This window comes from Candidatus Nitronauta litoralis (genome assembly GCA_015698285.1).
Lineage (GTDB): Bacteria > Nitrospinota > Nitrospinia > Nitrospinales > Nitrospinaceae > Nitronauta > Nitronauta litoralis.
This window is the reverse complement of sequence record CP048685.1, coordinates 2,018,501-2,076,171: the sequence shown is the minus strand read 5'-3', so window position 1 is coordinate 2,076,171 and position 57,671 is coordinate 2,018,501. Positions and strand designations below refer to the sequence as shown.

At 47.6% G+C, this 57,671-nt stretch carries 48 protein-coding genes (1 of these 48 cut by a window edge); 10 read left to right on the top strand and 38 right to left on the bottom strand.

Features of this window, described 5'->3' with window-relative positions; all coding sequences use genetic code 11:
- Positions 1 to 1,440, top strand: partial view of a hypothetical protein gene (locus G3M70_09535; GenBank protein ID QPJ62097.1) — the 3' portion only. The gene continues 66 nt to the left of window position 1, outside the view; the window shows 1,440 of its 1,506 coding nt (coding positions 67-1,506); the start codon falls outside the window, past its left edge; it ends in the stop codon at positions 1,438 to 1,440.
- 22 nt (positions 1,441 to 1,462) lie between these two features.
- On the opposite strand, the gene G3M70_09530 is transcribed toward G3M70_09535, so the two are convergent.
- The 12 genes from G3M70_09530 to G3M70_09475 form a co-directional block, all read right to left on the bottom strand.
- Positions 1,463 to 2,335, bottom strand: coding sequence for an MTAP family purine nucleoside phosphorylase (locus tag G3M70_09530; protein ID QPJ62096.1), 873 nt, complete (start codon positions 2,333 to 2,335; stop codon positions 1,463 to 1,465).
- A gap of 21 nt (positions 2,336 to 2,356) precedes the next feature.
- Positions 2,357 to 2,863 (bottom strand): gamma carbonic anhydrase family protein, encoded by a 507-nt coding sequence (locus G3M70_09525; protein QPJ62095.1) that lies wholly within the window; start codon positions 2,861 to 2,863, stop codon positions 2,357 to 2,359.
- 133 nt (positions 2,864 to 2,996) lie between these two features.
- Positions 2,997 to 3,734, bottom strand: coding sequence for a 1-acyl-sn-glycerol-3-phosphate acyltransferase (locus tag G3M70_09520; protein ID QPJ62094.1), 738 nt, complete (start codon positions 3,732 to 3,734; stop codon positions 2,997 to 2,999).
- 6 nt (positions 3,735 to 3,740) lie between these two features.
- The gene (locus G3M70_09515) at positions 3,741 to 4,574 is read right to left on the bottom strand and encodes a hypothetical protein (protein QPJ62093.1); all 834 of its coding nucleotides are present in this window, start codon (positions 4,572 to 4,574) and stop codon (positions 3,741 to 3,743) included.
- Positions 4,575 to 4,595: 21 nt separating this feature from the next.
- On the bottom strand, positions 4,596 to 5,411 hold the full coding sequence (locus G3M70_09510; GenBank protein QPJ63776.1) for a TIGR02281 family clan AA aspartic protease: 816 nt from the start codon (positions 5,409 to 5,411) through the stop codon (positions 4,596 to 4,598).
- Positions 5,412 to 5,478: 67 nt separating this feature from the next.
- Positions 5,479 to 7,875, bottom strand: coding sequence for a DNA translocase FtsK (locus G3M70_09505; protein ID QPJ62092.1), 2,397 nt, complete (start codon positions 7,873 to 7,875; stop codon positions 5,479 to 5,481).
- Between the two features lie 63 nt (positions 7,876 to 7,938).
- The gene (gene nadB / locus G3M70_09500; protein ID QPJ62091.1) at positions 7,939 to 9,621 is read right to left on the bottom strand and encodes an L-aspartate oxidase; all 1,683 of its coding nucleotides are present in this window, start codon (positions 9,619 to 9,621) and stop codon (positions 7,939 to 7,941) included.
- Between the two features lie 74 nt (positions 9,622 to 9,695).
- Entirely contained in the window at positions 9,696 to 10,649 is a 954-nt protein-coding gene (locus G3M70_09495) for a glycosyltransferase family 2 protein (protein QPJ62090.1), read from the bottom strand.
- 26 nt (positions 10,650 to 10,675) lie between these two features.
- Positions 10,676 to 12,937 (bottom strand): DUF2723 domain-containing protein, encoded by a 2,262-nt coding sequence (locus G3M70_09490; GenBank protein ID QPJ62089.1) that lies wholly within the window; start codon positions 12,935 to 12,937, stop codon positions 10,676 to 10,678.
- 70 nt (positions 12,938 to 13,007) lie between these two features.
- A complete protein-coding gene (locus G3M70_09485; protein ID QPJ63775.1) occupies positions 13,008 to 13,388 on the bottom strand; it encodes a prepilin-type N-terminal cleavage/methylation domain-containing protein in 381 nt (126 codons plus the stop codon).
- A 539-nt stretch (positions 13,389 to 13,927) separates the two neighbouring features.
- Complete coding sequence (locus G3M70_09480) at positions 13,928 to 14,287, bottom strand: type II secretion system protein (GenBank protein ID QPJ62088.1); 360 nt, start codon at positions 14,285 to 14,287, stop codon at positions 13,928 to 13,930.
- Between the two features lie 658 nt (positions 14,288 to 14,945).
- Positions 14,946 to 15,755, bottom strand: a complete 810-nt coding sequence (locus tag G3M70_09475; protein QPJ62087.1) for a class I SAM-dependent methyltransferase — start codon at positions 15,753 to 15,755, stop codon at positions 14,946 to 14,948.
- Positions 15,756 to 16,105: 350 nt separating this feature from the next.
- On the opposite strand from G3M70_09475, the gene nadD reads away from it, so the two are divergent.
- The 4 genes from nadD (at position 16,106) to G3M70_09455 (ending at position 19,060) form a co-directional block, all read left to right on the top strand.
- The gene (gene nadD / locus G3M70_09470; protein QPJ62086.1) at positions 16,106 to 16,771 is read left to right on the top strand and encodes a nicotinate (nicotinamide) nucleotide adenylyltransferase; all 666 of its coding nucleotides are present in this window, start codon (positions 16,106 to 16,108) and stop codon (positions 16,769 to 16,771) included.
- An 18-nt stretch (positions 16,772 to 16,789) separates the two neighbouring features.
- Positions 16,790 to 17,143, top strand: coding sequence for a ribosome silencing factor (gene rsfS / locus G3M70_09465; GenBank protein ID QPJ62085.1), 354 nt, complete (start codon positions 16,790 to 16,792; stop codon positions 17,141 to 17,143).
- 120 nt (positions 17,144 to 17,263) lie between these two features.
- Complete coding sequence (locus G3M70_09460) at positions 17,264 to 17,644, top strand: TraR/DksA family transcriptional regulator (GenBank protein ID QPJ62084.1); 381 nt, start codon at positions 17,264 to 17,266, stop codon at positions 17,642 to 17,644.
- A 120-nt stretch (positions 17,645 to 17,764) separates the two neighbouring features.
- Positions 17,765 to 19,060 carry a DUF1049 domain-containing protein gene (locus tag G3M70_09455; GenBank protein QPJ62083.1) on the top strand — a complete coding sequence of 432 codons (1,296 nt, stop codon included), beginning with the start codon at positions 17,765 to 17,767 and terminating at the stop codon, positions 19,058 to 19,060.
- 126 nt (positions 19,061 to 19,186) lie between these two features.
- Here the strand turns inward: G3M70_09455 and G3M70_09450 are convergent, their stop codons facing one another.
- From G3M70_09450 to G3M70_09440, 3 genes are all read right to left on the bottom strand, one after another.
- Positions 19,187 to 19,675, bottom strand: a complete 489-nt coding sequence (locus G3M70_09450; GenBank protein QPJ62082.1) for a hypothetical protein — start codon at positions 19,673 to 19,675, stop codon at positions 19,187 to 19,189.
- A 271-nt stretch (positions 19,676 to 19,946) separates the two neighbouring features.
- Positions 19,947 to 21,023 (bottom strand): response regulator, encoded by a 1,077-nt coding sequence (locus G3M70_09445; protein QPJ62081.1) that lies wholly within the window; start codon positions 21,021 to 21,023, stop codon positions 19,947 to 19,949.
- An 885-nt stretch (positions 21,024 to 21,908) separates the two neighbouring features.
- Entirely contained in the window at positions 21,909 to 22,130 is a 222-nt protein-coding gene (locus tag G3M70_09440; protein QPJ62080.1) for a hypothetical protein, read from the bottom strand.
- 322 nt (positions 22,131 to 22,452) lie between these two features.
- Between G3M70_09440 and G3M70_09435 the strand changes: the two genes are divergently transcribed.
- Positions 22,453 to 22,641 carry a hypothetical protein gene (locus G3M70_09435; protein QPJ62079.1) on the top strand — a complete coding sequence of 63 codons (189 nt, stop codon included), beginning with the start codon at positions 22,453 to 22,455 and terminating at the stop codon, positions 22,639 to 22,641.
- On the opposite strand, the gene G3M70_09430 is transcribed toward G3M70_09435, so the two are convergent.
- The 21 genes from G3M70_09430 to G3M70_09330 all read right to left on the bottom strand — a co-directional run bounded on the left by G3M70_09430 (position 22,626) and on the right by G3M70_09330 (position 52,015).
- Positions 22,626 to 23,756: a PepSY domain-containing protein gene (locus tag G3M70_09430; GenBank protein ID QPJ62078.1), complete on the bottom strand. Its 1,131-nt coding sequence runs from the start codon at positions 23,754 to 23,756 to the stop codon at positions 22,626 to 22,628. The two genes, G3M70_09435 and G3M70_09430, sit on opposite strands and share 16 nt — an antisense overlap.
- A gap of 28 nt (positions 23,757 to 23,784) precedes the next feature.
- Complete coding sequence (locus G3M70_09425) at positions 23,785 to 26,424, bottom strand: TonB-dependent siderophore receptor (protein QPJ62077.1); 2,640 nt, start codon at positions 26,422 to 26,424, stop codon at positions 23,785 to 23,787.
- A 139-nt stretch (positions 26,425 to 26,563) separates the two neighbouring features.
- A complete protein-coding gene (locus G3M70_09420) occupies positions 26,564 to 27,586 on the bottom strand; it encodes a FecR family protein (protein ID QPJ62076.1) in 1,023 nt (340 codons plus the stop codon).
- A 129-nt stretch (positions 27,587 to 27,715) separates the two neighbouring features.
- On the bottom strand, positions 27,716 to 28,255 hold the full coding sequence (locus G3M70_09415; GenBank protein ID QPJ62075.1) for an RNA polymerase sigma factor: 540 nt from the start codon (positions 28,253 to 28,255) through the stop codon (positions 27,716 to 27,718).
- A 511-nt stretch (positions 28,256 to 28,766) separates the two neighbouring features.
- Entirely contained in the window at positions 28,767 to 30,137 is a 1,371-nt protein-coding gene (locus tag G3M70_09410) for a sigma-54-dependent Fis family transcriptional regulator (protein QPJ62074.1), read from the bottom strand.
- Positions 30,134 to 31,912, bottom strand: coding sequence for a response regulator (locus G3M70_09405; GenBank protein ID QPJ62073.1), 1,779 nt, complete (start codon positions 31,910 to 31,912; stop codon positions 30,134 to 30,136). The genes G3M70_09410 and G3M70_09405 overlap by 4 nt, the downstream gene beginning before the upstream one ends.
- Before the next feature lie 392 nt (positions 31,913 to 32,304).
- Positions 32,305 to 33,594: an ADP-ribosylglycohydrolase family protein gene (locus G3M70_09400; protein ID QPJ62072.1), complete on the bottom strand. Its 1,290-nt coding sequence runs from the start codon at positions 33,592 to 33,594 to the stop codon at positions 32,305 to 32,307.
- A gap of 35 nt (positions 33,595 to 33,629) precedes the next feature.
- Positions 33,630 to 34,445: an MBL fold metallo-hydrolase gene (locus G3M70_09395; GenBank protein ID QPJ63774.1), complete on the bottom strand. Its 816-nt coding sequence runs from the start codon at positions 34,443 to 34,445 to the stop codon at positions 33,630 to 33,632.
- Between the two features lie 151 nt (positions 34,446 to 34,596).
- Entirely contained in the window at positions 34,597 to 36,081 is a 1,485-nt protein-coding gene (locus G3M70_09390) for an aldehyde dehydrogenase family protein (GenBank protein ID QPJ62071.1), read from the bottom strand.
- 164 nt (positions 36,082 to 36,245) lie between these two features.
- On the bottom strand, positions 36,246 to 39,419 hold the full coding sequence (locus G3M70_09385) for a hypothetical protein (GenBank protein QPJ62070.1): 3,174 nt from the start codon (positions 39,417 to 39,419) through the stop codon (positions 36,246 to 36,248).
- A 22-nt stretch (positions 39,420 to 39,441) separates the two neighbouring features.
- Positions 39,442 to 41,400, bottom strand: coding sequence for a hypothetical protein (locus tag G3M70_09380; protein QPJ62069.1), 1,959 nt, complete (start codon positions 41,398 to 41,400; stop codon positions 39,442 to 39,444).
- A 12-nt stretch (positions 41,401 to 41,412) separates the two neighbouring features.
- Positions 41,413 to 41,988 (bottom strand): type II secretion system protein, encoded by a 576-nt coding sequence (locus tag G3M70_09375; protein ID QPJ62068.1) that lies wholly within the window; start codon positions 41,986 to 41,988, stop codon positions 41,413 to 41,415.
- A gap of 4 nt (positions 41,989 to 41,992) precedes the next feature.
- On the bottom strand, positions 41,993 to 42,631 hold the full coding sequence (locus G3M70_09370; protein ID QPJ62067.1) for a prepilin-type N-terminal cleavage/methylation domain-containing protein: 639 nt from the start codon (positions 42,629 to 42,631) through the stop codon (positions 41,993 to 41,995).
- A gap of 533 nt (positions 42,632 to 43,164) precedes the next feature.
- The gene (gene aroB / locus G3M70_09365; GenBank protein ID QPJ62066.1) at positions 43,165 to 44,250 is read right to left on the bottom strand and encodes a 3-dehydroquinate synthase; all 1,086 of its coding nucleotides are present in this window, start codon (positions 44,248 to 44,250) and stop codon (positions 43,165 to 43,167) included.
- The gene (gene pilQ / locus G3M70_09360) at positions 44,247 to 45,686 is read right to left on the bottom strand and encodes a type IV pilus secretin PilQ (GenBank protein QPJ62065.1); all 1,440 of its coding nucleotides are present in this window, start codon (positions 45,684 to 45,686) and stop codon (positions 44,247 to 44,249) included. Before pilQ (G3M70_09360) ends, aroB begins: the two co-directional genes overlap by 4 nt.
- A gap of 58 nt (positions 45,687 to 45,744) precedes the next feature.
- Positions 45,745 to 47,667 (bottom strand): type IV pilus secretin PilQ, encoded by a 1,923-nt coding sequence (gene pilQ / locus G3M70_09355; protein QPJ62064.1) that lies wholly within the window; start codon positions 47,665 to 47,667, stop codon positions 45,745 to 45,747.
- A 14-nt stretch (positions 47,668 to 47,681) separates the two neighbouring features.
- A complete protein-coding gene (locus G3M70_09350; protein QPJ62063.1) occupies positions 47,682 to 49,235 on the bottom strand; it encodes a hypothetical protein in 1,554 nt (517 codons plus the stop codon).
- Positions 49,236 to 49,242: 7 nt separating this feature from the next.
- A complete protein-coding gene (gene pilO, locus G3M70_09345; protein QPJ62062.1) occupies positions 49,243 to 49,875 on the bottom strand; it encodes a type 4a pilus biogenesis protein PilO in 633 nt (210 codons plus the stop codon).
- Positions 49,876 to 49,885: 10 nt separating this feature from the next.
- The gene (locus G3M70_09340) at positions 49,886 to 50,527 is read right to left on the bottom strand and encodes a PilN domain-containing protein (protein ID QPJ62061.1); all 642 of its coding nucleotides are present in this window, start codon (positions 50,525 to 50,527) and stop codon (positions 49,886 to 49,888) included.
- Positions 50,524 to 51,606 carry a type IV pilus assembly protein PilM gene (gene pilM, locus G3M70_09335; protein QPJ62060.1) on the bottom strand — a complete coding sequence of 361 codons (1,083 nt, stop codon included), beginning with the start codon at positions 51,604 to 51,606 and terminating at the stop codon, positions 50,524 to 50,526. Before pilM ends, G3M70_09340 begins: the two co-directional genes overlap by 4 nt.
- 178 nt (positions 51,607 to 51,784) lie before the next feature.
- The gene (locus tag G3M70_09330) at positions 51,785 to 52,015 is read right to left on the bottom strand and encodes a helix-turn-helix transcriptional regulator (protein QPJ63773.1); all 231 of its coding nucleotides are present in this window, start codon (positions 52,013 to 52,015) and stop codon (positions 51,785 to 51,787) included.
- Between the two features lie 303 nt (positions 52,016 to 52,318).
- Here G3M70_09330 and miaB point away from each other — a divergent pair, with 303 nt between their 5' ends.
- Positions 52,319 to 53,680, top strand: a complete 1,362-nt coding sequence (miaB, locus tag G3M70_09325) for a tRNA (N6-isopentenyl adenosine(37)-C2)-methylthiotransferase MiaB (protein QPJ62059.1) — start codon at positions 52,319 to 52,321, stop codon at positions 53,678 to 53,680.
- A gap of 189 nt (positions 53,681 to 53,869) precedes the next feature.
- Entirely contained in the window at positions 53,870 to 55,027 is a 1,158-nt protein-coding gene (locus G3M70_09320) for an NnrS family protein (protein QPJ62058.1), read from the top strand.
- Between the two features lie 14 nt (positions 55,028 to 55,041).
- Here the strand turns inward: G3M70_09320 and G3M70_09315 are convergent, their stop codons facing one another.
- Positions 55,042 to 55,320 carry a hypothetical protein gene (locus tag G3M70_09315; GenBank protein ID QPJ62057.1) on the bottom strand — a complete coding sequence of 93 codons (279 nt, stop codon included), beginning with the start codon at positions 55,318 to 55,320 and terminating at the stop codon, positions 55,042 to 55,044.
- A 120-nt stretch (positions 55,321 to 55,440) separates the two neighbouring features.
- Complete coding sequence (locus G3M70_09310; protein ID QPJ62056.1) at positions 55,441 to 56,889, bottom strand: hypothetical protein; 1,449 nt, start codon at positions 56,887 to 56,889, stop codon at positions 55,441 to 55,443.
- A gap of 256 nt (positions 56,890 to 57,145) precedes the next feature.
- Between G3M70_09310 and G3M70_09305 the strand changes: the two genes are divergently transcribed.
- Together G3M70_09305 and G3M70_09300 are read left to right on the top strand one after the other, a co-directional pair.
- The gene (locus tag G3M70_09305; protein ID QPJ62055.1) at positions 57,146 to 57,403 is read left to right on the top strand and encodes a hypothetical protein; all 258 of its coding nucleotides are present in this window, start codon (positions 57,146 to 57,148) and stop codon (positions 57,401 to 57,403) included.
- 24 nt (positions 57,404 to 57,427) lie between these two features.
- Positions 57,428 to 57,637, top strand: a complete 210-nt coding sequence (locus tag G3M70_09300; protein ID QPJ62054.1) for a DNA gyrase inhibitor YacG — start codon at positions 57,428 to 57,430, stop codon at positions 57,635 to 57,637.
- The last annotated feature ends 34 nt before the right edge of the window (positions 57,638 to 57,671 follow it).

The window sequence follows — 57,671 nt, the reverse complement described above, 5'->3', positions numbered from 1 at the left end:
TTCTCCTACAATTTTGCCGACGTTGACCTATGGGGACATCTTAAGTTTGGACAGGAACATTACCAGACCGGCAGCCTTGCTGCTACCGACCCTTTTTCGTATACCGCACCGGGCCATTCATGGATCAATCATGAATGGTTAAGTGAATTAATATTTTATGTGATGTTTGCCTTGATGGGGTCTACCGGTTTGATGGTACTGAAAATAGGGGTCGGACTTTTCATCATTCATATCCTTTCCCAATGGTACTTTCGGAATTTCACCAGCCTGCTGGCCTATGGGTTGACCTTTTTCCTGCTCATCAATGTTCTGGAAATTGGATACGGCACCCGCCCCTACCTGTTTACTTACGCATTCACCGCAGCGCTGGTGGTTCTCATCTATAATCATTTCGAGATTCAAAAGACCAGCGTTTTCTGGATTCCTCCAATGATTATTCTGTGGATCAACTGCCACGGTGGGGCCGTTGCGGGTATCGCCATTCTGGGAATGGTTGTGGTGGTGGAATCTCTCCGATGCAAACTCAAAGGGTTGCAGCTTCCTTCTTACCTCATCATCAGTCTGGTTGCGTCAGGCATTGCCCTACTGATCAACCCTTATGGCCACGAGTTACTGATGTTTTTAGTACAGACCATTCCCAAACCCAGGATGATTTCAGAATGGCGACCTGTAGAACTTCTCGGTTCCAACACGGGGCTGCTGGCCTTCAAAGTCATGGCTGTGTTTTCCATAATCACACTGTTTTTGAAAAAAGAAAAACGTCCCTGGGAAATAGCTCTAGTGGTTTGCGCCGTGTTTTTTGGATTCCGACACCTGCGCCACACGTTCATCGCAGGAATATTGTTGACCCCTGTTTTCGCAACCGGCCTCAACATACTGGTGGACAAGCTCAAACAATCGGGAAGCGTATTTTTAAAAGTAAAACCAGTTTACGTGGCAACAATCCTGGTCGCCCTGATAGTCTGGCAGGGAAGTACAGTGATCTTTAAACTCGGCCCCACCCGATTTCAGATGATGGTCGATGCAAAACAATTTCCTGTATACGCTGTGCGGTTTATGAAGGAAAACAACCTGGGAGGTAATGTTCTGGTGGCTTTCAATTGGGGGGAATACCTGATCTGGAAACTGCCAAACTCGAAAGTTTCCATCGACGGGCGTTATTGGACGGTTTACCCAGATAATGTGATCCTGCAAAATTTTATTTTCCACCGTGGAATGAAATACTGGGATCAAATGTTATCAATGTATCCGCACGACATCATACTGACTCATTACCTGAATAAAGATCTGGAAAATCGAAAAGACTGGGTGAAAATTTACCAGGATGGAACGGCACGAATATTTATTCCCGTCACCAACCCACCGAGTCCGGCGCTACAAAAGTTTCAGAAACGTGAGCTGGTCTATAACGAATCGGCTCCTTCCTTTTATTTTCCTTAATGTTCCCTGGGAAAAACAGCCTTTAGGCGCCTATCCAGTTTTTCCAGTCTTCGCCTATCATTCCCTTATCCCGATAGCGCTGCATGGCTCTTCCGCAATGGCATCCCCGGTCCCGGTCCATCAGTAAAGCCAGCGTTCTGGCCAGGATCGCAGGGAACCGGCTGATAGCCTCATCAACATCCGTCTTTTCCTTTTCCGATTGCATGCCTTCGAATAACTCGCCTGTTTTAAAATCGCGTTCAACCACACCTTCCGCGTAGTTGGTCAGATAACATACCGGCGCATAGCACATCTCCAATTCGCGTGCGAGAAAAGCCTCCGGGATTAACGTCATACCCACCAGGTCGGCTCCAGCGATACGATACTTCCTGATCTCTGCAGGAGTCTCCAACCGCGGTCCCTCTGTGCAGACATACACTCCTTCTTCGTGATGCTGATGCCCGAGGTTGTGCACGGCTTCGTGCAGGGACCAGCGAACCTCCGGGCAGAATGGTTCCTTCTGACGGATGAATCCCCAGCCTTTGTTTTTAAAAAATGTTGTCTCGCGACGACGGGTTTCGTCTATGAGATCATGAGGAATGACAAAATCACCTGGCCTGAAACGGTCGTTGATGATGCCGGGTCCCGACCAGGCGACAATACGCCCGACTTCCAATTCTTTTAGTGCGTAAATGTTGGCGCGGTAATTGACAAAGGGGGCAGTGACGGAGTAATCCTTCTCGCCATGACGTGAGAGAAACCAGAAAGCATTTTCACCGTTTCCAAAACGGTGCAGGGGAGCGCTGGATCCAAACGGCGTTTCAATAATGCGACATTCGACCTCGTCACCCAGAAGGCCACGGGTCAAAAGATGGTAGGCTCCACTCCCGCCAATGACTGCATGCTCGTGACTCATAAAGGGCGTGGGAGGGGAAGGTTAATCGATGTATGTTTCGATGTCGCCCACATAGTGGGCAGCGGAATCGCGAACGCTGCGTTTCTCTTCTTCAGTGAGCTCTCGCTTGACCTTTGCGGGCGATCCCATCACCATGCTGCCTTCCGGAATTTTGGTGTTGGGAGTGACAAGAGAACCTGCCGCGACAATGGTATTGTCACCGATCTCTGCACCATCCATAACCGTAGCCCCCATACCGATCAGAACCCGTGTCCCCACTGTGCAGGCATGCAGGGTTGCATTGTGCCCAACGGTCACCTCATCGCCAATGATGAGAGGCAAGGTTCGACGTGCCACATGGAGAACACAACCATCCTGGATATTGGTGCGTTTTCCAATCCGAATGTAATTGACATCACCCCGCACCACAGCATTGAACCAGACACTGCTCTCTTCACCAATTTCCACATCACCAATTACGTGTGCGCTTTCCATCACCATTGCAGAAGAATGAATTTTGGGTTCCTGACCTTTGAACGAATGAATCATGCGAATACCACCATTTCCAGAGAAAGGGATTTGTTTATTTTAAAAAAGAAGGCCCAGTATACAGCACCATTTAATGGGGAAAACAGAATTTAATCGTCCTGCAGACAAATTTTAACTACCCAGATATTGATTTTTACTGTTCACTGGAGATCATCGATTTTCGCACCTCCTCCGCCAATTCGCGGCGTTTCTCGAAACCAGAAACCGTAGGGAGGATGCACGCCGTGACCTCAAGCCGGGGTGCTTTCAGGATATTGAGGAGATGCCGGGTAAAAGTGATCTCATGCCAGCAGGCTACAGAGGGCTTGTTGTTATCGTGGTATTCCAAAACTACAGGTTGAACCGGAACCTCGGCACGGAGTGCCGCTTCAAAGGGTGGTGTTTTAAAGGGAGCAATGGCAGATCCATCCATCGCGCCTCCTTCGGGGAAAAGATGGACGGTAATGCCTTCTTCCAACCTCACCACCATCTGGTCAACCAAACCTCCAGTGGATTGACGTCGGTCGCGATCCACAAAAACTGCTCCCCCTACTCCTGCCATCCATCCTACTAGAGGCCATTTTCGTACATCCAGCTTCGCAACAAAAAAACCAGGGAATAAAGAACCCATCACGAAAACGTCGGGCATGCCTATATGGTTCGAGACCATCAACACTGGCCCTTTAGATAAACCGACTCCCTCCTGACGGATACGTATATTCAAGACAGTGCAGCAAGTGCGTGCCCAGACTCGCCCCCAATAGGCGGCCAATCTCCATCGCCATTTTTTCCCAAAAGGGAGGATGAGACAAAGCAGCCCGGCGAGTGCAATAAACACCGCCTGCGTTAAAAGAAATCCAAGAAACCGTAAGGTCGCACGAAGTAGCGTCATGCGTAATTAAAAAAGGTCCGTACGGCGCGGGTACCAACGCAGCATCTCGGTACCGGCAAGCCGCACTCCGTTTTCAAAATAGGAAGTGAACATCTGCTCGCGAGTCATTGTAACGTTACAGGTTTCGCCAATGCTGGAACATATCGATTCCACCGCAAGGGTCCAGGCCCGATTTGCCTGCATCCATCCATAATGAACATAATCCCAACCAAGAAAGTCGTCTAGTCCTAAAACCCTTTTGATACGTCCCGCCTCCTCGGCTTCAACCAAAAAATCATTTACAGCCCCGATACCTGCGACCACCTGTTCGAATGAGACCCGACTTTTAGGATACAACCAGGTTCGCAATATTTTGTAGATAGCCGGTGTTAAAACCTCCATGAGAATGGGATGAATGGGTGTCACCAGAATCCTCGTTCCACTTTCTTCCAAACGATTGAAGGTGATATCCAAAACATTGATCAACTCTTCTCCCGTAACATTGAAAAGAAAATCGTTGCCAAGGTCCGTTAAAAAAGCAAAGGTGCTATCCCCTTCCTTATGTTGTTTTTTTATGGTGTCAAAAACTGAACATTCATTTATGGGTTGAAAAATCATAGGCCAGAGACCACCGCGAGCCACATAGCCCCGACCTGGACCGAGTGCCGCAATAACGTTCACCCGACGCGGCCTCAGGTTAGCACACAGGCAATGCCTGAGCGCCCAGTATCCGCGCGACAAATTACTCGCCCCAAGCAAAGCAATCGTAACGGGAGATGCTGCATTGGGATTCGAAATTTCTGATTGGGTCAGGGCATTGCCCAGGCCAGATAAAAAAGTCGGCTGAGATTCTCTTGCCATTAGAATTTCAGCGAGAAAGGATTATTGGCTGCGGTTGCCAAAGGGATCCCGGAACTGGGAAGGAAGGTTGGCCTGATTGGCCCTGCGATCAAGTCGGTCAATCAAATCCTGGTAATATGTGGCCATTCTTTGCTGTTCCACTCTTTCCTTGCGGATTTTTGTCTGCGACTTGAAATAACTGGCACGGTTCAATCCTGAAAAATAATGCTTATATTTTTCGGTCCACCAGGTCAACGGTCGGTCACCGTAAGAACCTCCCGCCCCTTCACGCAGGGGTTTCAAAATTAGCAGATTTTGCTGACGGTCGATCTCAAATCGAAAATCGTTCAAAAAGGTCATACCCAGAAGTCCGCCTGCAGGATCCATGTGTGAGTTAAAGGTGGTTTCCACATCAGGCACCATCGCTTGCCCCACCTTTACGGAATTCAACACGCCAATTGCGTTCATCTCTTTGCCCCCAGCCGTGTTGACCACAATCTTGGGCTGTTTGTCGAGGTTGCGGATACCCAGTTGAGGAGCGACGGAGGGATGCAGTACCATCATGGAAGCTCCGGTGTCGAGCATTAAACGAAGGTTGGTGCTGCCGTTTATCGTGACCTGCACAGCATGGTTACCATTGCCCATGGGAATGAGTGGCACTTCAGCACCGGTTTTGGGAATGGCAATACTGAAACCTGAACCACCTCTCGAACTCATTCCCCCACCACCCGAAAAGTTGGTTGGGGCGCTTCTCATGGTTTTGAATTTTCGTTGATTGCCTTTTCGATACTTGGCGGGAATTTTGGAGACGCTATCGGTATAGTGAGTCTTGCCTTTATCATCTTTCCATTTATACATTTTTGCCTGAACAGGCCAGGAAAATAGAGCAACTCCAGCGAGCCCAACAACACAAAATAGTGTAATCCTACTCCAAAGCGATCGGATTGACATAAACTTCGCGAGGTTTTACGCCGTCGGAAGGTCCAACGACCTCATCGCGCTCCATTGTTTCGATAATGCGTGCAGCTCTATTATAACCAATTCGAAGTCGTCTTTGTATCATCGATATTGAGGCCTGCCGTTCTTTGGCAACAATGGCCAGAGCCTGATCGTACAGCTCATCGTACTCCTGTTCCTCCTCGACCTTCTTCTCTTCCTCCAGAGCTGCCTGCTCGAATACATCATCATTGTATTCCGGCTTCACACTCTGCTTTTTGATGAATTCCAGCAACCGATTGATTTCCTCATCGCTGACCATGGCCCCATGAATGCGTCTCAAACGGGAGGTTCCCGGTGGCAGAAACAGCATATCCCCCTTACCCAAAAGTTTTTCGGCACCCATGCTGTCTAAAATTGTACGGGAATCCACACGCGAGGTGACCTGATATGAAATCCTGGCGGGGAAATTGGCCTTGATGATCCCGGTCAACACATCCACCGAAGGACGCTGGGTCGCTACAATCAGGTGGATACCGGCAGCCCGCGCCATTTGTGCGAGACGGGTCAGACAATCTTCAACGCCCTTTGACGCAACCATCATGAGGTCCGCCAATTCATCGATGATAATAACAACATAAGGCAACCTTGCCGGAACTTCGGGTAGAGGTTCCTCGGTCACTTCCTCAGGGTTTTCAGCTTCAGGCTCACCTGGTTTGATCGGTCCCATTTTCTTTTTATATTTGGCTTGCCGCGATTGTTTTTCCTCCAGCTCCGCCCGTTCCTTTTCCATTTTTTCAACCATCTGGTTGAAGGCCTTGATGTTGCGAACCCCGGTCTCGGACATTGCCTTATACCGCGCTTCCATCTCGGTGACCGCCCACTGCAATGCAGACGCCGCTTTTTTGGGATTGGTCACTACCGGCGCAATCAAATGAGGAACTCCGTCGTACATTGAAAGCTCCAGCATTTTGGGATCGATCATGATGAGTTTGACCTCATCCGGTGTAGCGTTGAGCAGAATCGAACAGATCATCGCATTGATACCAACCGATTTCCCCGAACCGGTGGAGCCCGCCATTAAGAGGTGAGGCACCTGTGCCAGATCCTGCACTACCGGGTTGCCAATGTTGTCCTTGCCAAGAACCATCGCAATTTTAGAAGATGCGTGTTTGAATTCATCCGACCGCATGATTTCTTTCATGGTCACAATCTCGCGATTCGGGTTGGGAAGTTCAATCCCCACCACTGATTTGCCCGGCACCGGCGCGAGAATACGCACACTGGGGGCTTTCATGGCCAATGAAAGATCGTCGGTCAGGGAAAGGATTCGACTGACCTTCACACCGGGAGCAGGCTCATATTCATATAAGGTAATCACCGGACCCGGCAACACCTGCACAACTTTTCCTTCGATCCCAAAGTCCGCCAGTTTGTTTTCAAGCACCTCTGAATTGTGCAACAGTTCTTCACGCATCCGTGCCGTGTCGATCACATCTTCCGGGTCGTTTAACAAACCCAGTGGGGGAACCTGATAGTTTGAATTTTCATCCGGCACCAGAGTCTCCTCACGAACCGGAAAATCAGGCTCAGGGGTTTCGACTTTCTTTTTCCTGGCAGGTTTAACTTCCGGTTTGGGCCTTGAAATTTCCGGTGTCCGCGCCACAATCACGGGCTCTTCATTCTGTCGCCTGGAGCGGGTGCGTTCCTCTTTGGCCTGACGCAAAATATTACGCCATTCCATGAAGCGCGACCCGGTTGCAAATGCGCCCTGCTTCAAACCCTGTCCCGCAGATTTGGCACCATTGGCCAACCCGGTGAATCCACGACGAAACAATCCCGCTGTACCGTCAATCAGAGCATTAACAGAAATATTCAACATGGCGAGGGTACAGGTGAATAACAGAACACCGAGTACCAATAGTGCTCCAGATGGATTGAGCCAGGTGATCAGATGAGGTCCTGTATAAGCTCCGGTCATACCGCCTGCATGTGCCGCAGTGCCAAACCAGGGATCACCGGGATACTGGACATTCAATAAGGCACAGAAGGAAATCATGAACAGGGTCCCGAAAAACAACACCACCCGCCACCGCGGAAAAGCCTGACCGCGGATGACCGCCCACCCCATTAAAGCTGTGATGAATGGGAAGAAAAAGGCACCGGCTCCCAGAAACTGGGCCAGACCATCTGCAAGATAGGCTCCCACACGCCCACCCATATTTTTAGCTTCAATCTTGTTGGAAGCGAACGTGTTGAAAGAGGGGTCTCCAGCCGAATAAGAAGTCAACGCCACCAGTGTGAACAGGGCAAAGCCCAGCAGGAGTAATCCAGTAAAATCACGTCCCAGTGATGACGGTGTTGGTTCAGGTTTTTGATCTGACATGATTATGTATGTGTTTCAGGTTGATCAAAGATCGTTTCAATTTTTGAAAACAATCATCTTTCACTAATTTGCATTGTGAGGTTTTTCTACATTACTTTTTTGCTGTTGTTGTTCGGGTTGAACGATCACTCGTGACTTGAACTCCTGCACCAGTGTATCTTCGGCTGGTCCTTCCTGAAGTTTTGGATAATCCAGGTTGTAATGAAGTCCACGGCTTTCCTTACGCTCGAGAGCACAGGCGATGATCAACTGCGCCGCTACAGCAATGTTGCGCAGTTCCAACGTGTTTCGTGTGATTTTAAAATTCCAGTAATATTCGGTGATCTCTTCCATCAACAAGTCGATCCGTCTTTTGGCCCGCCGCAAACGTTTGTCTGTGCGGACGATGCCAACGTAATTCCACATCAGACGGCGAATTTCATCCCAGTTATGCGAGACGATGACCAATTCATCGCTGTCTACCGCATGACCGCTATCCCAGGCGGGGATTGCCTTTTGCAATTGTTCCAACCTGGCGTCTGGCTTGGCAAATTCACGGGCTTTGGCAGCAGCCCGATGCGACAAGACCAGTCCTTCCAGAAGAGAATTGGATGCCAGCCGGTTAGCCCCATGCAAACCGGAGTAACACACTTCTCCAGATGCAAACAGGCGGCCGAGTGACGTTTGTCCATTAAGATCGACCACAACCCCACCGCACATGTAATGCGCAGCCGGAACCACAGGCAGTGGTTCCCGGGTCATATCGAATCCGAATTTCAGACAAGTTTTGTAGATATTGGGAAAGTGTTCGCGTATGCGGTAGCCTTCGAGATGGGTGACGTCCAGATAAACACAATCATCACCGCTTTTTTTCATCTCGTAATCAATGGCACGCGCCACCACATCACGCGGAGCCAGGCAACCCAATGGATGATAATCTTCCATGAACGTTTTACCGTTCTTGAGGATGAGCTGCGCTCCCTCCCCTCTTACTGCTTCGGAAATTAAAAACGATTTGGCTTGCGGGTGATAAAGACAGGTTGGATGAAACTGGAAAAATTCCATGTTGGCAATTTTTACACCGGCACGCCAGGCAATGGAAACCCCGTCTCCCGAAGCGGTGTCCGGGTTGGACGTATAGAGATAAACTTTCCCGGCACCTCCGGTAGCAAGAAGGGTTGCCTTGCCAACAAATATATTGACCTCACCACTCTCTTCCGAAAGTGCGTACAGTCCCAGAACTTCATCGTCCTTTTCACCCGGTGTGATTTTCGGATCCAGATTGGCGCGGGTGATGAAGTCGACCACCATGTGGTGGGTAAAAATTTCGATATTGGGTTTAGAGCGGACTGCCCGGATGAGTGTGCTCTCTATTTCCCAACCGGTGAGGTCTCCGGCATGCAGAATGCGGCGTTTGGAATGTCCGCCTTCCTTTCCGAGGGCATAGCTGTCGTCTGGATTGCGATTAAAGCGGGCTCCCAGGTCGATGAGGTCTCGTATATGAGCCGGCCCCTCTTTTATGATACAGCGCACCACATCTTCCTTGCACAGGCCGCGTCCTGCTTCCAGGGTATCTGAAACATGGAGGTCCGATGAATCATCATCAGCCATGACGGAGGCGATCCCCCCCTGGGCATATCGGGTTGCCCCTTCCTCCAGGGCATCCTTGGCAATGAGGGCTACCGATCCGAACTCGGAGATTTTAAGAGCGTAGGTGAGCCCAGCGATTCCGCTGCCAATAACGATGAAATCATGGGAATATTGCATGCCATCATCTTACACTAAAAGCCTTATAATTCAATAAGATATTGAGGTCCCCGGGCGATTTGGGAGGGGCTGGCTCAATCCCCTTTCAGGTTCCGATTCTGTTCCATGTCGAACATCATGGCGAACAAAAGGAACATGAGCCCCATCAGGGTCAGGAAAGCCGCAAAAAGAGCGGTCACAGGTGTGACCTTGCCAATGAACAAGCGATAGAAAAAATAGTAAAGTCCGCTGGCAAAACCGGGTGGAAAGGTCAGCAATCCGAAGACGTAAAAGAACACCAGCGGATGAAAATCCCGGATCACGTATTTTGAAACAAGGCGTCGGATAAAAAGACGCAGCAGCAGCATGGAGATATCGGGGATCACCTTACTGATTTTCATTTTGGATTTTTCTCCGACACCGTAAACCGGTCTGATCGGCACATCCTTCACCCGCATACTTTCAATATTGAGCTTTACCAGGATGTCATTAGGTACACCGTATCGGGGGAATAGAGGGTCGATATCGAGAACAGCGAGGGCTTCTTTATTGATTGCAGTGAATCCACATTGTGAATCGGCCACATGCCAGTAACCGCTGGCGATTTTGGTGAGCAGCGAAAGCACTGCGTTTCCCAGATAACGCACGCGGGGAATGATGCGCCAGGCTTCTCCATGCAACAGGCGATTTCCCTTTGCGTAGTCGGCGCGTCCCTCTGCCAGTGGTTTGACAATCGCCGGTAAATCATCCGGGTGCATCTGGGCATCGCCGTTCATGACAACGGTAATATCGTAACCCGCTTCCCTGCAGGCCCGGTAGCCTGTCTCCAGAGCACCGCCAACCCCGGTGTTTTTCTCGTGTTCGATCAATTGAACCCGGGAGTCTTCTGCCATGAACTCCCGGATTTTTTCTACCGTTTTGTCCCGGCTGCGATCATCAACTACAACAATGTGATCTACCCAGTCCGGAAGAGTTTCCATGACCTGGCGTATCAATTTTTCTTCATTGTAGGCGGGAATCAATACCGCAACTGTTTTCTCTTGGTACAAGGGACCACCTCGCCTTGTGGAGACATTCAGGAACGTTTCTTTATTTCGGCCACTCGCTCTTTAAGCTGAGCCAGATCCCGAAGAGTGACGATGCGCTTCCTGGCATCATCCAGAGCCTTTTGCACTCCTTCAGAATTATTCATTCGGGCGTAAAGACCCGCCAGTTCCAGATGCGGCTGCAAGGCTGGCGGTTTCATTCGAGCCGCCTGTAGAAAATGGGAAACCGCCTGATCATTCAGGCCGGACCTTTCGGCCATTCTCCCACGGGCAAGTTGAGTTTCATAGGCCTCCGGAAATTTTTCTTCAAGAGCCTTGAATGCGGCTTCCGCTTCTTTGGGTTTATTCAAGTGAAGCCTGTTTTCAAGCCATTGCCAATAAAACGGGGCCGTCTCACCTGTAAACTTATTAACCTGCAGACTCAAAGCCTCTGCTTCAAGCGGATACCGTTTTGTATCGCGTGCATACGTGATGGTCCCCATCAACATCATCTTGGGCATATTGCCCCAACCCAGTCCCTCTACCCCTTGCAGACGGTTCTCTTCTTCAAAAGAGCGTTCAATTTCTTTTCCCGTCCAGTAGGTAAACTCCTGCCAGCCGTTCATTCCCGAAAAGTCTTCGCTTTTTGTCGTGCCGGGAGAATATCTGGCAAATAAAACCCGGCTGGGAATAAAATCAGATTCCAACCCCGTCCTGTCAAAATAGATAGGGTTGTGTTCGAGAATGACGGGATAGTTTTCCCTGTTCAATTCGAGAAAAGCACGGTTGTAAGCTGCATTGTTTTCCATATTGGAAAAATCGAAAGCTGCTGGTGGAGGAAATTTTAAATCAGGATAACGCCTCGATGTCAGCATTCCCGGCGGGTTTTCGCCAACAAGGTCCCAGGCGGGAACTGCTATAATATCATCCCGTAAACGTTCGACATCCTGGAGGTAGTAATAATAGAACCAGCTCATACCCGGTAAAAACAGGCTGTTATTTTCCAGCTTGAGGTAAAACTTTTTCATTAAGGCATCGCCACTGTAGATATCGGCCAGGTCAACCCAGACCAGATTCCTGATGGTGTTAAAGGGAATCATCAACACCAGCACTGCCCAGACAATAGGTTTCCATCGAAATCCAGCGGCCTGCTCTCCCTCCTGGTTTTCATCTTCCTTCCCAGTTTTAGGCTCGGGTGATGACCAGGGGGCATCCAGAAAATAAGCCAGCATTACGGCGGCCATCAGGCAGGCGACAACGTAAGTGGGAAATATACTTTCCCGGCCCCATTTGAAAAAAAATGCAAAATTAGATCCTGCTATCACCAGTAAAAAAACAAAAATGGGACGTGACCGTTTGTAACAAAGAACCCCTCCAACAAACAAACCGATAAAACAGACCCAGGAAAGGTGTCCGGCAATATTCTGGTAAAGCCGTTTAGCCATTAACCCTGCTTTAAAAGATATTTTGTCCGCAGCTTCTTTCGCCTGCTGGGACAATGTAGGCCCTTCCTGCTGGCTTGATTCCGAGGAACCCATATCAAAAACCCGGAAATGGTAATAGGAATGCCTGCGGTCTGTCACCTGATAGAAAAAACCATCGACGGTTTCCGGATTTCCAAAATCAAACGAGGGTTCATTAATTGACCGGAGTGGCAAATACGCGTAAATCGAAAGCCCCAGAAGAAATAGACAGATACAACGGGCCAGATGAGTCCATCGATTTTCCCGGCACCAGCAGAAAAACAAAACCAGAACGGCAGGCAAATAAAAAGCGACCGTAGCATGGTTCCCCGCACTCAAGCCGAAAAGGAGTCCTGCGCCGTAGAGGTAGCGCACATCATCACGGAGCTTCCAAAGAAACATCAAGAGGATGAGCCCTGCTGTTAAGGCAACGTGAAGGGTATAGACTTCCGCCTGAAGACTTTGCAGCCAATAAGGTTTGCTGATTGCCAGATAGCCCGTCGGCACCACAACGGACCACACAATTAGTTCGCGGTTTCGATCCGGAAACAGGATTCTTAATAAAGCGATTCCAGCACAGGCGACAAGTCCCAGTGCCGCCAGAGAAGAAACAGCGGAAAACAGATTAACCCGGAAGGGGATTGAGCCTATAGGGGCCAGAGTAAAGCCTTTTGCCAGTAAATTATAAAGGGGAAAACCAGCAGGGTGGCTGATTCCAAGAGCAAAGGCTGTATTGATAAATTCGGGTGAATCAAAAAAGAGTACAGAAGGAGCAATAGTGATGAGATACCAGGCCCAGATAAAAAGGATCAGAAAGAAAACCGGACGAATTTGATGGGCTGTAGGCATAGAAAAAAACCGCCCCACCCTTTTGAGGTGGGGCGGCGAGTAATTCCCTTTTCAGGAAAGTTCAGAAGACTTAGGAAATGTTACCAGAAGCATTGATGGTATTGGTTGTTCCCGGTACGTTTGCATTAGTACCCGTGGCAACAAAAGCAGTCTCAGTAGCAGTCGTGATCGCGATGGTCACGTCAGCAGACTGGTTGAAGCCAAAAGAGTTCTGCAAGGTTCCCGCGCCGTTAGCACCAGGTACCGGACATGCTGTTGCACCACCATTATCAATCCAGAACGCTTTACATGCCAGATAGAGGTTGTGCAGATCGTTTTTGGTAGTGGTCAGGTATGCACGCTGTTTGTACTGGTTGAACTGCGGAATAGCGATAGCAGCCAGAATACCGATGATGGCGATTACGATGAGCAGTTCGATCAAGGTAAAACCCTTTTCGTCTCGTTTCAACATTTTGTTTCTCCTTCGATTTTTTGGTTGGTGTGTCATGGTTGTCTAATTCTCTTTTTATTTAGCTAATCAGGGTGACCTGCTTGAGCTCCGTATTTGATCTGTTTAAAGCAAGCGGTGTGCCAAAAACAATAACCACAATAAAAAAACACCGAAAAAAACACACAAACTCTTCTAAAATAAAGAGTTAAAATTTCTTAACCTGAATGGGGGACAAAGTCGTTCCTGTAAAAACTGACAAATTTTGTTAGTCAGCCTGACAATATTGGGTCCACGCCGAACTTACTGGAGCCATCTGGCTTTCAAAACACAACAGATAAATAAAGTAAAATATTGTTTTTAAAAGGGGAACCTGTCTTTTTCGAATCAGTATGACTAAATTCTTTCTAACAACGGAGGGACTGTTTACAAAACATGACAAATCATTTTTCTGAAACATCCCTGAACTCAGACGAAATATCGCCAGCGCCCTGAAAATAGATAAGTAATTTTAAAACAATGAGCTACAGAAAAAAACACTGGATCAGGAGTTGGGAAGGGGGTTACCGTACGGTTCCAGTGGAGTCTACCGAAAAGGAGTTGGGACTGGAAATGTGCTGGGCGGAAGCGGAAAAGTTACTTTCATTTCCTACTGGAACCAGGGTCACTCCAGCTGATGGAATAAATCCATAGGTGGGGATACTGGCTACAGCAACGGTGCAGTTTTGAAGTGAATCGCTATCAATCCAATAGGATTTACAGGCCATAAACAACTGTCTCAAGCTGCTTTTGGCATTTGCATCATAACTTCTGATTTTATAGGCATTAAATTGGGGGATGGCGATAGCAGTTAAAATGCCAATAATAGCAATGACCACCAGCAACTCTATCAGAGTAAACCCTGTTTCCCGATTTTCCTTCATGGTGACCCCTACCTGCCATAAAGTTTATTATTACAAAGTAACGCTTTTTATAAATATTTTAAAGAGCAAGATGAATACCAGGACCCCGTTCCCAAATTCAACTTCCATTTAAAGTATAAAAAATCAATGAAATTCATTTTTTCATTAAAAACATTGTTCCCATCAATGAACCCACACCACCCCCTAACCCCTTAAAAACAGACACTTTTTGTCCACTCCCAGGCGGGAATTTAAAAATGTTCGAGGTCTATAGGCCTTTTTATTTTTTTAAAAGAAATCTTCTTTCATTAAGTGCAAGATCAATATTTGTGGGAAACGCAAGGGAATGGCCGGGGAGCAGACAAAACATTAATTGTTTTGTTACCAGAGGCTTAAGTTTTCAAGCTTGCAGAGCGTCCAGGAGTTAAAACATCTTTTTCAAAGGGTGCAACACGAGAATCCCGTAAGGTGTTAATTCAAAAAAAACAACCTTCCTTAATAGTTTTCTCAGGGATGAATTTCATTACTCAGGATCAAGTCCCTGGTGGGACAATCACTTATACCTAATTAGCGCTATAAAAAATACGAAATGGAACGGGAACCAAAGCCTTTTCACCTTGTATCAACAACTGGGCTGTTTGGTTCTGGGAGTTATTTGTTAACCAGGCGCCTGACCCAATTACTGCTTTTCCATATTTTCTGTTAAAAACCGATTTTCGCACCAACCTACGTTTAGAGTGGGTGATCCAGCATTTAAAGAGATCCAGGGCCAATGGTCTTTTGCTTTGTCGGGTTTGGAAATGGAAAATGAGAAAAGGTTGGATTGTTTAGGGAAAAGCCATGTCAATAGTTTTACAAAGGGGTAGCTTAAAAATGCGCAACATACCAGGGCCTTGTTTTTATGCACACGCAAGCGCTCCAGGGGCATATTCAATCCATAAAAATATTTGATTTCATGTTTAAATTCGGGGGCAAAGGACTGAATTGTTTTGAAAACCTCCCGCTCACGAAACCTGTATATAAAGTTTGGTATCTCTGTATTGCGCACCCCTCCAGATTGATTATTATTACCTACGACTGCTTCAACTTCGTAGTCTGAAACCAATCCAACTTTATTTCCTAACCTGACCAGAAAGTTATCTCTCGTCTCAAAAACCAGGACGGTTTTTCGTGCAACTCTGTACATCTCCAATAAAGCCTTGTGCGGGGAACGGCAATGGTGCAACCCGGCATGAACGACAACTAAATCAAATTCATTGTCAGGGAATGATAAGTTCTCAGCGTCCTCTAACATCCACTTGTATGGACTATAATAGTCAGGGGTATTCCGTTGATCCAGATTGGATATTGTTACGTTTGAAAAACCCAAATCCTTGAAAACTGCTTTATCGAATTCATCACCACAAATAACCAGGGTACTCATGGAAACATCGACTTTGGATTCCAGCAGGAGTCTTTCGATAACCGATTTGTAAAATTTCTTTTTCAACAATCTTACCTTCAAAAACTAACAGAGAAAAGTTTGGGCAAAAAAGTTTCAATCTTGTTTTATCAAAAGAACCCTCAGAAATAACAATAAAAATTTTAACAATTCAACATTTACATTTATTGTTAAAGGATCAAAAAAATTGATTTTTTAATATTTTAATTTTACTTTATAACCTTCTCTCATATTAGTGATGACATGTAATTCCAAATTCGGAAACCCTCAACTTTAACTAAGGGTTTTTCAAGTTATTTGATTTTTAAATGTAAACCTTCTAAATTATCTAAGCAAATCAGTGTCTAAAGAACGCCAGGGCTTAAATTTACCGCCAAACACAATCTAAACAGTCCAGCATGAGACGAGTCGCATTATTCGGAGGAAGCTTTGATCCCATTCATATGGGACATATTGCAGTGGCCCAGGAGGTATTGAATCAATTTAAAGTGGATAAAGTCCGCTTTATTCCCGCTTTTAAGTCACCCAACAAATCCAACGAATCCACAACCCCTTCTGGGCACCGGGTCGCCATGGTGAAAATTGCCATTGAAGGAGATGATCGATTCGAACTCAGTGATCTGGAACTAAAGCGAAGTGGGAACTCTTATACCTGCCAAACCCTTGAAGAACTTCATCGGGAAGAACCGGATACCCGTTGGTTCTGGATAATGGGCCTCGATACTTTCCTCGATTTGCCGGGCTGGAAAAATTTCGACCAGATCCTGGACCTGGCAGACCTGATTGTGGCACCAAGACCCGGCTATAAGATAGATGACCTTGAAGACACCCTGGTTAATCTAAAAATAAACTCTAAACATTCGGCCTTCCCATTAATACCCGAAAAAGGGGTGAACTCCATAACCACGGGAAGGTCGGACCACAAAATTTATTTTCTTTCGAAACCGGTTGTTGACCTTTCTTCAAGCAATATCAGACGGGAATTCGTCCAGAAACCTTCGATTAAAAAGATGTTGCCCCCCCCGGTTGTTCAATATATTATGGACCATCAATTGTACTCATGACTCTCTTTCCTCAGGTTCATGAACGAGCCTCTAAGTGAACTAAACCGGCTGGCGGTCAACGCTGCTTCCGAAAAAAAAGCAACTGACATCCTCGTTTTGGACCTTCGCAATCGGTCGGACCTTACGGATTTCTTTCTGATCTGTAGTGGCAAAACCCATGTTCAGGTTCAGGCCATCGCTGATGCCATTCTCGAAGCAACCGTAGGAACCCCACACAAGGTGGTTTCTGTTGAGGGTTATAACTCAGGAAATTGGGTTATTCTTGATCTTGTGGACATTATTGTTCATATTTTCAAAAAAGATGTCCGGAAATATTATGACCTTGAACGACTTTGGGGAGATGTACCCATTGTCGCTGAAGTTAATGGATAGTTTTCCAGATAACTACAGGGAATAGTCTGTTACCAAGCCTCCATTTTTTGTGGGATGGGATGCCATTTAAGGAGTTGGTAATTGAAGTGAGCGACCAATTATAGGAGTGTTAGTGTTTTTATGAATTTGAAAAAAATCGAGAAGTTGAAATTTGCCCTGATTGAACTCAGAAACGAACTATTAGGGGACGTCGAAAAAAATCGTAAAACCAGTCAGACGGACGAATTCACCGAAATGCTGGCCGATACAACAGACGAGGCCGCCCGGCTTTCCACCCGGCAAATGATCCTCAATCTGGGTGAGCAGGGTCGGGAGAGATTAAAATTAATCGAGGAAGCGCTTGAACGCATTGAAAGTGGTGATTTCGGGATCTGTTTGCGTTGCGAAAAAAAAATTCCGGAGGCTCGTCTTCGTGTGGTGCCTTTTACACAATATTGTGTGTCCTGCCTGGATGAAATTGAAAAAGAGCAAAACCTTGATCGTATCAACACCATCAAATAAATTGCACCGGTTTAAGGGAGGATGTTTCTCAATCCCGCATACGGTGTCCCATCAAAAACCTTTTTTAAGATTTTCGCTGTGTCTCTAAGGTTCATCCTATCATTAGCAGGTTTGATTCTGATGGCGGTGTATTTTGCCTTCCTGAATCCGACGGAGGTCGAAATTCACCTGACTCGCAACCTGATGTTCGAAATTCCCATGGTTGTGTTTCTAATGGGTTCCCTCCTGCTCGGTGTATTAATCAGCGCTGTGTTTCAAAGCCTTCTGGAAATTCAAGCTTCATGGAGCCATTTCCGGGAAAACCAGAAAATAAAAAAGCAGGAAAGTCGCTTTAACAAATGGGACAAATGGTACCGCAAGGCAGAAAGCGCTATTGCAAGCGGAAGACTTGCCAAAGGCCTGGCATTGTATGAAAAAATCCTGTCAGACAATCCTCACCACAGCGCTGCCCTGTTTCAACTGGGCAATCACAAGCGGGCTCAGGGCGAATTCGAAACGGCAATTGAATACCATCAAAAAGCACTGGTTGCAGATCCGGAAGACTTTCAGGCTTTGTACAGTCTGGCTGAGGATTTCGCGGCTGCAGGAGATATCGAACAGGAAATTGAAACACTCAACCGCTGCCTGGAACTGGATTCCAATTCCCTGCCAACCCTGAAGAAATTGCGGGACGCCTATCTTTCAACCCACAATCTGGACGGCGCCCAAAACATCCAAAAATCGATCCTGGGTCTGGTCCAGGATTCAGATAAATTAGATGATGAACGGGCATTACTCCTGCGCATTATCTATTCCATCGGAATGGAACGCATTAAAGAAGAAAAATATGATTCCGCAGTTGCCGAATTCCGTCGGGCTATTAAAGAAGATGAATCCTCTGCTCCTGCTCATGTCAGCCTGGGAGATATTTATCTCAAACTGGAAAACTCAAGGCAGGCCTTGAAAGCCTGGAAATCCGGATTTGAAAAAACCGGTGCACCCGTGTGTCTTTTAAGAATGCAGGAGTGGCACGATTCCCAGGGAAAGAAGGAGGAAGGGGATAAGCTGCTTCAGAATGCTATTGAAAAAAGCGAGGGGAAAAGGCAGGAATTGTTATCATTGATCTATTCACAACGCCTGTTGGCCCAGGGAAAAAGTCAGGACGCGGCCGATGTTCTGGAAAAGATTGAAGACGGAACAATACTCACCCGCCTGTCCACAATCAAGGCTCTTCAGGATTCAGGAGCCAATGACAAGGCAGATGCACTGATTCAATCTACATTTGATCAAGTGGAACACGCCGTAAGGGTTTACTATTGCAGCGCATGCGGACACGAATTCGATACATGGTTCGGTCTCTGCCCTCATTGTAATTCCTGGGCAACCCTGACCTGCGGGTCTTCAAAACTCCGGGCTCATCAAACTTCCGCAGCCTGACAAAAAACAAACCTGTCTCGATTCAGAACCCACTAAAAAAAATTAGCCCGACACAAGGAGTCCCAGCCTGGAATCCTTGAGCTGATCATCCCTTAAACAGTCCAGACAACTCTGGCGAGTAATCATCTATGGGTTCATTTTTTCAGCCTGAACCAGCTTGGTGCCTTTTAAAAATGTTTTGGCAGACAACAGGGAATCCTTGTTCAGAAGAAAATACAGCCCCTGACTGGGATATCGAACTACCTGGCTCGAAACTGTTTTTGGGGTTCCATAATGCTTGACGATGGTGGAAAAATGGTCACCCAGTTTCAGACCTGAAACAAACTTTCCCTTGAAAGTAGGAGACAGTTCAATGGCCTCCACCTGTGTACCTTCATTAAGGGCGCGGATAACCAACCCTTGACTGGCATAATTGATTTCAATACTGTCTTTACTGGAATCTGGCCCCCGGTTGATTTTTACCGAGGATGGGATCCCCAGAATTTTTATCGCATCACTAAGTGCCATACCGGGTTTAATGTTTTCACCGACCACAAGATTTGCGGACCAGGACAAAACGGGGCTGATTAAAAACCCAACCAGAAAAATCGCCCCGATAACTTTATCAAGCTTCACGGTCGTCTCCTTCCAAAGTTTTGAGGACAACAGGCGATTCAATTTCCCGGCTTTTGGGAAATCGCCCCTAATCCCTTAACAATCAAATAATTCAATCCATTTATTGTACTCTAATCCAGCTCTTATGGAAAACAAAAAATACTCCCAAGACCTTGGACCTCAATTAGTTAGGGCAAAATTGAGGGGAATCCTGTTGGAATACAAAAGTTTTCTTTTCGGGTTGCAGGAATTTGGGAGTAGAAAAAGAAGAAAGCCTTAAACCGCCTTGAACTCAGAGTGTTACGGGTTCAAAAGTATCAGTGAACTGATCCCGTACCTTGACAACTTCCGGAAGGATTTCAGTAAAAGCATCCAGTAGTTCAGGCTGAAAGTGTTTACCACGCTGATCTTTCATCCAGTTTATTGCGTCTTTCAAAGCCCAGGCCTTCTTATAGGGGCGTTCAGATGTCAGGGCATCAAACACATCGCAGACCGCTACAATCCGCCCTTCGATCGAAATATCTTCCCCTTTGAGCCCTTCTGGATAGCCAGAACCATCCCATTTTTCATGATGATGCTGAGCTATATTGCGGGCGGTCACCATCAAATCTGAGTCGTTTCCAGACAATATCTCTGCTCCCTTACTTACATGGGTCTTCATTATTTCCCATTCATCGGCTTCCAGCTTGCCTGGTTTCAATAGAATTTTATCTGGAATACCAATCTTGCCAATATCATGCATAGGGCTTGCGTCGAGGATCAGTTGACACATTTTGTCCTGGAATCTCATCTTTTTTGACAATAAATATGAAAACCGACTCATTCTGATAACATGGTTTCCTGTCTCGTTGTCACGGTATTCTCCCGCTCGACCCAGTCGATGGATCACCTCCTGCCTTGTTTCTTCCAGTTCCTGGGTCCGGGCACGGACCTGCTCTTCAAGTATCTGGTTAAGGTTGCGGTGTTTGTTATGAAGGATCCGCACCTCCAACATATTCCGGATGCGGCAGACCACTTCAGAAACGTCAAGCGGCTTTCCAAGGAAATCGCGGGCTCCCGCACTTAAAGCGCGATGCCGAATGGTGGGGTGGTCAACAGCCGTTAAAACCAGCACAGGAATATAAGAATCCGTTTCAACCTCTTTAAGTTGCTTCATTACCCCGAAACCATCAAGATGCGGCATGTTTAAATCAAGTAGCACCAACTCGGGTTTGTGCTGTTTGTATAAGTCCAGGACTTCAAGGGGGTTTTGCGTTGATATAATATTTGTATATCCGGCCTGAGAAAGAATTTGTTTTAATAACAAAACATTGGAGGCCTGATCATCTACAATCAAAATTTTAGATTCAAGGCAATTAATTGGGTCCATTTTGGTCAGGCTCCGAGAAAAGAAAAACGAAATACATTTCCCAACCTATTTCGATTAATTGTTTCCGATAAAAGATTTTTTATAACCTGCAATTTATTCAAAACGTGCCACCTTGTTTACGATGCCCCCAGTACCCTCCCCTGCAAACGGAAACACTTATTTGGGACATTATTTACAGGCGGCCCCAGGTTTACGGGAGGGGTTGTAAACCTGGGACAGAATTCCTTCCTACCGCCCAAATTCTATTGTTTCTCAGTTGCCGCCGTCTGGGACCACAAGCCTTGTCACAACTGTATTTAAAAATAAGTTAAGGGAAGAAATTCAAAATATCAACCCTGAATGACCAAGGCTTATCAATCACTTAAATAGGAGGAATTGAAGGCCTTTTTTTTAAGGAGACCTTTGCATAACACCAAAATCAGGGTTTTCCTGATTTGGAAGCGGTTATTTCAAAAAAATCGTCATCGCGAGCGGCTGAAAAGTGCGTGGCCAAGGTATTTATCCTAAGATTTCATGCTCCGAAGGGTTAGGTTCAGAAGTTTTTTCCAGTTATCTCCGGGGGTTGCCCGGCTGAATTGCTTCGTCGCTGGAGTTTATCCTGAGCTTGTCGAAGGGCTCCTCGCAATGATGCATCACTTTGTTTCAAAATATTCCATTTATGCAAAGTTCTCCTTTTCAAGAGCCGCAACCCGGTTGGAACTGGTCACAAATGGGTTTAAAAAACATTTAAAAGCCTCTTAAAGCCAGAAAAATAAGCACTAAAAATACTTATCAGAGTATTTCTGCAACCCCAGGCACTTTCAGAGGAACTTCTTTTTTAAACCCAATTACCATATATCCTATGGATTGAACCCCTGGTATTCCTCCAAACAGCAAAAAAACCGGTTAATTAATAAAAGAAAAGGACTGGTCGAACACCCCGGCATATTTCTGGTCCAGCTTTTTCTTTATATGGTTCGGAATATTACTGTTTCTTGGCCCATGCATCAGGTCAATCTGGTTTTCGTCATCGTAAAACTTTTTCCAATGAAGACCGGTTAATTTGTGCCCACTAACCACTTTTTTTACTTTCCCACCTTTACTGAGAATTTTCACTGGGTAGATCATAACTCTCCTCCTTAAAAATAATAACGTTTTGGGACCCTCCCAAAACACCTTGGCATCACCTAATACTTAGCAACGTGCGTGCCAAAAACGAAGAGGAGCTTTAAGGGTAAGCTTTTCAATAAATTAACTAAAAAGAGATCAGGAGATCCGAAACAGACTGATCATGTTTTCATATAAAACACAAATATAGTTGCCGGATTTTCATATGGTTTCAACGGATAAAAAAAGAAGAAATGATTGGGAAGAGGGGTATACAGAGCTTAGACCTTACTAATCGACGGGGGTTTAGAGACTTGCTTTTTTTGGACACCAGGAAAAATAGATGCAGACAACAACCGGAACGCTGAGGGCAACCCACGAAGCGACATCCCACAACTCGTCTCCCAATAAAGCGGATAAAAGACCAACCCCGCTTAAAACACCCAAGGCTATGGGGACTCGCCATATTTGCGTTGTACTCAATCGGGTTGCCACAGCGTACTTTCCTGAACGGACCTATGCCGCCAATTGATCTATTTTTAGACGCGCCTCTATAGGCACACGCCGGCCCTTGTACCACAATACAATCCCACTCACCAACACGATGATCGCCAGAATATCCAGAATTGCCCACAGGATTTTCAGAGGAAGTCCTCCATAATCTCCAAAGTGTAGTGGTTGCGAAATCAGGAAGGCTTTTACATACAAAGGAAGCTCCCGTTTCTCTACAACTTCATAGCTTCGAGTGTCGATTAACAGAGGTGTTCGAATCTTTGAGGTGAGCGGTGTTTTCCCGCGCATGAACGCCGAAAAGTGGTAAGGACCTGCAAAACTGTTTCCGGGAAAAGCGATAAAACCTAATTCCATTTCGGGCTCTGCCGCGCGTGCGGCCGCCACTGCCCGTTCCAACGAAACCGGTTCCGTGCCGGGTTCGTCATTCATATAAGGAGCGATCATGGAAGCCAGTTCAGTTTCTTTCCATTGGTCCAGAATAGGAGTCGCCAGTGTATTGATGACACCGGTAACCCCCACCACCAGGAACCAGACCAGAGTTCCGATTCCTATCAGGTTGTGAAGATCGAGCCATTTTAATGAGACAGACCGGTCCCTGCGAACAGTCCCAAATGGGAGATTGCGCATAAAGGGGCTGTAGACCACTGCACCGGAAACCAGCGAAATCGTCAACAGCAGCCCCATGAAACCTAAAAACAACATTCCCGGGAGGTCCGCAAACAAATCTACATGGAGCTTGAAAACAGTGAACATAAAGCCCTGCTTAAGGGGATATTCGTGGACAAATTCCCCGGTTCGGGCATCGTAGGTGAAAAATGCGGAAGCTTCCGGCGCATCAATGGTTTCACCCATAGTGATGAATATGGAATGCGGTTCATCCGACGAGGTTCCCATGAACTGGACAACATCGCCTGGCTTGCGTTTCTGAGCGTCAGACACGATGGAATCGAGGCTGGCAGGACCACGAACCGCAACGGTTTCGGGAGGGTCCACGCTCCTTCCCATGGCATGATCGATTTCATGGAAAAAGATCAAGGGGAGTCCGGTCAGACAAAGCAATAACATGAATACGGTGCACACAAGGCTTGTCCACTTGTGCACACCGTACCAGATTTTCAGCGCTTTTAAATTCAAGTTGCCCTGCTTTGTGTTAAACCCATTATTACCAATGGACGCCTACGGTCGCTCTCACCTGGCGCGCGGGACCTGAAGAGCAGAAAGAAGGGTCGAAGCAGGCGACGAATTCCTTGTCAAAAACGTTTTGTGCATTCAACGCGACGCGAAACTGCTTCCAGTCGTAATGAATCGCCGCATCGGCCAAAGTCACAGAGGGCACCAGCAGCATGTTGGTGTTATCAGCAAAATAGGATCCAATGTAGCGCACACCTCCACTCACACCCAGGCCCTTAAGAATCCCGTCTGGCTGGGTATAATCTATCCAGAATGATCCCGTATTTTCAGACGCCTGGAACAACCGGGAACCTAACTCACCAAAAACATTGCTGGATGTGATTTCTGTATCCAGGTACGTGTAACTTGCAATAAAGGACAATCCGAAATCCAGGTTGGAAACTGCTTCAAACTCGATGCCTTTAGAATTGGCCTCACCCGTTTGCTCCTGAAAACCAATGTTGATTCGATCTGTAGTGCTGATATTTTGCCGCGTCAGATCGAAGGCGGCAATCGTGATGAAACTGTTCCATCCGGGAGGCTGGTATTTAAGACCAACTTCGTATTGATTCCCGGTCTCCGGCTTAAATTGATTGCCCGAAAAATCCATGCCCGCAACAGGCAGAAAGGATTCTGAATAACTGAAGTAGGGTGCCAACCCGATTTCCGAATGGTAAGTGACCCCACCTCGAAAGGTAAATTTATCGTTGTCCTGCATATTGACAGAAGAGCCCGCGAACGCGTTGAAGTTGACAGTATTGGTAGAATCCGTCCAGTCATGTCTGCCGCCGACCTGAAAAATCAATCGATCAAACAGTTTAATTTGGTCCTGAAAATAAAGACCTATTTGATCCTGCTCAATTTTTGAAATATTGAATACAGGTGCGGACATAAAAGGCGTCCTGTAAACAGGATTGAACATATCAAGGCTGGGAGCCGGACCGAATCGATTCGTCTTGCTTGCCTCCACATGCTGAATATCCAGCCCAACCAGGACCGTATGTTCCACCGGGCCTGTGTTGAACTTCGCCTGGACCTGATTGTCTATCGCAATAGCATCCAGCTTTCCATCCACATCAAATTGGGAACGGGACATCGTGCGCAGGTCTGGCATCAGGGTATCTGCGAACACAGTGCTGTCATCTACATCGGTTGAGTTAAAGCGAACGTTTTGATTAACCTTCCAGGTGTTGTTGATGCGGTGTTCGAAAAGATAACCCAAGGAAAATTCTTTTCGGTCGTAATGATCGACATCCGGTTCGCCTGTGTAAATATCGCTAGCGATTTTGCCATTCGGATTGGGCAGCAAGGATCCCATAGCGGGTAGGTACTGATACACACCCAGGTCATCCTGTTGAAAGTTTGTCAGAATGGTGAGTGAGGTGTCTGCATTTGGGCTCCAGGTCAGGGCTGGAGCAATAAAGATGCGATCGTTCTCAGTGAAGTTTACCTGGGAATCGCTTTCCCGGAAAAGCCCCGTCAAACGATATGAAAAGTCGCTTTCCTCTATAGGTTCGCTGATGTCAAACCGTCCCTGGATGTAATTGTAGCTACCCCCGTCAATGTAAAACTCGTGCATAGGTTGTTCGGTAGGCCGCTTCGTAACGAAATTGATCAATCCCCCAGGATTTCCTGCACCAAACATTACAGATGCCGGACCACGGGGTATTTCAATACGCTCTGAAGAGTAAGGTTCAATGTTGTAACCAATGCTGAAGCCCGGATTACGCAATTGCAATCCATCCCGGTAAAGCCCTGTCGTGGTTGCATCAAAACCTCTCATTCGAAGCCAGGTCAATCTTTGGTCGATTCCGTTTGGCTCCCCCTGGACTCCAGGCGTGTAGCGCAACGCTTCAGAAAGACTGATCGCGTGTTGGTCTTGAACCTGTTTCCTTGTGACAATGGAAAGGGATTGTGGTGTTTCGATGAGGGGAGTATCGGTTTTTGTGGAAGACGTCGCATTCTCGACCACATAACTATTGAGACCTTCAACAATTCTTTGTCTGTCCGCAATCACATTCAAGGGCTTTAAATTGATTTTGTTTTTTTCAGGAGTTTTAGCTTTCTCCTTTTCAGAATTTTGCTTTGATTGGTCTTTGTTTTTATCGATTCCCTGATTTTGCGCCAGCAGGGTATAGGGTGACTCGTCCTCCGCTCGCTTGAGGCTGAGTTCTTTGCGTCCCTGGAATGATTTTTTTTCCAGAGTGAAGGCATTGCCCTTCATCTGATAACCCAACCCTGTTCCCTCAAGCAATCGGTTGAGTGCTTCCTGTGGAGCCAGTGTTCCGGAAACGCCGGGTGATTGAAGGTTTGACAGGTTTTTCGTTTTGGAGGCGAAGGATACCTGAGCTTGCTCCGAGAAACGATCCAGCGCCGAACCCAGGGATTGGGCTTCGATGGAAAAGTGTTTTGTTTTTGCTGATGGAACAACTTGCGGGTTTGCCGGAGAAGATGAAAACCCGTCCATGGCGGCGACATCCAGCGGAGTACATGTGAAAACTACTGCTACCATCAGAACCGCCATTATGATGCTCGAGAGTGACGGTATTTTGTCTTCCAGTGTTGAACGGATATTCCCCCGAAAAAGAGATCGATCAACACAAGAACCATAAATATTTATTTTTAAACGCATTACCCCTCCAACTCATTCATTGAATATCAGGAAAACTATGAAAACGATTCTCATTAATATTTCCTGCCTACAATATAGACGAGTGGGAGAAAAAATATTTTCTTTTTTTGGAGAAAATTTTTTGGGCTTGGCGCAAATACTAGTGGATGATCAAAACATAATCTGTCAATCTCGTCACAGTCAGTCCATGTGTGGAGACTAGCGCTTCAAGGCCAACATCCAGCATTTCTATAGAAAGTCTGGCAGTAATAGGTTGAAGTTCTGATGCATCGGCCGCGATGAAAATCTTCCCGGGACGGTACCGGTCGATTTTAGAGATAGCCTGATCCATCGGTTCGCCCTTTATCACAATAAATCCTTTAGTCCAGGCAATATCCGAGTCTGCGATTGCCGGGGTCACCCCACCGGGTAACTCGCCTGCTCCGTAGCGTACTTGTTGTCCTGCCGTTAAAGTGACCGCGTGCCTGGACTTTTCCAGTGAACCGGTATCGTTATGATCCGGTCCGGAAACTTTTACGGTACCCTCGATTACCCTGACAAAAACCGTCTCATCCAAATCACTGACAGTGAAAGCCGTGCCGATAGCCGTCGCCACACCGTCTCCCGCTTTTACGGAAAAAGGGCGTGCCGGATCCTTGGCAACCTCAAATAATGCTTCGCCTCCAAGCAAGGTGATTTGTCTCCTGTTGTTTGCAAAATTTGTAGAGATCGCCGTTTCAGTATTCAACAAGGCGATAGACCCGTCAGGCAGAGTGACCTTTTTCTGTTCACCTACGCTGGTACGGAAATCCGCGCGCAATATGGAGGCAAAGTCTGAAGTGTAAAGAATAAAAAGTGCCAAACAAGCCGCGATGAGCCCACTCCATACCCTTGATCGGTGCCTGAACCCTGGGTTCCTGACATCCAACCGTTCGGGAGAATCGCTTTTCCCAGCAAGCGGTGGATGCTTTCTTGAATGGATCAGTTCCCGGTCTGTTGGAGCAAAAGCAAATTTCAATTCATCGACCTCATTCCAGAGGCAACGTATTTCTTCATAAGCTTTGTGATGACGTTGATCTGCATCACGCCAGGCTTTAAAATCAAACAGATCCCTTTCGGTCAGTTTACCTTCCGAAATTCGAAGGAACCAGTTTTGGGCGGTATCTCTGATAGCTTGGTCCATGGCCTCTTGATCTCCGGGCTCATTCATAAAATCAGAACTCCACAAGAGTAGAGTTAAATAGGGGCAGGGTTTGAAGAAAATAGCCACTCTCCCGGTCAAACTGACCCCCTACTATATAGACGAGTGGGCTCACTTTTTCTCCTGTTCCGATTTTTCAGGCAATGAGGCTCGAAAACGCTGCCGGGCCTCTATTAGCAAATTCATAGCAGCCTTGAGGTCCTTATGCACGGTGCTCAACCCGACTCCCAACATTGTGGCAATTTCACTCTGAGACCGGCCTTCATAACGGTTGAGGTAAAAAACTTTCCGGCAGCGTTCTGGCAGTTTGGATACCTCGGATACTAGAAAGGAAAGTTCTTCTTTTGCCATTGCGTGACGCTCAGGAGTCACTTCGTCCGCCTGATACCAGACCAGATCATTCACTTCCGCTAAAATTTCTTTACGCCGCTTTTCGACACGCATTTGATCAGTCCCCAGATTAACGGCCATACTAAACAAATAAGCCTTCGAGTTACGAATTTCAGGATGACTCTCAGCGTTGAGCAGTTTGACGTAAAGGTTTTGTGCTATATCCGAAGCGATAGAAGCTGAACCGAATCTCTTGCTTAAAAAACGCAATAGCTCGGATTCATATTCTCGAAAAGCATCTAATAATACTGATTCCTGCATAGGGGCCTATATTCCTGCCGAACTTCATGTCTTGATTAATTTTCTGGTGGGCTTTTAGCTTAGGTCAGCGCTTTTGAGATTCACCTTCACCTTAAGCGCAGAAAAGCACAAGGGCATTCATAACCTGGAAATTGAAAAGCGAACGCATACTACATTAGGATTTCGTTGATAACAAGATTCGCGCAAAATCCCAACTTTTTTCACGATGGAATGTTTTTTCACGAGATGTACTCAGACAAAATTTGAGCTAACGAATAATAATTCTGGAATCATTATCTGGAAAGATATGAGAGGCATCTAATAATCCCGGGCGTTGCAGACGGTGAATAACATATCGTGCTTTGTAGAACCAAAGCAATCTTTTCCGAAAACCTTTTCGGATAAGTATCTTTTTTACGCTTGAATTAATCTATTGGGGTTTTGTTTCGTTCTCTATCTTTTATCTGAATTTATTCGATTTTTAATGACTGGAAATCTCCCATCGCCCCGGGAAGAAATCCCGTTGAAATGATCAGAGAAAGTCTTTCCGCTTCAGATTGAATTTTTTCATTTTCGAGCAAAGAGTCTGACGGGGAATTCCCAGAGCCAGGTGGGTTTTGGCGATATGTCCATTTTGGTGAGATAGTTCTTTAACCAACAGGTGCCGCTCAAATTGAGTCAGTTTTTCTTTTAGAGAACCCGTCACTTCAATTTCATTCTCCTGTTGCGGCGTGGAGTCGGCCTTGTTTTGAAGCCGTGAGAGCCCGAGACTTTGTTCCAAAACAAATCGTTCCGCTTCGTTTTTCAATTCACGAATATTTCCGTCCCAGGGCCGGGTTTTTAATTCTTCAAGATAATTTACTGAAGGTGTCGTCACCTCCAGTTGCGTCCTGACTCCGGCTTGCTGGGAAAAGTGATGAAACAACAGATGAATATCTTCCTTCCTCTCACGAAGAGGAGGCAAGGGAATCTGAATGACATTTAAACGGAAATAAAGATCTTTTCGAAAGCGACCCTCATCCGAAGCCAGCTTCAGGTTATCTTTTGTGGCCGCAATAACCCTTACATCGACCGGTATCGGTTCGTTGGATCCAACCCGTTCCACCACCCTTTCCTGAAGAACCCTGAGAAGCTTGACCTGCAAATGAAGTGGCATGCTTTCTATTTCATCAAGGTATATGGTTCCCAGATGAGCGAATTCAAATTTCCCAATGCGCTTCCGATCAGCTCCAGTAAAAGATCCCGCCTCATGCCCGAACAATTCACTTTCGATAATGGTTTCAGGTAGCGCACCACAATTGATCGCTACAAAGGGGTGTTTGCTACGCGAGCTGAAATCATGAAGGCAACGGGCCACGAGATCTTTTCCAGTGCCGGTTTCACCCTCAATCAGGATATCTGAGTTGGTTTCAGCGACTCCGCGGACCACTTCCCGCAACCGCTGGATAGATGACGAATTTCCGATAAGTCTTGTTTCCAGTCGTGATTGATCTTCAATCTGGGATCGAAGGGTCCGGATTTCCATGATCAGTTTGCGTTTTTCAATCGCCTGGTGAACCGCTCCCATCAAGGCCTCTGTTGGAAACGGTTTTTCGAGGAATTCAAAAGCCCCCCGGCGAACAGCCTGGACAGCCATGGGTATATCTCCGCGGCCTGTCATCAGAATCACTGGCAAGTCTTCATCGATTTCCTTGACCTTCTTTAAAAAATCCAGGCCATCCATTTTTGGCATGACAACATCGGTAATCACAATTCCAGGCCAATCATTGGAAATTTCAGGAAGCGCTTTTTCCGCACTTTCGAACGCTTTCACTTCAAACCCGTTTTTCTTAAGATCATTCTGGTAGGCCCTTCGAACCAGGACTTCATCATCTACAAGAATGACTTTCCCAATGGCATTCATACTGCTGACCTTTCAATCCGTGAGAAGGTTTCAATCATCTCAGAACTGTTTTCATTAAAAACCGGGAAGAAGACTGAGAAAACAGTTCCCTTCCCTTCAACACTTTCATATTCGATATAACCACCATGGTTATTCACGATCCCATAAGATACAGACAAACCCAGACCAGTCCCTTTCACCTTATCTTTTTTGGTTGTGAAAAAAGGCTCAAATATCTGACCCCGGATCTCCTGAGAAATTCCGGTACCGTTGTCTTCCACTTGTAACTGCACAAAAGCCCCTGCCCTGATTAAACGAATTCCAATTTTGCCACCCTGTTCGGGTACCGCTTCCCCTGCGTTTTGTACCAGATTGAGCACCACCTGCTTAACCTGATCCTGTACAGCAAAAACCATTGGAAGCTCCGATTCGTAATACCGCTCCAGGATTATTCCCCGTTTCCGAAGATCATTTCTTTGGAGCAACACCATATCTTCAACCGACTGCTCCAACCTGATCGCTTCAGGAACACCTGTTGATGGCTGGAAAAAATCCCGTAGCCGGGTCGCCAGTTTCATTACCCGAGAGCATTCTTCAATCGCCAATAGGGATAACTCCTGCAACCCCTCGTCCAGAACATTCTCTCTCGAAATCTGTTCCAGTACATTCCGAATTCCAAGAATGGGATTATTGAATTCATGTGAAATAGAAGCTGATAACTTCCCCATTGCAGACAGCTTCTCTGAATGGAGCAATTGATGGTTCACACGGCGCAGTTTCTCTTCTGCGCTGGTCCTTTCCAGAACAATACCGGCTAATCTGGATATCAGATAAACCCACGCCTTATCAATCTTCTCCGGGCTGCGGGGATGGTCAAAATATAGATCCAGTGCCCCCAAAATACGGTTTTCCTTTCCTTTGATCGGGGTCGACCAGACAGCCGCAAATCCTTCTTCAATTACCAGATGAGAATATTCAGTTTCAAATTCATCGTGCTCAGGAAAAATATCGACCACCGTTTCATCCCGTTCAACTGCAAGGTGGAAAGATGACGATTCGCCTCTCAATGAAAGATCTTCCAGCTTTTTTACAAACTGGTCAGACAACCCCCAATTGAAGCCCACCTGAAAACTTTTGCTCCTTTTATCCATCAAATGAACGCAGGATGAAGACTCTGAAAAAGTTTTCCAGAATTGGCGAATTCGCTCAATACAATCCGTCAGAGAGCCTCCCTGTCCAACCATTTCCAGAAGCTCGTTTTGTTTTTCAAGCCAGGTCTGGATTTCCTCCCTTTCAGCGATTTCTTCTCTTAACAATGCGTTTGCCGTCCACAATTCCGCAGTACGATCGCGCACCATCTGCTGCATCCGATCTTTTTTCTCTATCAACTGTTTATGAAGCAATTGCATTTCGAGAAGGTTCCGACATCGACACACAACCTCGGAAAGATCGAGGGGTTTGGAAAGAAAATCTTTAGCCCCGGCCTGGAGTGCTTTGACCCGGGTATTCGGATCAGACTCAGCAGTCAGGATAATCACTGGAGGATAATAGTCCTGTTCCATTTCGCGAATGGCTGCCAGGACATCGAATCCATCCATGTCTGGCATTCTCAAATCAAGCAACACGAGATCAGGCTGTATCTCTTCATATATAGCTATCGACTGGCGCGATGACGTTGTGGTCTCAACCTGAGTAAACCCTTTTCGCTTCAGAACCATTTCCAACATTGTCCCGTTGGCGGGTTCGTCATCAACAATCAATATTCTGGATTTTAAAATATTCTCTTCATCAACCATACAAACCTCAACTTGAATATTGAGGAAATCAGAAGGATAGATCTCCCCTCATCATGTGGCCCCGGAGAACTCAGTAAAATTCATTACCGTTGCTAAATCTCAGTCTAACAGCCTTCTTTTTTTATGCAACAATCTCAAGCAATTCTAATGCCCAAAAATTCAATGGGTTAAGTTTTTTACTCCGATAGAACATCATCACTCAAAATAAAAATAAAACGGTGCCACTCAACAACTTCTCAAGATTTGTAATCCTCTACCCCAGATAAATCAAAAAGCCCATTGCATTTAAATGGAGTTTAAGGAAATTTCAGGAAGGGAAAAACATTAAATTATTGAAGGAAATAATCCGGATCAAAAAAACTAAAAAATACAATTATCTGAATCGTTGATGCCTACTTTAACCGTTGGCGTCGTTCTTTTTTCTTTTTGGATTTTTCGCGTTCGAATTCCCTGCGCAACCTTGGGTTATCGCGAATTTCCATTAGAGGATCGTGCTCCCATTCGACTCCCATTTCCTCAAACAGCTGATGCTTTGAAACGGGTTGATCTGTTGCGGGTTTCCGTGGAGTTTTGGGGACATACTTCCGATTTTCTTCAGCCTCTTTTCGGGTCAACCCCATTTCCATATCAACAAGGTCTTTACCTTTTCCAGAAAAACGTCGCCGCGTTAACGCCTCGCCTCGACTTTTTATTTCCTTCACGTTTACAAGTCCTGCCATAAACTCCTGCCCAATAGCATTCGCCCCAAAAAGAGCCCCGGCAAATGCTCCGGTCAAAGCACACAACTTGACGGCCTCCCGTCCCATTGAACCCGTACGCTCCATTACCCCGTCAAAACTGTCAGGCGATCTCAACACCTGCAGGAGTGCTTGAGGCAAAAGTACCAGTGCCTGCCCTTGAGTAGTGTAACGAAGAGGTTGTTTCAAATATTGATTGGCATTTTCCAAAATCCAGTCCTGCAATTCTTCTGCACTGGAAGACTCAACACGCTTTGCCATTTCTGTCAGGGTTTTACTGAGGGCATCCACAGGTCCCGACTCTTTTTCTAAAACAGAACACGTTTGCTCAACCTGTTCCACCCAACTTGCGGATTCTTCTAATAATGTTTTGGCATCATTTAAAACCGAAACACTTTCCTTCACATTTTTTCGACACAAAGCCAGGGCGATAAACCCGCTAACAGCAGTTGCTGAAATTTCCCAGGGATGCGAACTCATCATGGTGCCAACCCGGGTCACCGCTTCCTTAAATGTTGCAGAATCGCGCCCATAAAAAAGGGCTGTTGCCACTCCAAGTGGAAAAAAGCTTCCAAAGCTCGTATTCCAGTCTGCCTCAGTCGGGTCCATCCTGTTGGTAAACTCCATTACAGAACGGGCAAATACGCCCTCCGGCCGCCTGAAAACTCCGAAATAACCCTCCGGTCCGGCAAGCGACATACGAACAAGCAATTCACCGAACGCGGCTTCATCAAGACCTTTGTTTCGAATCAAACTTTCGCCAAGCGCCAGGCCCATCTGCATCTGACATCCATACAACCCTTTCATGCGGTATGTCTTGACTCCCTTGCCAATAAATGGTCGCACATCCTGAAACTTGTCCATTCGTTTGTACAACTGTTTGATGGCTTCAGGCTTCAATCCCTTGGTAGCTTGACCCAGGGCATCGCCGATAGCGAGCCCCATCCATGACCCGAGGCTTTTATCTTGATTCACTTTTTTTAAATAAGAGAAATAAGTGGGGTGGGGTGATCCTGCTCTGATATATGCAAATCAGCATGCGACCCCGCCAGTGCACCGGTAGCGTGGCGGCGTACAATGTCGGGATGGTTGTTGACTCCACTGAGGTGCATCAGCACAACCGTTTTTAAGTCGTTGTGCTTTACCTGATTCAGCAGTTGGGCACAGGCTTCGTTCGACAAATGCCCCCGGTCCCCGCCAACCCGCTGCTTGAGTGGCCAGGGATATGGTCCTGTTTTTAGCATTTCAGGATCATGATTTGATTCCACCAACAAGGCATCACAACCGCGCATTTTTTCCAACACTGTCATATCGATACAACCGAGATCAGTTGCATGGCCGAGGCGGTGATCACCGTAATGCACGACAAAAGCTACCGATTCCACACCATCGTGCGGAGTCGGATAGGATTCCACTCTCAAACTGCCAAGGCACACTTCATCTTCACGCTCTATTACATGCCAATCGGCATCGGGTGGCAGATGATGCTCAATTTTGGCAAGTGTTCCGCGTGTACCATATAGGGGCAACTTGTATTTTTTGGAAAGCATTCCCGCACCACGTATATGGTCGCTGTGCTCATGCGTAAAAAACACGGCCGACACATCGGCAAGGTCCCGTCCGATCCTGGCCATCCGCTCCTTGAGTGAACGCAGACTCAAACCCGCATCGAGGAGAATACGATGATTGCCATTTTCAATATAAACACAATTGCCTTTGCTGCCGCTGCCAAGAACAGAAAACTGGAGAATGGGAGCCTCCTTTAAGGTGGGAAGAGAACGACAAGTCCAGAACAGGACAGGCTCCGACTATAACTCAACCTCTTCCGCCGATCAACTCCCTGATCCTCCGCGGACGACGGACAATCTGGAATGCGAATACAAAAATATATTGTCATGCGCTCATGAAACTCCGGAAGCGCAATACAGGCCAGCTTGTTGCCCGCTACTAAGCGTCGATCTGGGCTTTTTGCAGTTTGCCACTGTAATCAACGTAAACCGATTTCCACTCCGTAAAAATTTCAAGAGCTGCAGTGCCGGCTTCGCGATGACCGTTGCCTGTGCCCTTGGTTCCGCCAAAAGGCAACTGGATTTCAGCTCCGATGGTTGAGGCATTGACGTAGGTGATTCCGGTATCTAATTCCTGAATCGCCTGAAATGCCTTATTGACATCGCGCGTATAAATTGCTGAAGACAGGCCATAACGTGAATCGTTTACAATTTCGACTGCCTGATCAAAAGACTTGCAGGTGATCAGAGAGACCACCGGACCAAAAATCTCCTCCTGAGCAATTCTCATCTGGGGAGAAACATCCGTGAAGACCGTAGGCTCGAAAAAGAATCCTTTTTTGAGACCACGCCCCTTGGGCACCACCCCGCCGCAAAGCAGTTTTGCACCTTCGGTTTTTCCAATACTGGTATAAAGCTCGACCTTCGCCAGCGCTTCTTCATTGATTAATGGCCCCATCTCAACTTTGGCATTGAGACCATCCCCCAGCTTGAGTGCTTTTGCTCGTTTAACCAGAAGGTCCGTGAACTTTTTTTGTACTTTATGGTGAACGATCACGCGGCTACAAGCGGTGCATCGTTGACCGGTGGTTCCAAAAGCTCCAAACAGGATACCCTCGACGGCAAGATCGAGATCTGCGTCATCCATGACAATGATCGCGTTTTTTCCACCCATCTCCAGAGAAAACTGTTTCATGTTGGCGGCACACCCGGCAGCAATCTGCGATCCGGTTTCATACGACCCGGTGAACGACACCAGTTTGACTTTGGGGTGTTCAACCAGAGGCCAGCCAACGTCCGGACCAAATCCAGTGACCATGTTCAAAACTCCGGGAGGCAGGCCGGCCTTTTCAAATATCTTTATAAAATTTACTACCGTCAATGGAGTGTCTTCAGCGGGTTTAATGACCACCGTATTTCCCGTAATCAGCGCAGGAATAAGTTTCCACGAAGGAATTGCCAAAGGAAAGTTCCAGGGAGTGATACAACCCACCACGCCCATCGGCATGCGAACGGACATACAGAACTTTTTATCGAGCTCGGAAGGAACCGTTTCTCCCCCGAGCCTGCGACCCTCCCCGGCTGTAAAATAAGTAAGGTCGATGGCCTCCTGCACATCGCCGCGAGTTTCTGCCAGTATTTTCCCCATCTCGCGGGTCATGTCGCGTGCCAGCGGTTCTTTTTCCTTCACCAGAAGTTCCGCGACACGGAATAAAATTTCACCACGTCTGGGAGCAGGTGTCTCACGCCACATTTTTCGTGCCTTGAAAGCGGCATCAACCGCGAGCTTTACATCATCGCTATTTGATTTCTGAAATCGTCCAATCACATCGTCGGTGTTTGCCGGGTTGATATTTTCAAATGTTTCCCCGGTTCTGGAGCGAACCCACTTCCCATTGATATAGTTTTTATAAGTTGTGGTCATGGCACATCCCCCTTGGTTCGGGTTTCAAAGACAGCTTGTAATTACCAGGCCCTGCCTTATATCTCTATCTTCAGAATAACGCTGAACTGGTTTCGCTAAAAAGAAAAAAGAAAAGCCCCCTGGAAATATCCAGGGGGCTTTCTAAGGCTTTACTTAGACGCTGACTATACCGGAGGTCCGGCACTCACATTGTCGAAGAGGAATTCCTGCCGATTTGACATGATTCCAATGGTTCCAGCAGTAACAGAGGTACCCGCATCGTTCCTTTCAAGATTCCATGTTGCCGGTTCATCCGCCGTGGGACTGGTCGGGTCGGCTGGTTTCCACCACCGGACCTTGAAATCATCACCGACCACTCGAACCCGCAGGTAATAATCAACCGGGGTTGCCAGGGTAGAGGTTTCAAACGTAATGGTTTCGGAAGCACCTACTGGTGTTTCCACTCCACCATCCCGCTTGATCAGAGTCAAGGTGTAGTTTTCCTCTTTCACGGGGGTAGTCACTGTATCGTGCTGTACCCGGACAAAGTAATAGTTGTTCGCATTCTCATAGCGGACGATTGCTCCTGCAAAACGAGGCGAACTGACATTACCCCGGTTTTTCATCTTGACCAGAACTTCTACATCAGACCAGGGCTGACAACCGGTGGAAGTGATTTCGTCATTGACGGTAACCAGAGCCGGTTTGAAGTTTGCCATTACTGCGGCGCGCCGGGTGTGTGAACCCTGATAACCGAAACCATTCAGGTTGCCATCGGCCAGAACATCCACAGTTCCCATACCACCCCAGGTAGCACTGGTTCCACTCACCGTCTGCTCATCAATCAACAGGTTATGACCGGGCCCTTTTTGCTGGACTTTGTCCGTATGGTTCTCGAAACCGAAAGAAACCGCTATCGAACCCTGGGTCACAGCGTTAATGTTGATATCCGTTGCATTGTTATTTTCATCAGCCGCAGTACCCGTCTGCGCAGCGATAATAGGACCTGAAGCAACATCAGTCAAAGTCGCAACGGTAATGAAACGCTCACTGGTTTCCTGGGCCCATTGCACATCAATGGATCCAGAATCACCTGCGTTGACATCCAGCTCATACAGAGTGCTGCCGGTAACACCCGTTCCACCAGCAAACTGCGAGGTGGCAACCTGATTCATATCCGTTCCATTAAAGCGAACATAGGTTGGTGTCGTTGACGCGGCTGAGGAAGGTGCAAACCCGGCGATCACGAGGGACATGCGGTTGGCACTTCCGCTCATGCCCAGGTTTGTTACTGTACCAGCAGTTGGAATCAGGGCCGTTCCCAGCGCACCGCGCATGGTTCCGCCATCCGTGGTGTTATTGTTGCTGTGAATGGTATGACCTGGACCGGTTGCCGTAAACGAACCCGTGTCACCAGAAGTAGCGCCAAGGACCAACAATGTGTCGTCATTGAGCGTGGCCACTGTCGCATTGGATACGTTTCCAGAAGAGTTTTTGAAACCAACCCCGGCGACTTCCGGGCCACCGGGCTGAACATTTTCCAGGGTGACCACGTTGACCACCTGATAGCTCTGGGATGCCTGAGGCCAACCAATTGCGATCGGACCCGACTGCCCCGCCGTCACGTCAAGGTAAAACATGGTCGTTGCAGCTTCATAGGAGGAATTGGTTTGTTGCCCGAGAATCTTCTCCATGGCAACGCCGCCGAAAGAAGCGCTGGCTGCAGTCAGATCACCACTGCTGCTATCTTCTGTGGAGACTACCACTACCAGTTTGAGTGTGTTCTGTGGATTGGAAGCATTTGGAATTGTGTAAGTAGGGGTTGTGAAAGCCTTGGAAGCACCCCCTCCATTCGCATATTCCTGTGGATTGAGAACCGTGGGCGTACCACCTGAGAGGGTCGCTTCCGCACCCACACCGACAACCAGTTTCAGATGCCCACCAGCACCGGCAGATACCGTGTAATTCGCAATCGTTTCTTTATCATCAGCGGTGGCATCACCCTGATGCATCGGGTTGATCGCATTGACCGTACCAGATGGGCCATCTACCAGTTTGTATTCGTTGTTATCAACTTCCCACTGGCTCGGGTTATCAGCCGCCCAGCCAATGGCATCTCCATCATTAAAGTCATCAAATACACCGGCACCCGTTGGCGAAACAAATGAAATCGGTACCGAGGTGATAACCGATCTTAGCGTACCGTCGAGGTCCGTCCACTGCGCATCTGCTGACAGTGTGGTGGTGAAACTTGGAGTGACCCAGTTATAACTGATCGCTCCTACCGCCTCACCCTGGGAATCTGTTGTCACTGAATTTGAAGAAACCGAGACATTGGTAGGGTCTGTGACTCGCAAGTTGACATTCCAGTTATCAATCGCAGCACCTGCAGAATCCACTGCAGTTACGGTAAACGGTGTAGACGTTTCAGGACAAACAATTGGATTTTGCGAGGGCTGAATAGTCAATCGCCCGAAAGGAGCCAGCCCCAGGTTGCGCGGTGAAGCCTGCGCTGTCATCACCTGACGGCGATAGGAATCAGTGTAACCCCCAGTCGCTGCCTGAGGAGTTCCGCTTGTCTGGGTGGCTACGCTGCCATCAATATAGGAACCTGTATTGATAAAATGGGCATTTTCATCAGGATCCTTTGTTCGTACGGTGTATTCCATGTTCACCGTCCTGACGATAGGAAGCTTATTGTTTTCAACCCGGATCGGAAGGTCATTGAGCCCGTCGGTTTTTGTTGGGGCCGATCCATCCACTGCGTTCACTCCCATTTCATTGCCACTATGGTCGTAGAAACGAAAAACCAGATTATCAATATTTTCCGCGACCACGTAGCTGTCCAGGGTGCCATCCGCTTTAGGTGTAAATTGCAAAAGATTAAAGGGAGGGCCATTGAGAGAATAATTGACAGTGTAGGTGGCGGTTTCAGATGAAAGCAATTTCCCGTCTCCATTCATATCAAAATAAGCATCAAACGAAATGGATCGGTTGTTCGCCCCATTCACACTGGAGACAACATAGGTCAGAATTTCTTCACCCTCAACCACGCCGTCATCGTCAAGATCCGATACAGTGGTAACGTAATGGTCGCCACCGCTGAGAATTTTTCCACCCCGGATCACGTGATATCCAGCATTTTGGATAGCGCGGGTAACAAATTCCACTGCACCACGGCCGTTGGCCACCATTTTGGCCATATTGGTCTGGTTGGAAAAAGCCGCCCTTTGCTGGGTAAAAACCTGTGCAACCATTCCCAGCACCATAATGGAGATCGCCGATGCAATGATCAATTCCATTATGGTGAAACCACCCTGGTCATTCCATTTATATTGATTTCGTTTGAGGCATTTCATGATGTTCACCTGGTCGATTGGTTTATTCAACAAAACTGTCGCGTTCCATACTGTAGATCGCTGGCACAAAGGGTGGCCAGTAATCGGGATTGTCAAAATTGATATCCCAGCCATAGTTCCTTTGTGGAGCGTTGTAATAATGTCCACTCAACTGCCATTTGCTGGTTCCCTGGGCACTTTGCCAGAGGTTAATAAGAGAACCGTTGATGTTGAGGGGAATTTCGTTTCCTGAGGATCGTCCGCATGGAGTGTCGTCCCAGCATTCGTGCATCCGTGGGTAGTTAATGAAAGCACCACTCCAGATTGTGCCGTCAGTAGGAACTATTCCCGAGAATGCGGCCAGGTTCTGAGTTGTTTCAGATGGATTTGGAGACGTGCTCCCATTGCATACTTTCCGGTATACGCCTGGAGATGTCTGATCGATCCAGGAGTTGGACAATACGTTATAGGCATCGCCGATTACGGCCACACCGCTCAAGGGAGCATTGGTATTGAAGTCACCCTGAACATAGTATGGGTTGTCGGTTGCAACGGTGGTATTCATCAAAACACCAGGAAGCGAACCGGTTGCACCGTCGATAACTCGCAGACGAATGGCATGGAGCACACCTGAGGTGTTGTTTTGATAAGCTGCATTGGGTGACCGTGAAGTGTAGATCAATATCCCGTCCTCAGGTTCCGCAAGTCCAAGGTCAGCGAGATAGGCCTTGTACCAGGTTTCCAATGCATACAGGTCGATATCGGTCGTGCTGACCAAATCTCCCTCACGGCAATCGTTGAATGCATTCGGGTTATCCACAATAGGCGTGAGGAAAGGCACCATTGCGGTACCGGTAGAAGATTCTCCATTCGCGATCAAGGCCGTTACGTTTGTATTTGGTGTTGGCTCTGAAGCAAAAACCTGTATTCCGGAACCTGCTGCTACCAAGGGGCCGGTACCCACTATTTTCAGACCATGAACGGTAAGACGCTGAGGATTGGTCGAGCGATCCTCATAAAAGCCGCCGCGTACAAACTGTGTCCTGCCTGGAGCCTGTTTGACCGGGACGCCGATCTGGACATAGCCTTTATATTTTGATTCCACCAGAGAGACATCCGCAGCCACATCAGGATCAAATGAACGATCCACATCTTCACTTGGTGTCATATCAGCCTGTCCATCGGCTTCAGTTTTGAATTTCACCGGATTTACAGGATAACTGGGTGCGCCCGGTTTCCAGCCGTGTATTATTTTCCCCGCAACCGTCCAGGAATGTGGAGACATTTGATCGTCGGTGTCGTAGTTCCTGAAATTAAACGTGGAATGAGCTGCTGCATAAAGGTCCCCGTTGGTATGCACACGCCCCCAACTGTTCTGATGAGGTCCGGTATTGAGTTCGAGGTCAGCCGCATCCCCACTGCCGCCAAAAAACAGGAAATACTGTACGAGTGGCGTTTGCAGAACCCGCATGGTTTCCTTAAGAGTTTCAGTGGCACCACTGCCGTCTGTGGCAGTGGCTTTTCCTTCAACGTCAAACTGGTAAGCGTAGTGGGAGATAATATTGGGGCCGGTCTGGGTCTGATAGAAAAATCGGGCCGTACCTTGTTCCACCCGGTATTCCATGGTGAATCCATTCAGTTCACTAAAACCCACATCAGCAGCGACAACATCAACCCAGCCATTGGCATCACCACCAAAGTCTTTTGAGTTTGTGTACTCACTCAGATTTTCAAATTCCTGGAGAATGCGTCCGGCACCAACGTCCAAAGCCGTTTCTGCTGCGTAGTAGCCGCGGTTACCTTCGCGATGGGCTCCGGACGCCTGATAGTTCAGGTTGATAGCACTCATGGTACCGGCTGCGATGGTCGCGAGAACCGCCAGTATCATGAGAAAAACGATAATGGTTGCACCACGCTCTCCATCCAGCGAATGAAAATATCTGCCTTTGGGGCGGGTTTTATGGACGCTCATTGTCTTGTCTCCCTTAATGGAATCTGACATTTCTCTTATTCTTTATTGTTGAAAAATCTTTCGTCGATTCATAACGACTGACAAACTGACATCCTTTGGATGTCCCCTTGAATCAGTCCAACTGGTGACCACATCCACGCGAACAAACCGAATGAACTGTTGGTTTGCATCGGTAAAATCACCGCCCGTTCCCGGTGGTATGCTCAGGGTGGTTTTTCTTGTGAACTTGTCGAAAACTTCACCATTGCCGTTGTTGACATAGCGGGAATTGCCATCTTCTTTAAAAAATTTTTTCGGAGGTGTCGATCCCGGTATCGTGATGTCTGTGTACTCACCAACAAAATAATTAAACCCGTAGGTTCCACCCACCAGAGTATTCTCATTGGCTGCTACTGCTTTGAGCTCTTCAATTTTTTCTTTTGTCAGGAGTGTGGCCTGGGTCATGTCATTAGCATCTTTCTGGTAATCCATGACGGTTCCGATAGAAGTCATGAGACCTAAAATGCCCACCGAAAAAATGGCCATGCTGATCAAAACCTCAACCAGGGTAAAACCCGACTCCCTGTTATTTGGGCGGGACACCTTTTTATTCGATTGTGCTTTTATTAATTTTTTCATTTTATTAGCTCCAAGGCCCTGGTGTCGCGCCTGCTGAATATTTCACAACTTCAACATTTCCTGTAGCCTGCACAACCTTGACCGCCCGTTGATTTCCTTTAAAACCGGATAGTAAATCGGAACCTGGCACCATGTAGATCGCGCCACTGCGGTCTGCCCGACCTTGCGAAAGAAACTTGATCGTTGAGCCCCCGTTAAGGGCAACCGGGTTAGACACGGCCGTTCCCCACACCCCTAATACACCCGGCAATATTCCAAAAACCATTTCATTTTCCAGGGGAATGGTATCGACTGTTTCACCCAGATCAATGTTTCCGTCGTCATTTAGATCTTCATGGATGATATAGTTGTCATTGGTTGTCGAAAATGTAACGATCATTGTGCTGTTATTCCTGATGGCCCGCTGCTTGGCAGCCATAAGATTGAAATACAACCGACTGGCTTCTGAATCTGCCCGGTACTTGTATAACCAGACATTGAAACTGGGTATCGCCACCGATGAAAGTATTGCAATCATGGCGATCACGGTTAGTAGTTCAATCAGGGTAAAGCCTTTTTCATTTCCTCTCCACCGCGCCTCGCCCTCCAATTCCCTTAAGGAACTCTCCTGGCCTCTAGATGCGGTAGTGATTAAATCTTTCATTTTCTGTTTCCACTTGATGGTTGACATACAAGCCTTTCACAGCAATTATTAAGCCAAATTTTGCTTTATTATTAAAATAAATTTACTTAGACAAGTAACCCTTAATTTACAATGAGTTATTTTATCTAAATTTCACCTGACTTTTCCTTCATTAAAAAATTTATTTACATAATTTTTACCAAACCCGCAAATCCTTATAAATTTTCATACAGCTGGTGCCAAATTTTGCCCTCAAGTCCACTTTGACAACGGGGATACAGCGATGCCTGGGTTCTGATCGAGGGGTTGAATATATTATGAGGGAAAACGCTGGATTCTGTGAAAAAACTTAGTGCCTGCTCAGACTTTAGACGCTGAAATAGGGGGAACTCAAAACAGCTAATAAACCGGGGCCTTAAATAAAGGATTCCGAGGAAAAGTGAATACCTTCTTTTTACATTCAGGTTGTTGAGCATTCCGGACACCATTACGACCCGGTTTTCCTGATAGATAAATTTACGGAGAAAAAGCGCTTCGATTTGTACGGGTATCCTTTAACTGGATATATGCAAATCACCCAGAACTTTTAAAAGAGCCGATTCTTCCACGGAATCAACAATTTCAATGGTTCCCACCTTTCGTACCAGAATAAAGCGGATTTTATTACCCTGAGCCTTTTTATCATGACGCATGGAAGCAATATAATCCCCGGGATCAAATTGGGGTAGTTGTGTAGGCAATCCAAACCTTGCAATCAGGTTTTTTATGCGCTCCACAGTCTCATCATCACAATTACCTAGAAAACTCGATAACTCTGCTGCGAAGACCATTCCGATAGCAACGGCTTCACCATGTTTGAACCGGTCATAATGAGTTAATGCTTCAACGGCATGCCCCAGGGTGTGACCAAAATTCAGGACCATCCGGTAATTCGACTCACGCTCATCTTTTTCGACTACCTTCGCTTTGATTGCACATGAGGTCTGGATTAAATGAGCCAGGCAATCAGCATCCAATCCCAGGATAGAATCGACGTGCTCTTCAAGATAAGTAAACAGGTCCGGGTCCTCAATCACCCCGTATTTAACCACTTCTGCAAGACCACACCGGAATTCGTCTGGAGCCAGGGTTTTCAGGGTGTCAAGATCTGCTATAACCGCACGCGGCTGGTAAAAAGCGCCGATCATATTTTTTCCCAGTGGATGGTTAACTGCAGTTTTTCCACCCACGCTGCTGTCTACTTGAGACAAGAGAGTTGTTGGCACCTGGACATAAGGAACTCCGCGCTGATAGGTCGCTGCAACAAAGCCGGTGAGGTCTCCGATAACTCCACCTCCTAATGCAATCATTAAAGTTTTACGGTCAAAATTTCCCGCCAGGAGGTGATCGTAGACCCGGTTGGCATCTTCCAGAGTTTTATGAGCCTCTCCTTCAGGGATTTCCACAAAACTGAAATCGATGCCGAAGGCCTCCAGACTCTGCCTGACCTTTTCGCCATAGAGACGTTTTATTTCGGGATTGGTTATGACAACAGCCCGGCCGGGACGTTCAGGGATGAACTCAGCCAGTCGGGAGAGGAGGTCTCGGCCGATCAGGATATCGTAGCTCCTGTCGTCGAGGTCTATCCTCAACCGTTTCATGAATTGGGCTGTTCGGCTTTGATAATTGAGGGGGTCACAAAGATGAGGAGCTCATCTACAGTGTCACGCTCCAGGTTACTTTTAAACAGCAAACCCAGAATCGGGATATCTGCAAGATAAGGAATTGCCCGACGGTTTTCTACCTGAGTCCTTTGATGCAAACCGCCCAGAATTGCCGTGCCACCGTCAACCACCAGAACTTCTGTAACGGCTTCACGGGTATCGATTCTCGGAGCGCCACCGACTGTGTTGGCAAAGTCGGGAGAGTTCTGTTGCGCCGTCACCTGCAAATATACTTTTTGATCGGCAGTGATATGCGGGGTCACCAATAGTTCCAGGTTGGCATCGACAAATTCAGTTTTCACACCTTCATTCTGCGAAAACGTCTGGAATGGAATTCTCTCACCCTGTCGAATCTTGGCTTGTTTGTTATCCGCAGTAGAGACTTTTGGGTTTGCAATGGTTCGGCTCTTACCCTGACGTTCCATGGCAGACAACTGTACATCCAGAGTATGATCACCATCCCGACTGAGAAGACTGGAGGCAAGCCCCAGAAATGGTAGCTGTTCAGTAGCAAGATCCACCATAAAACCATTATTGATCCCGCCGTTTCCACCAAGCCCTGCAGCATCAAACCCTGCCCCACCACCCGAAGAAAGAACACCGGAACCTGCCGCCGCACCTGTGGTGATAATAGTGTTGGGGAATTGAGGATTTCGCGTTGTGATCGTAGAAAAACCCCACTGAATACCCAGTTCCTGCAGGAAGTTCCGGTTGATCTGAACTATTTTGGAAGCAATCTGCACCTGGGGTGTCGGAATATCCAGGTTCCTCACCACACCGATAAGATCCTTGATCATCTCTTCCGTATCCATCATGACCAGAGTATTAGTCCGTTCGTTGAAGGTTACAGTTCCCGCAGCAGTCTGCAGGGCTTTAACCCGGGTCGCGACTTCCTGAAGGTTTGCATAATTGATACGGATCATTTCGGTGACCATCTCTCCTCGATCCTTGGCAGTCCGAAATGATTCTTTTGTATCCACGCGGATGATATTCTCGTCGCACACTCTTCCCAGCACAGCATTATCAAGGACAATATCCAGCGCCAGTCCCCAGGGGACATCGTTCAACATCACGGTTGTATTTCCCTGGATTTCAGGAGCCATGACAATATTCATGCCCGAAACCTCAGAAATGATCTGCATCACATCTTCAATAGGGGCTTCCTGGAAGTCCAGTGACAGGGGAGTCTGATTCTTTTCAAAAATAGATTCACAGGCATCAATGAAACTGCTCGAGGTAACGACAGCCTTATTCTTGCCTGTATTGCCCATACTCCAGACCGGATTAACTGCAAGAAGCAATATCGAGGCTACGGCTCCAAACAGGGAACCGCATTTCATTAATTTGTATTCCAACCTGTTCCACCTGGTCATAGTATTTTCCTTTTTTACAAAGTCCTTATAGCCTGCTCGTTCAAATCCCTGAGAAGCTTCAGGAGTCCAGTCCTTTGACAATGGTTGGTTTTATAAGAATCAGCAACTCACTGATATTGTCAGAATCCGCATTACTCTTGAACAATTGCCCAATGATCGGAATTTCAGAAGCGTAGGGAATAGCCCGGGTTGTATCCGTCACCCGTTTCTGAAACAATCCGCCGATGACCGCTGTATCTTTGTCACCGACCAGAAGTTCAGTGAAAGCTTCTTTGGTCAGGATTACCGGCGTACCCCCAACATTCCTGACCGGATCAGGCGTATTTTGCTGTGCCGCTACTTTCATATAGACCATATCTTCTGAAGTGATCTGAGGGGTTACCTTGAGCTCGATCACCGCATCAATAAATTCAATCTTGGTTCCTTCTGCAGGGTCCGTAGTCTGGAATGGAAGACGCGTACCACTCCTGATCTTGGCTTCTTTGTTATTCAGAGTTGTTACTTTTGGAGAAGCCACTGTTTTGGATTTACCCTGTCGTTCCAGAGCACTCAACTGAAGATCCAGAGTCACATCTCCACCCAGAGCCCGGAGAGAGGTTGCAATGCCACCAAAAGGAGTGCCCACCGTTGCAAGATCCACGATGAACCCTGGAGTTAACCGAGGAGTTGCCAATTGGGCGGTTGCTGGAAGATTTCCCGGAGTACCCCCAAGGTCAACTCTACCGGCACCCACCGGCGCTGAAAGAGCACCATCACCCACTGCGGCACCACTAAACGCAATTGCATTTGGAAAATCCGGGTTTCGGAAAGCCACACCGTCGAATCCCCACTGGATACCAATCTCCTGAAGAAAATCCCTGTTGATCTGGATAATCTTGGATTCGATCTGAACCTGAGTGGTCGGTTGATCAAGATTATTAATGACGGTCATCATGTCGAGAACACTGGTTTCCGTATCGGTAACGATTATCGAGTTTGTCCTCTTATCGGAAACGACCTTGCCAAAATTTGACTTCATTTTGTCCAGATTCTTGATCACTTCGTCCGGATCGCCATAATTCAACCTGACCATCTGGGTGATCAAAGGCTGATTGAACCGCTCGGCGATCAAATCGTCTTCAAGTCCAATCCGAACCACATTCCCTTCGCATTTTCTTCCCAGTTTGTAGTTTGCAAGAATCAGTTCGAGTACATTTTTCCATGCAACGGCATCAACCTTCATGGTCACTGTTCCACTAACTGATTGGGAAACCACCAGATTGACGTTTTCACTCTCTGCAAGAAAGCGAAAAATGTTTCTCAATTCTGCATTCTGGAACTCAACCTTTATCAACCGGTCTTTTTCATTCAGTATGCTGTCACAGATGTCCGAGCTGAGTTCCGTCGGCTGAAAGCCTGGAACACCACGAGTATTCATGGATCCCATTTCCGGGTTCATTTCCGGATCGGCGGTTTCATCCTTCATTACCGGCATCTTTTCCGGTTCAGGTGCCGCCGCCTGCATTTCTGCACCTTTCAGCTTTATCACCAGCTTATTGCTTTCCGGCTTCTGGATTTCATAAACAGCTGTAGAAGCCAGATCAAATTCCAGGCGTTGAACCGCCGCATCATCAAAATAAAGAGGGCGAATGGACTTGACGACACCTTTATTGATATCCGTCAACCCTGAAACGCTTGTGGTCTCCATATTCTGAAAATCCAGTACCAGACGGAGGGGGTCCATCAGTTTAAAGGCCGTGTATTGAAGATCCCCTGTCGCTTCTACCTCTACGGTAACCTCATCGCCTGCTGTTTCTGTGCGGATATCGGTTATCGTGGCACGGGATGGCTCATTGTTTTCTGCACTTTCAGTCGAACCCGCCTGCGCCACCATTTCTTCCGGGACTTCTGCAGGAGCAGTCGCAGCCAATACAGGGACCATTCCCCAGGTTAAAACGACCAATAGTCCGGCTAAGCCAAGTCTCCAGGTTGTTTGTTTCACGGCCTTCCCCTAGTTTATTTTTCTTCGGAACCTTCCGGATCGGCAAATGCAATAAACTGCACTGTCGACAGGATGTTTCCTTCATGATCGCGGGCCCTTTCGACCACTTCGATACGTTCTTCATTAATTGATTCCACGACTCCAAAATTAGGCCCTATCAACATTCCTTTTTTTACTGTGTAACCTTTTGAGTCGGTGGCCTGGATCAGTCCCACGTTTTCTATCCCGTTATCCATCAAACCTACCAGTTGGAGGTTTCCGTAACCTACCTGCAACGGCGTGAGAACCGAGTTGGCCATCACGTCTTTCGCTTTTTCTATTAATGCCTGGTAGCGGGACACCTCTTCCTCAAATTCTTCATCGGACAACGCTTCCAGTTCTGTTCGCTCCTGAAACAATTTGCCGTAGAACTCCAGATCCTGATAAAGCTGAGGATCGATCTCTTTCAACTGGTTGTAAGCCTCCAGCGGAATTGTCTCGAATCTTTTATCCGTCCCTACAAAGCGATCAACCGGGACAGGAACCTCTTCCACCTTTTCTTTCTTTTCCTTATCCATACCAGCGTAGATAAGAGGCTGGAACGGATCACGTTTCCGGACAAAAAGCTGGCGAATTCCGGGAGGAAACATTTTATAAAGAATTTCTTTTTCACCTTTGCCCGCTTCAAATGCTTTCATTACAGAGGCCACGCGCATACGCGCCTGCTGATTCATACGGTCCTGGGCATCCATCTGGCCACGGTTGCGGGTCCTCTGGTACCAGCGACCGGCAGAAGATTCATAGAACTTCACCAGCTCTTTAAAACGATCATCAGGCATTTCCCTGTAAATTCGGGACAGGAACATGATATGTAATGTTTTGATGTATTCAGGAAGGTCTTCCTTAACTATTTTTTCTTTATCGTCAGATGGCCCCTGGTTGTAATACGGTTTCAAAGGGGAAGCCACTGCCAGTATTGAACTGTTGACCCTCATACCAAGACTCACCAGATCCCGCGCCCTCAGCATCCGTCCGGTAAGAAACAACCGTTGACCCGTGGGAAGGTTTTCAGGTCCCATTTTTTCTCGATAATGTCCCAGAAAATCCTTTCCACGCGATAAAAACCAGAGGTAATCGTTCAAAAACTGTACTTCCATCTGAACCGACTGTTGCCCCAATGGGGTGGCAAGAAATTCCAACACCTTATGGGCATGCTGTGAATTCAGGTCTTTTTGAAAACGGCGTTGAATCGCGTCAAAATATTCTTCAGAATCAAAGGTTCCCTGGTAGAGTTCCCGAATCAGTTTCAGTTTACCGTCGGGAGCCACCATATAAAGAAGAGATAAGGGGTCTGAAAACATTTCGGTAGGCAATTCGGATTCCGCCATGAAAGCTTTGGCTGCATCCAGCCCGCTGTCTGCCAATAATTGGCGGACCAGCCCATTGCTGGCCCCGACCGAACTGGCTGGTGCCTGTGCACCAATGGCTGAGCCACTCAAAACACCGACTACCAAAACCGTTAGCAGAAATAACCGGATATTTTTTTGGATTGTTTGCATTACCTGAATCATCCCGTTTGGATCATGCATGATTGAATCAGCTCCTGTCTCCGGCAAAAGCGTAAATTGTCGCCTTGATGCTTGTCTGGATACCTTCAACAGATTTAACCTCCACCTTGCCAGTGTCCTCATTCACAATCTGCCTTTTGGTCATTTTCGAATTCATTGCCAATTCCTTAACATCAACCACCTGCAGAAGATTCTGAAGCCAGTCGAAAAACCCAAGGGTGTTGTAGAATCCCCCGTTGATTTTGACTTCCAATGGGACCTCGCTGTAAAAATCAAGCTTATTGATTTGATGGCCAATTTTGAAGTCTGCGATCTGCACACCCAGAACAGTTCCAATGTCGGTTACCCGGTGGAGCAGTTCAGGCAACTCGGATTCGAGAGGCAGCACCCTGCTGGCTTCCACCAGATCCGCCTTCAAGGTTGAAATGGACCTGACCAAAACAGGCTTTCCAGCAATCGCAGTCTGGTACTGCAGGAATGTGGCATCCAACTCTGTTTTCTTTTTCACATGAGCCGCATACTCTTCTTCTTTCTGCAAATGGAATGTAAAAAAGTACGCCCCAAAAATAAGACCTCCGATGAGCAGACCAAGGAAAATAAACTGGATCTTGGTCATCCTCGCCAGAGCGGCATACGGTAAGCTGTCAAATAACTTTTCCATAAGTCCTCTCTTATTTTTTGGGTTTGGGTCCCGTGCCCGCGACATGGGCATACACGATAAAAGTCCGCACCGGTCGGTTGGCAACCCAACCCTGCTTGCTGGAATGCATGAGCACATGGTCGAGATAGCTCAAAGTCTCCAGACCTTCCATAAATCTAACCACACCCCGATCCGATGAAGCCTTACCTTGAAACTTCACAAAAAGATGGGGATCTTCTGTACTTGGGCCTTTTTTACTTTTTTCGATGAACAGGATGGGAACGTTTCCACTTCTAAGTTTGGCTTCCGTGGCTTGTTCAATTTTGCTCAACCAGACACCCGACGGGGTCACCTGGCCAACATCTTCCATCAATTTTGCAAAGGGAATTTTGGATGCACGCAAATCGGACAGACTGGTAATTTTTTTATTGAGAGTGCCCTGTTCCGCTTTGAGTTTCTGGACTGCATCAAATTGAGGTTTGATCTGGTCTACCTTCATTTGGGCTGCCACCATCTCGGATTCAGCCGAACTGACACGGGCGATGTCTGCAAAAACGGCCATTACGGTAACGACTATCGCACCTCCAATAATCATCATCGCAGTCACCACCATCTTCTGGACGGTGACTTCCTGTGCAACTCGCTGGTAATCGTAAAGATTGATTTTGATCATATGTAGTCAAACCTTCTGGTTGCAAGACCTGCAACAACCGAGGCCAAAGGGGCCATCTGGTTTATGCTTTCACGGTCAAATTTCCTTGGGTTGATCTTCACCGTTTCCAACGGATTGAATACTTCCACCGAAACTGCCAGGCGATCCGAAAGCAGGTTATCCACACCCGGAATCATGGCGCCCCCTCCACTAATGAATACCTGCTCAATGGTGCTGTTTGAGGTAGAACTGAAAAATTCAAAAGACTTCTGGACCTCGTCAATGATCCCATCGAAAGAATCAACAATTTTGTCGATGACTTCCTGACGGTCAATGCTGTCCGGGATAATACCCTGCTTGAGCCCCTCGGTTTCATTGAAATCCAGGCCGTAATCCTTGCCTAATTGATAGGTCAAAACACTGCCACCCAGCGGGATGTCCCGGGTAAAAAAGGAAATTCCATCAAGGAGCAGGTTGACATGGGTGAACGAATTACCAAGGTCAACAACGGCAACCCCACCCATCGTTTCAAGGTCACGCTGGATCGCGAGAGCGTTGGATACTGCAAAAACATCGAGGTCGATGATCACAGGCTTCAGTCCTGCCGCCGTCAACACATCCGACCGATTGTCAATGAGGTCGTTTTGCACGGCCACCAGGAGGATGTCTTCTTTTTCCTCTTCATCCAGGCCGCCGAATTCATCTCCGGCACCCCCCTGAATATCGAGTTTCTGATAGTCCAGACGGACATCGTCAATTTCAAACGGAATATACTGCTCCGCTTCCTGAGCGATGGATTCTTCCAGCTCTTCATCAGGCAAAACCGGCATCTGGATCTTTTTAATGATGACCGATTCTCCGGAAAGGGAGGAAACGGCAAACCGGGTGTCCACCTTTTCCGCCTTCACCAGGCGAGACAAGGCATCCGCAACAGCCTCTTCATCCCGAACCATACCGTCAGTGACAGCATCAGGCTCAAGAGGCATGACCCCGAAAGCGGTCAATTCATATCGACTTCCGGACCCCTGAAGCTGTGCCAGCTTTACCGAGCTTGAACCGATATCAATGGCCAATAAAGGTGTTTTCGCTGTAAGGAACATGTGTCTTTCCTGTCCTTGTTTCGGCAGCGCCCTGGCGCTCCGAGATGTTCGATTCCCCGCTCCAGCATCACTTTTGACGGTCCCTGCCTGGGCCTCATCAAAAAGCTTCTCCGAAGCGGGTAACCCTGGATTCTCTCAAGTCGGTCTCCCCACCCACTCAAAGAGTTGCTCCATCAGATTACAAATCCGATTTTTTCTTCCTTCGAACAACCTTTTTCTTGATGCTTTTTTTCTTGCCTGCCGAAGCTTCTTCATCAATGAAGATCTTCGTCCGTTCGCCCAGCTTGTAGCCCAAAGCAAGGATGATCTTCCGCTTGGTATCCAAACGGCAGTCATTTCCTTTCTCAATCCGATCGATGGTCTGGACCGTGACATTGGCCTTGCGAGCCAGTTCGGCCTTGCTCATCATCTTGGATTCCCGGATTACCTGGACATTGTTATTCACATTGGCCACAGTTTTTCCCCTCCAGATAGAGAGACGGGTTGAATCTAAATATTAAAAATTTGTACCTTCTTTTCGTGGATGGGAGCTAATATACTTCAACTTTGGATACTTGTCAATAACAATTTTAAATTAATTTAAAAGAAATTAATTAATAGTAAATTTATATAAATTTATATAAATTGATACCCGCCTTAAAAATCGCCGGGGAGCCCAAAATATCAGGGGTTTCCCTTCTCCCCAGCCCAAATTTCCGTTACAATCGCTTTCATGAAACAACTCTATCTTGAAACTTTCGGCTGCCAGATGAACGTCGCCGACTCCGACCGCATGGAACAGCTCCTGTTCCAGGACGGCTACCGCTGTACCTCGCACCGGGAGGCGGCAGATGTAGTCCTCATCAACACCTGCGCCATTCGCGAAAAGGCCGAACAAAAGGTCTTTTCCCTGTTCGGCCAGCTCAAACCGATAAAACAGCAGAATCCGGATGTGATCCTCGGTCTCACCGGTTGCCTGGCTCAACAGGAACAGGACAGCCTGCTCGCGAAAATGCCCTTCCTGGATTTCATCCTGGGACCGGATGCCATCGAGTCGGTGCCGGATGCTGTAGAAAAAGCACGTCAATCCCGAACCACACTCATCAACACGGACTTTGACCGCGAGAAAAAATACTCGATTCCAGCGCTCGACGGATCCCGCATCACCGGTCCGGTTGCCTACGTCAACATCATCAAGGGCTGCGACAAGTTTTGTTCGTTCTGCGTAGTGCCCAACACACGCGGGCGGGAGAAATCGCGTTCGGAAAATGAAATATACGAAGAAGTACGCCAACTGGTCGCTGCAGGTGCACGCGAAATCATTCTGCTCGGCCAGAACGTCAACTCCTACGGCAAGATCGGGCTGGATAAGCCCCTGACGTTTCACGAGCTGTTGCGCGGAGTCGCGGCCATACCGGGCGTCGAACGTCTGCGGTTCACGTCAAGTCATCCGATGGACATGACTCGCGATGTGATCGATGCCTACCGCGATCTGCCCAACCTTATGAATCACATGCACCTGCCGGTGCAAAGCGGATCAGACGCCGTGCTGTATCGCATGCGGCGACACCACACAGTGGAAAACTACATCGACCTGATTGACGAACTAAAAAGTGAGGTGCCCGGCATCGCCATGACCACGGATCTCATCGTTGGTTTCCCGGGCGAAACCGATGCGGATTTTGAAAACACCTTAACGTTGATGAAACGGATCGGTTTCCATAACAGTTATATGTTTGCCTACAGTCCGCGGCCCTTCACCCCGGCGGCGGAGTATGAAGATTCAGTTCCGCACGAAGTCAAACACGAACGCCTTCAGCGCGTCATCCAACTGCAGGCGGAACTTGCGAATGAGGCGGGTCAGGGTTTTCTGGGCCGTGAGGTGGAAGTGATGGTGGAAAGTGCGAGCGAAAAACCGGGCATCGACTATCGCGGACGCAACCCGGAATACTGGAATGTGATGATGGCTTGTCCGGATGAAACACTGGAACCGGGCGACATTGTAAAAGTAAAAATCGACCACGCTTCAGGCCATGCGCTCAAAGGCCAATGGGTAACTACGGTAAAACCTGCGTTGCATTCAACCACTGTATAACTACTTGCGGTTTCAAAGTCTTCAAGAAAACCTGGATAATTTATCCATAGTTCATACTCAAAATATACTGATTCAAAACCAGCTTTAAAATTGCAATACCAATCCCAAACAAGTCATTCTGAACTTAGCCCAGCGGAGTGAAGAATCTCGCCTTTACTTTTGATTTAATACTTATTCCTGGACCGTGTTGTGACTAGACTCCCCTTCTTTTCATACGGGTTCCGCCCGTTCTTCTTCAGTGCTGCACTGTTTGCCGGGACAGCGATTCCCGTCTGGGCCATCATTCTTTCCGGTGCGAACAGTGCCGAGTTTTTGTATGGTCCGCGCGAATGGCATGTTCACGAGATGGTCTTCGGGTTTTTGTCCGCCATTATCGCGGGTTTCCTGTTCACGGCCATGCCAAACTGGACCGACCGCCCTCCTGTAAAAGGAAAGCTGCTGATCGTTTTCTGGGGCCTGTGGCTGGCTGGCCGACTGGTCATCGCCAAACCCTGGCTGCCAGACATGGTATGCGTCCTGGTCGACGTCCTGTTTCTGATTGGAGTCGCCGGTATCGTCTGGCGCGAAATCGCAATCGGGAAAGCCTGGGACCGATCGCCCATCGGCGTGTTAATCAGCCTCTACGCCCTCGCCAATATTCTGTTCCACGGGTTGGCGCTCAGCGACTCTTCGACAGAACTCGCCGAGCGCATGGGACTCACGATCATCATCCTCCTCTTGTCTTTGATTGGTGGAAAGGTGACTCCGGGTTTTACCGAAGATTTTTTGGAGGATCACAATCTTCCGCAACGGCCCCCGGATTTTTCCGGCATCGACAAGGCCACCATTCTATTGACCCTCATCGCGGGGATCAGCTGGATTGTCCAACCACTGACTCATACAACGGGATGGTTACTGCTCACAGCGGGAATCATGCACCTTATCCGTCTGTCCCGGTGGTACGGTTGGCGGACCTGGCGCGAACCTCTGGTGTTGATCCTGCACGTGGGTTATGGATGGCTCGCAATGGCCTTGATCATTCTGGGAGCGGCCGCTCTCGGGGTTGGATTTTATCTGGGTGAAGCTATACATGCACTGACGACAGGGGCTATTGGATCCATGACACTCGCCATCATGACCCGTGCCAGTCTCGGCCATACCGGACGCCCCAAATACGCGGGGCCGGGAACAATCATGATGTACAGCCTTGTGAACCTGGGTGCACTGCTCAGAGTCTTTGGTCCGGCCACACCGATCCCCACATTTTTCGTTTATAACTTTTCAGCGATGGCCTGGAGTGGAGGCTATTTACTGTTCGCCATTATCTACGGCAAATTTCTCCTGAGCCCAAGTCTGGATGAAGAATGACTCTAAATTATTTTTTAACTGTGGTATTGACGTTCTGCTAAAGAGATCAACTTTTTATATCCAAATTCTTGTGCCGCATCATACGCATAATTGTAAGCAGTTTCATTTTCTCTTTGGATTTCTAAAATAATATAGGGCTTCACCCTCGGGTCTTTTCGCCTCGCAAGTCCCACCAACACTTCTCCACGAGTATCTGTATCTGAATCTTCAAGTCGCTCAAAAAGAGCTTTACGAATGGCAGGGGTATCCGAATTAATCTGTTGTGCAAACCCAAAAGTTGCCCAGTCGCGCACCTCGGCAGATCTGTCACGTGAAAAGGCGAGATTCTTCGCGGAGTTTATCCTGAGCTTGTCGAAGGGCTCAGAATGACACCAAAACATTTTCTAAGTGGCATTTACTCCTCCGGTGAGGAGCTAGTAGATTCCGAGGCGGTAATAAACGTCTTCTTCGAGGCGGTCGAGGTGGGGTTGCATTACTTTGAGGCCCAGCCGTATGTCGCGTATGGACTTCACATCCGGTGGGCGCGGACGGTCGGCCAGTTTCTTCAGGGCGTCGGCACAAAACGTGTCGAGGTCAGCCAGCTGATCGAGGATCGTTTCGGGCAGGTCCGGCAACGTCACTTCCTGTTCTTCAAAGTAACGCAGGATTTCAATCAATCGCAGTTTGATAAACGTCGTCCGCATACGGAGTTGCGTGACCAGTTTCGGCTCGGGCGTTTTTAAATCGGCGCAAACAGCGTTCAGCAGAACACGCAGTTTTCGGTAAAACGCGTTGTGCTGTTTCTTGCTGTGGAAATTATCTTTCTTGCCCTCGAACAACAGTTGAAATACGGCTTCCACGTTGAAATCGTCTTCACCCATCAGCGCATATAAAATTGCCTTGAACTCAGGTTCGCTGAACGCCAGACCCATGTCCTGAAAAATGGCATCAAGCGATCCAGTACTGCCATTCGGCATGCGCGGCGCTTCCTCCCACATGATTTCATCCGGCAAGGAGGCTTCCAGCGGGGCGAAGTGGAGTCCGCGGTCGGCTCCTCGGTAGACCGACAGGTGGTTCAGCGACTCCACCAGTTCTGTCAATGAAAAGGCCGGCGGATTGAGTTGATCCTTATCCAACGCGAAGATGGATTGAAGCAACTGTTTTTCGAGTCCGACTGGCTTGGATCCGCCCTCTTCCCATTGGCGCTTCATCGTATTTTCAAGCGCTACATGGAACGCGCGCAGGCGCAGTCGATCACGCCGCAACTCTTCCTTTGGATATATTTCAAACTGAAATCGGCCGGTGTGGTAATCCTGAAGGGTAACTTTCAGCGCGTCACCGGATTTCAAAGCTCCGCTTTCGATGAGTGACGACAGGTCCCAAACGGTGAGATCGATTTTACTTTTACCCGGCAGCCGTTCGTTGATGCGAATGCGATCCGGGAAATGGGTTTCCCCTGCGTATTCGAAATGCGTCAGCACCTCTTCAATGTAAAATGATTCGCGCTTTTTTTTCATCTCGCGTCCACCAACATCGTGAAACACCGGATCCTCCTCGCTCAATTCGCCGGATAGAAACGGGATCACCTGATGACCCGGGATGAATACCTGTCGCTGCCACTCCATCGCGCTGAACTTGATAAGCAACGGCACATGACCGATGCGTTCCAGCACAAGACGATATGGCAAATAACCGCCTTCGGGTGTCTCGATCAGCAGGTGATGATCCTGCAAATTCTGTTTCAGACCTTCGAGAGTCGATGGAGCGATACGCCGACGCCAATTGTCCTTAACGCGCTCGAGATATTCTTCGGTGGAAAAGGGAGCAGACGATTCTTCGATGAGAGTTTCGGCCAGGGACTTTAAGGTACGGGAAGAGGGCATGGGGTCATTCCTGAATGGCTTGAGCAAGCCGAGAGCGGAGATTGATGACCCACCTTCGAGAACTCGAGGCGGGATTGCAGACCTACAGAAAATGCGAGACAATCTTAACATAAATTGAGCCTGCGATTAACCCCCGAAGACTTCAAAAATTTTTAAATTTTCCTACACAGAATCTACAATTCGGGGTTGAAAGAATTATAATAGGGGCATCATTTAGTGAATTAATTTGAAAAACCGGCTAACAGGAGGAACCCCGATGCCTACGGATCAGGAATATGAAATCCAGTGCCGCACCATTTTTAAACGGCTGAACACCCGAAAAAAATTCAAAATCGCCTCTATCGAGGGTACCCATATCATCGTGGAGCAGGATGAGGAAATCTGCGGACAGAAGGAACCGCGCCAGTTTGAGTTTGATTCTACAAAAGCGCTTGAGGATTTTGTCACCCAGGAAAACCAGATCGAACGCGAAATCTCAACACAACTGAGCGGCAACGACATGCCGTATCGGTAGGACTCGTCGCGCAACGAATAAAAAATGAACACCGCCTCAAAAGACAAAACGCCGCACTGTCCCACCTGCCGCAAAAAGACTGGGCAGGAGGGCAACTCTTACTTCCCTTTCTGCACCGAACGCTGCCAGCTTCAAGACCTCGGCAAATGGCTCGACAATGGCTACAGCATCCCGGGGTCCTACGCAGACGGCGAACGCGAAACACTTCCAGATAGTGACGAGGAAAATTGGTAGAAACACTTAATTAAATATTGCCAGCCCCATCGCA

Coding starts and splice junctions, on each gene's coding strand:
- G3M70_09530 (QPJ62096.1), bottom strand. CDS start 2,335: ATGAGTCACGAGCATGCAGTCATTGGCGGGAGTGGAGCCTACCATCTT.
- G3M70_09525 (QPJ62095.1), bottom strand. CDS start 2,863: ATGATTCATTCGTTCAAAGGTCAGGAACCCAAAATTCATTCTTCTGCA.
- G3M70_09520 (QPJ62094.1), bottom strand. CDS start 3,734: ATGACGCTACTTCGTGCGACCTTACGGTTTCTTGGATTTCTTTTAACG.
- G3M70_09515 (QPJ62093.1), bottom strand. CDS start 4,574: ATGGCAAGAGAATCTCAGCCGACTTTTTTATCTGGCCTGGGCAATGCC.
- G3M70_09510 (QPJ63776.1), bottom strand. CDS start 5,411: ATGTATAAATGGAAAGATGATAAAGGCAAGACTCACTATACCGATAGC.
- G3M70_09505 (QPJ62092.1), bottom strand. CDS start 7,875: ATGTCAGATCAAAAACCTGAACCAACACCGTCATCACTGGGACGTGAT.
- nadB (QPJ62091.1), bottom strand. CDS start 9,621: ATGCAATATTCCCATGATTTCATCGTTATTGGCAGCGGAATCGCTGGG.
- G3M70_09490 (QPJ62089.1), bottom strand. CDS start 12,937: ATGCCTACAGCCCATCAAATTCGTCCGGTTTTCTTTCTGATCCTTTTT.
- G3M70_09485 (QPJ63775.1), bottom strand. CDS start 13,388: ATGTTGAAACGAGACGAAAAGGGTTTTACCTTGATCGAACTGCTCATC.
- G3M70_09480 (QPJ62088.1), bottom strand. CDS start 14,287: ATGAAGGAAAATCGGGAAACAGGGTTTACTCTGATAGAGTTGCTGGTG.
- nadD (QPJ62086.1), top strand. CDS start 16,106: ATGAGACGAGTCGCATTATTCGGAGGAAGCTTTGATCCCATTCATATG.
- rsfS (QPJ62085.1), top strand. CDS start 16,790: ATGAACGAGCCTCTAAGTGAACTAAACCGGCTGGCGGTCAACGCTGCT.
- G3M70_09460 (QPJ62084.1), top strand. CDS start 17,264: ATGAATTTGAAAAAAATCGAGAAGTTGAAATTTGCCCTGATTGAACTC.
- G3M70_09455 (QPJ62083.1), top strand. CDS start 17,765: ATGGCGGTGTATTTTGCCTTCCTGAATCCGACGGAGGTCGAAATTCAC.
- G3M70_09445 (QPJ62081.1), bottom strand. CDS start 21,023: ATGGACCCAATTAATTGCCTTGAATCTAAAATTTTGATTGTAGATGAT.
- G3M70_09440 (QPJ62080.1), bottom strand. CDS start 22,130: ATGATCTACCCAGTGAAAATTCTCAGTAAAGGTGGGAAAGTAAAAAAA.
- G3M70_09435 (QPJ62079.1), top strand. CDS start 22,453: ATGCAGACAACAACCGGAACGCTGAGGGCAACCCACGAAGCGACATCC.
- G3M70_09425 (QPJ62077.1), bottom strand. CDS start 26,424: ATGCGTTTAAAAATAAATATTTATGGTTCTTGTGTTGATCGATCTCTT.
- G3M70_09420 (QPJ62076.1), bottom strand. CDS start 27,586: ATGGACCAAGCTATCAGAGATACCGCCCAAAACTGGTTCCTTCGAATT.
- G3M70_09415 (QPJ62075.1), bottom strand. CDS start 28,255: ATGCAGGAATCAGTATTATTAGATGCTTTTCGAGAATATGAATCCGAG.
- G3M70_09410 (QPJ62074.1), bottom strand. CDS start 30,137: ATGAATGCCATTGGGAAAGTCATTCTTGTAGATGATGAAGTCCTGGTT.
- G3M70_09405 (QPJ62073.1), bottom strand. CDS start 31,912: ATGGTTGATGAAGAGAATATTTTAAAATCCAGAATATTGATTGTTGAT.
- G3M70_09400 (QPJ62072.1), bottom strand. CDS start 33,594: ATGGGGCTCGCTATCGGCGATGCCCTGGGTCAAGCTACCAAGGGATTG.
- G3M70_09390 (QPJ62071.1), bottom strand. CDS start 36,081: ATGACCACAACTTATAAAAACTATATCAATGGGAAGTGGGTTCGCTCC.
- G3M70_09385 (QPJ62070.1), bottom strand. CDS start 39,419: ATGAAATGCCTCAAACGAAATCAATATAAATGGAATGACCAGGGTGGT.
- G3M70_09380 (QPJ62069.1), bottom strand. CDS start 41,400: ATGTCAGATTCCATTAAGGGAGACAAGACAATGAGCGTCCATAAAACC.
- G3M70_09375 (QPJ62068.1), bottom strand. CDS start 41,988: ATGAAAAAATTAATAAAAGCACAATCGAATAAAAAGGTGTCCCGCCCA.
- G3M70_09370 (QPJ62067.1), bottom strand. CDS start 42,631: ATGAAAGATTTAATCACTACCGCATCTAGAGGCCAGGAGAGTTCCTTA.
- aroB (QPJ62066.1), bottom strand. CDS start 44,250: ATGAAACGGTTGAGGATAGACCTCGACGACAGGAGCTACGATATCCTG.
- pilQ (QPJ62065.1), bottom strand. CDS start 45,686: ATGACCAGGTGGAACAGGTTGGAATACAAATTAATGAAATGCGGTTCC.
- G3M70_09350 (QPJ62063.1), bottom strand. CDS start 49,235: ATGCATGATCCAAACGGGATGATTCAGGTAATGCAAACAATCCAAAAA.
- pilO (QPJ62062.1), bottom strand. CDS start 49,875: ATGGAAAAGTTATTTGACAGCTTACCGTATGCCGCTCTGGCGAGGATG.
- G3M70_09340 (QPJ62061.1), bottom strand. CDS start 50,527: ATGATCAAAATCAATCTTTACGATTACCAGCGAGTTGCACAGGAAGTC.
- pilM (QPJ62060.1), bottom strand. CDS start 51,606: ATGTTCCTTACAGCGAAAACACCTTTATTGGCCATTGATATCGGTTCA.
- G3M70_09330 (QPJ63773.1), bottom strand. CDS start 52,015: ATGATGAGCAAGGCCGAACTGGCTCGCAAGGCCAATGTCACGGTCCAG.
- miaB (QPJ62059.1), top strand. CDS start 52,319: ATGAAACAACTCTATCTTGAAACTTTCGGCTGCCAGATGAACGTCGCC.
- G3M70_09310 (QPJ62056.1), bottom strand. CDS start 56,889: ATGCCCTCTTCCCGTACCTTAAAGTCCCTGGCCGAAACTCTCATCGAA.
- G3M70_09305 (QPJ62055.1), top strand. CDS start 57,146: ATGCCTACGGATCAGGAATATGAAATCCAGTGCCGCACCATTTTTAAA.
- G3M70_09300 (QPJ62054.1), top strand. CDS start 57,428: ATGAACACCGCCTCAAAAGACAAAACGCCGCACTGTCCCACCTGCCGC.